General features: G+C 72.8%; 52 protein-coding genes and 1 pseudogene (2 of these 53 only partly in view). 37 read left to right on the top strand and 16 right to left on the bottom strand.

Annotated elements, in window-relative coordinates; translation table 11 throughout:
* Positions 1–786: the 5' portion of a DUF1015 domain-containing protein gene (locus tag ACIOWN_RS09710; protein WP_362346690.1), read on the bottom strand. 507 nt of this gene lie to the left of the window's left edge; the window shows 786 of its 1,293 coding nt (coding positions 1–786); it begins with the start codon at positions 784–786; the stop codon falls past the left edge of the window.
* A gap of 72 nt (positions 787–858) precedes the next feature.
* Between ACIOWN_RS09710 and ACIOWN_RS09705 the strand changes: the two genes are divergently transcribed.
* From ACIOWN_RS09705 to ACIOWN_RS09690, 4 genes are all read left to right on the top strand, one after another.
* A complete protein-coding gene (locus ACIOWN_RS09705) occupies positions 859–1,884 on the top strand; it encodes an HAD-IIA family hydrolase (protein ID WP_401981378.1) in 1,026 nt (341 codons plus the stop codon).
* 80 nt (positions 1,885–1,964) lie between these two features.
* Positions 1,965–3,005 (top strand): FecCD family ABC transporter permease, encoded by a 1,041-nt coding sequence (locus ACIOWN_RS09700; RefSeq protein WP_401981374.1) that lies wholly within the window; start codon positions 1,965–1,967, stop codon positions 3,003–3,005.
* Positions 3,002–4,054 (top strand): iron chelate uptake ABC transporter family permease subunit, encoded by a 1,053-nt coding sequence (locus tag ACIOWN_RS09695; protein WP_362346694.1) that lies wholly within the window; start codon positions 3,002–3,004, stop codon positions 4,052–4,054. The genes ACIOWN_RS09700 and ACIOWN_RS09695 overlap by 4 nt, the downstream gene beginning before the upstream one ends.
* A complete protein-coding gene (locus ACIOWN_RS09690) occupies positions 4,051–4,917 on the top strand; it encodes an ABC transporter ATP-binding protein (RefSeq protein WP_401981371.1) in 867 nt (288 codons plus the stop codon). The genes ACIOWN_RS09695 and ACIOWN_RS09690 overlap by 4 nt, the downstream gene beginning before the upstream one ends.
* Here ACIOWN_RS09690 and ACIOWN_RS09685 read toward each other — a convergent pair.
* Positions 4,914–5,261: a sterol-binding protein gene (locus ACIOWN_RS09685; RefSeq protein ID WP_362346698.1), complete on the bottom strand. Its 348-nt coding sequence runs from the start codon at positions 5,259–5,261 to the stop codon at positions 4,914–4,916. The genes ACIOWN_RS09690 and ACIOWN_RS09685 overlap by 4 nt on opposite strands.
* Positions 5,262–5,303: 42 nt before the next feature.
* Here ACIOWN_RS09685 and ACIOWN_RS09680 point away from each other — a divergent pair, with 42 nt between their 5' ends.
* The 6 genes from ACIOWN_RS09680 (at position 5,304) to ACIOWN_RS09655 (ending at position 11,329) form a co-directional block, all read left to right on the top strand.
* The gene (locus tag ACIOWN_RS09680) at positions 5,304–5,627 is read left to right on the top strand and encodes a hypothetical protein (protein ID WP_362346700.1); all 324 of its coding nucleotides are present in this window, start codon (positions 5,304–5,306) and stop codon (positions 5,625–5,627) included.
* Positions 5,628–5,634: 7 nt separating this feature from the next.
* On the top strand, positions 5,635–6,450 hold the full coding sequence (locus tag ACIOWN_RS09675) for a TlyA family RNA methyltransferase (protein WP_362346701.1): 816 nt from the start codon (positions 5,635–5,637) through the stop codon (positions 6,448–6,450).
* On the top strand, positions 6,447–7,352 hold the full coding sequence (locus ACIOWN_RS09670) for an NAD kinase (protein ID WP_100567638.1): 906 nt from the start codon (positions 6,447–6,449) through the stop codon (positions 7,350–7,352). Before ACIOWN_RS09675 ends, ACIOWN_RS09670 begins: the two co-directional genes overlap by 4 nt.
* A 113-nt stretch (positions 7,353–7,465) precedes the next feature.
* Positions 7,466–9,208 (top strand): DNA repair protein RecN, encoded by a 1,743-nt coding sequence (gene recN, locus ACIOWN_RS09665; RefSeq protein ID WP_362346703.1) that lies wholly within the window; start codon positions 7,466–7,468, stop codon positions 9,206–9,208.
* Positions 9,209–9,227: 19 nt separating this feature from the next.
* A complete protein-coding gene (locus ACIOWN_RS09660) occupies positions 9,228–9,989 on the top strand; it encodes a hypothetical protein (protein ID WP_401981367.1) in 762 nt (253 codons plus the stop codon).
* A gap of 209 nt (positions 9,990–10,198) precedes the next feature.
* Positions 10,199–11,329, top strand: coding sequence for a glycosyltransferase family 4 protein (locus ACIOWN_RS09655; protein ID WP_401981364.1), 1,131 nt, complete (start codon positions 10,199–10,201; stop codon positions 11,327–11,329).
* 3 nt (positions 11,330–11,332) lie between these two features.
* Here the strand turns inward: ACIOWN_RS09655 and ACIOWN_RS09650 are convergent, their stop codons facing one another.
* Both ACIOWN_RS09650 and ACIOWN_RS09645 read right to left on the bottom strand, forming a co-directional pair.
* Entirely contained in the window at positions 11,333–12,997 is a 1,665-nt protein-coding gene (locus ACIOWN_RS09650) for a PucR family transcriptional regulator (RefSeq protein WP_362346709.1), read from the bottom strand.
* A gap of 116 nt (positions 12,998–13,113) precedes the next feature.
* The gene (locus ACIOWN_RS09645; RefSeq protein WP_362347223.1) at positions 13,114–14,916 is read right to left on the bottom strand and encodes a glycoside hydrolase family 15 protein; all 1,803 of its coding nucleotides are present in this window, start codon (positions 14,914–14,916) and stop codon (positions 13,114–13,116) included.
* Positions 14,917–15,434: 518 nt separating this feature from the next.
* Between ACIOWN_RS09645 and ACIOWN_RS09640 the strand changes: the two genes are divergently transcribed.
* The 9 genes from ACIOWN_RS09640 to ACIOWN_RS09600 all read left to right on the top strand — a co-directional run bounded on the left by ACIOWN_RS09640 (position 15,435) and on the right by ACIOWN_RS09600 (position 26,282).
* Positions 15,435–17,084 carry a CTP synthase gene (locus ACIOWN_RS09640; RefSeq protein ID WP_362346711.1) on the top strand — a complete coding sequence of 550 codons (1,650 nt, stop codon included), beginning with the start codon at positions 15,435–15,437 and terminating at the stop codon, positions 17,082–17,084.
* An 85-nt stretch (positions 17,085–17,169) separates the two neighbouring features.
* Positions 17,170–17,796 carry an NUDIX hydrolase gene (locus ACIOWN_RS09635; protein ID WP_362346713.1) on the top strand — a complete coding sequence of 209 codons (627 nt, stop codon included), beginning with the start codon at positions 17,170–17,172 and terminating at the stop codon, positions 17,794–17,796.
* Between the two features lie 161 nt (positions 17,797–17,957).
* The gene (locus ACIOWN_RS09630) at positions 17,958–20,054 is read left to right on the top strand and encodes a tetratricopeptide repeat protein (RefSeq protein WP_401981360.1); all 2,097 of its coding nucleotides are present in this window, start codon (positions 17,958–17,960) and stop codon (positions 20,052–20,054) included.
* A gap of 135 nt (positions 20,055–20,189) precedes the next feature.
* Entirely contained in the window at positions 20,190–21,314 is a 1,125-nt protein-coding gene (gene ald, locus ACIOWN_RS09625; protein ID WP_362346717.1) for an alanine dehydrogenase, read from the top strand.
* 400 nt (positions 21,315–21,714) lie between these two features.
* Positions 21,715–22,851, top strand: coding sequence for a ParA family protein (locus ACIOWN_RS09620; protein ID WP_100567648.1), 1,137 nt, complete (start codon positions 21,715–21,717; stop codon positions 22,849–22,851).
* Complete coding sequence (locus ACIOWN_RS09615; RefSeq protein WP_362346719.1) at positions 22,836–23,411, top strand: hypothetical protein; 576 nt, start codon at positions 22,836–22,838, stop codon at positions 23,409–23,411. The genes ACIOWN_RS09620 and ACIOWN_RS09615 overlap by 16 nt, the downstream gene beginning before the upstream one ends.
* 38 nt (positions 23,412–23,449) lie before the next feature.
* Entirely contained in the window at positions 23,450–24,550 is a 1,101-nt protein-coding gene (locus tag ACIOWN_RS09610) for a segregation/condensation protein A (RefSeq protein ID WP_362346721.1), read from the top strand.
* The gene (scpB, locus tag ACIOWN_RS09605; protein WP_362346722.1) at positions 24,547–25,221 is read left to right on the top strand and encodes an SMC-Scp complex subunit ScpB; all 675 of its coding nucleotides are present in this window, start codon (positions 24,547–24,549) and stop codon (positions 25,219–25,221) included. The genes ACIOWN_RS09610 and scpB overlap by 4 nt, the downstream gene beginning before the upstream one ends.
* Positions 25,221–26,282, top strand: a complete 1,062-nt coding sequence (locus tag ACIOWN_RS09600) for a pseudouridine synthase (RefSeq protein ID WP_362346724.1) — start codon at positions 25,221–25,223, stop codon at positions 26,280–26,282. The genes scpB and ACIOWN_RS09600 overlap by 1 nt, the downstream gene beginning before the upstream one ends.
* A gap of 182 nt (positions 26,283–26,464) precedes the next feature.
* On the opposite strand, the gene ACIOWN_RS09595 is transcribed toward ACIOWN_RS09600, so the two are convergent.
* Positions 26,465–26,968, bottom strand: a complete 504-nt coding sequence (locus ACIOWN_RS09595) for a Rieske 2Fe-2S domain-containing protein (protein ID WP_362346726.1) — start codon at positions 26,966–26,968, stop codon at positions 26,465–26,467.
* 217 nt (positions 26,969–27,185) lie between these two features.
* Between ACIOWN_RS09595 and aroH the strand changes: the two genes are divergently transcribed.
* From aroH to der, 5 genes are all read left to right on the top strand, one after another.
* A complete protein-coding gene (gene aroH, locus ACIOWN_RS09590) occupies positions 27,186–27,548 on the top strand; it encodes a chorismate mutase (RefSeq protein ID WP_362346728.1) in 363 nt (120 codons plus the stop codon).
* On the top strand, positions 27,545–28,630 hold the full coding sequence (locus ACIOWN_RS09585) for a prephenate dehydrogenase (RefSeq protein ID WP_362346730.1): 1,086 nt from the start codon (positions 27,545–27,547) through the stop codon (positions 28,628–28,630). The genes aroH and ACIOWN_RS09585 overlap by 4 nt, the downstream gene beginning before the upstream one ends.
* Before the next feature lie 96 nt (positions 28,631–28,726).
* Positions 28,727–29,422, top strand: a complete 696-nt coding sequence (gene cmk, locus ACIOWN_RS09580; protein WP_362346732.1) for a (d)CMP kinase — start codon at positions 28,727–28,729, stop codon at positions 29,420–29,422.
* Between the two features lie 77 nt (positions 29,423–29,499).
* Positions 29,500–30,123: a lysophospholipid acyltransferase family protein gene (locus tag ACIOWN_RS09575; protein WP_362347224.1), complete on the top strand. Its 624-nt coding sequence runs from the start codon at positions 29,500–29,502 to the stop codon at positions 30,121–30,123.
* Positions 30,124–30,190: 67 nt separating this feature from the next.
* Positions 30,191–31,675: a ribosome biogenesis GTPase Der gene (gene der, locus ACIOWN_RS09570; RefSeq protein WP_362346734.1), complete on the top strand. Its 1,485-nt coding sequence runs from the start codon at positions 30,191–30,193 to the stop codon at positions 31,673–31,675.
* A gap of 55 nt (positions 31,676–31,730) precedes the next feature.
* Here the strand turns inward: der and ACIOWN_RS09565 are convergent, their stop codons facing one another.
* Complete coding sequence (locus ACIOWN_RS09565; protein WP_362346736.1) at positions 31,731–32,144, bottom strand: hypothetical protein; 414 nt, start codon at positions 32,142–32,144, stop codon at positions 31,731–31,733.
* Positions 32,145–32,181: 37 nt separating this feature from the next.
* Entirely contained in the window at positions 32,182–33,015 is an 834-nt protein-coding gene (locus ACIOWN_RS09560; RefSeq protein ID WP_362346738.1) for a hypothetical protein, read from the bottom strand.
* A 540-nt stretch (positions 33,016–33,555) separates the two neighbouring features.
* Between ACIOWN_RS09560 and ACIOWN_RS09555 the strand changes: the two genes are divergently transcribed.
* Positions 33,556–34,278 carry a transglycosylase family protein gene (locus ACIOWN_RS09555; RefSeq protein WP_362346740.1) on the top strand — a complete coding sequence of 241 codons (723 nt, stop codon included), beginning with the start codon at positions 33,556–33,558 and terminating at the stop codon, positions 34,276–34,278.
* Between the two features lie 413 nt (positions 34,279–34,691).
* Positions 34,692–34,907, top strand: a complete 216-nt coding sequence (locus ACIOWN_RS09550; RefSeq protein ID WP_362346742.1) for an I78 family peptidase inhibitor — start codon at positions 34,692–34,694, stop codon at positions 34,905–34,907.
* A gap of 37 nt (positions 34,908–34,944) precedes the next feature.
* Here ACIOWN_RS09550 and ACIOWN_RS09545 read toward each other — a convergent pair whose 3' ends face one another.
* Entirely contained in the window at positions 34,945–35,976 is a 1,032-nt protein-coding gene (locus ACIOWN_RS09545) for a phosphatase PAP2 family protein (RefSeq protein ID WP_362346744.1), read from the bottom strand.
* A 242-nt stretch (positions 35,977–36,218) separates the two neighbouring features.
* Positions 36,219–37,421, bottom strand: coding sequence for a hypothetical protein (locus ACIOWN_RS09540; protein ID WP_362346745.1), 1,203 nt, complete (start codon positions 37,419–37,421; stop codon positions 36,219–36,221).
* A gap of 293 nt (positions 37,422–37,714) precedes the next feature.
* On the opposite strand from ACIOWN_RS09540, the gene ACIOWN_RS09535 reads away from it, so the two are divergent.
* Positions 37,715–39,316 carry an MFS transporter gene (locus tag ACIOWN_RS09535; protein WP_362346747.1) on the top strand — a complete coding sequence of 534 codons (1,602 nt, stop codon included), beginning with the start codon at positions 37,715–37,717 and terminating at the stop codon, positions 39,314–39,316.
* Between the two features lie 138 nt (positions 39,317–39,454).
* A complete protein-coding gene (locus ACIOWN_RS09530; RefSeq protein WP_401981348.1) occupies positions 39,455–40,654 on the top strand; it encodes an acyl-CoA dehydrogenase family protein in 1,200 nt (399 codons plus the stop codon).
* Between the two features lie 36 nt (positions 40,655–40,690).
* Here the strand turns inward: ACIOWN_RS09530 and ACIOWN_RS09525 are convergent, their stop codons facing one another.
* Complete coding sequence (locus ACIOWN_RS09525; protein WP_326801840.1) at positions 40,691–41,128, bottom strand: cell division protein SepF; 438 nt, start codon at positions 41,126–41,128, stop codon at positions 40,691–40,693.
* A gap of 290 nt (positions 41,129–41,418) precedes the next feature.
* Here ACIOWN_RS09525 and ACIOWN_RS09520 point away from each other — a divergent pair, with 290 nt between their 5' ends.
* The 7 genes and pseudogenes from ACIOWN_RS09520 to ACIOWN_RS09490 all read left to right on the top strand — a co-directional run bounded on the left by ACIOWN_RS09520 (position 41,419) and on the right by ACIOWN_RS09490 (position 51,086).
* Positions 41,419–42,606: a DUF5685 family protein gene (locus tag ACIOWN_RS09520; protein WP_362346751.1), complete on the top strand. Its 1,188-nt coding sequence runs from the start codon at positions 41,419–41,421 to the stop codon at positions 42,604–42,606.
* A 133-nt stretch (positions 42,607–42,739) separates the two neighbouring features.
* A complete protein-coding gene (locus ACIOWN_RS09515; RefSeq protein ID WP_362346753.1) occupies positions 42,740–43,084 on the top strand; it encodes a hypothetical protein in 345 nt (114 codons plus the stop codon).
* Positions 43,085–43,354: 270 nt separating this feature from the next.
* Positions 43,355–44,263: a S1 family peptidase gene (locus tag ACIOWN_RS09510; protein ID WP_362346754.1), complete on the top strand. Its 909-nt coding sequence runs from the start codon at positions 43,355–43,357 to the stop codon at positions 44,261–44,263.
* Between the two features lie 184 nt (positions 44,264–44,447).
* Positions 44,448–45,365 (top strand): annotated as a pseudogene (locus tag ACIOWN_RS09505) (S1 family peptidase); the annotation flags it as partial.
* Between the two features lie 225 nt (positions 45,366–45,590).
* Positions 45,591–49,058, top strand: a complete 3,468-nt coding sequence (locus ACIOWN_RS09500; protein WP_362346756.1) for a DNA polymerase III subunit alpha — start codon at positions 45,591–45,593, stop codon at positions 49,056–49,058.
* Positions 49,055–50,029 carry a DNA polymerase thumb domain-containing protein gene (locus ACIOWN_RS09495; RefSeq protein WP_401981343.1) on the top strand — a complete coding sequence of 325 codons (975 nt, stop codon included), beginning with the start codon at positions 49,055–49,057 and terminating at the stop codon, positions 50,027–50,029. The genes ACIOWN_RS09500 and ACIOWN_RS09495 overlap by 4 nt, the downstream gene beginning before the upstream one ends.
* Before the next feature lie 196 nt (positions 50,030–50,225).
* Positions 50,226–51,086, top strand: coding sequence for an alpha/beta fold hydrolase (locus ACIOWN_RS09490; RefSeq protein WP_362346760.1), 861 nt, complete (start codon positions 50,226–50,228; stop codon positions 51,084–51,086).
* A gap of 60 nt (positions 51,087–51,146) precedes the next feature.
* Here ACIOWN_RS09490 and ACIOWN_RS09485 read toward each other — a convergent pair whose 3' ends face one another.
* On the bottom strand, positions 51,147–52,229 hold the full coding sequence (locus ACIOWN_RS09485; protein ID WP_401981339.1) for a lytic polysaccharide monooxygenase: 1,083 nt from the start codon (positions 52,227–52,229) through the stop codon (positions 51,147–51,149).
* Positions 52,230–52,416: 187 nt separating this feature from the next.
* Complete coding sequence (locus ACIOWN_RS09480) at positions 52,417–52,551, bottom strand: hypothetical protein (protein WP_362346764.1); 135 nt, start codon at positions 52,549–52,551, stop codon at positions 52,417–52,419.
* A gap of 139 nt (positions 52,552–52,690) precedes the next feature.
* Between ACIOWN_RS09480 and ACIOWN_RS09475 the strand changes: the two genes are divergently transcribed.
* Positions 52,691–53,320: a class I SAM-dependent methyltransferase gene (locus tag ACIOWN_RS09475; RefSeq protein ID WP_362346765.1), complete on the top strand. Its 630-nt coding sequence runs from the start codon at positions 52,691–52,693 to the stop codon at positions 53,318–53,320.
* 24 nt (positions 53,321–53,344) lie between these two features.
* Here the strand turns inward: ACIOWN_RS09475 and ACIOWN_RS09470 are convergent, their stop codons facing one another.
* Positions 53,345–53,863, bottom strand: coding sequence for a DUF402 domain-containing protein (locus ACIOWN_RS09470; protein WP_362346767.1), 519 nt, complete (start codon positions 53,861–53,863; stop codon positions 53,345–53,347).
* Complete coding sequence (locus ACIOWN_RS09465) at positions 53,844–54,773, bottom strand: GNAT family N-acetyltransferase (protein WP_362346769.1); 930 nt, start codon at positions 54,771–54,773, stop codon at positions 53,844–53,846. Before ACIOWN_RS09465 ends, ACIOWN_RS09470 begins: the two co-directional genes overlap by 20 nt.
* Positions 54,774–54,858: 85 nt before the next feature.
* Between ACIOWN_RS09465 and ACIOWN_RS09460 the strand changes: the two genes are divergently transcribed.
* Positions 54,859–55,230, top strand: a complete 372-nt coding sequence (locus ACIOWN_RS09460; RefSeq protein WP_362346771.1) for a GntR family transcriptional regulator — start codon at positions 54,859–54,861, stop codon at positions 55,228–55,230.
* A 37-nt stretch (positions 55,231–55,267) separates the two neighbouring features.
* On the opposite strand, the gene ACIOWN_RS09455 is transcribed toward ACIOWN_RS09460, so the two are convergent.
* Positions 55,268–56,059 (bottom strand): DUF72 domain-containing protein, encoded by a 792-nt coding sequence (locus tag ACIOWN_RS09455; protein ID WP_362346773.1) that lies wholly within the window; start codon positions 56,057–56,059, stop codon positions 55,268–55,270.
* A gap of 40 nt (positions 56,060–56,099) precedes the next feature.
* Positions 56,100–56,482, bottom strand: the 3' end of a protein-coding gene (locus ACIOWN_RS09450; protein ID WP_398143610.1) for a DUF5925 domain-containing protein. Its footprint extends 712 nt past the window's final position; 383 of the gene's 1,095 nt are visible here — the last part of the coding sequence; its start codon lies beyond the right edge, outside the window; the stop codon is at positions 56,100–56,102.

Genomic DNA, 56,482 nt, shown 5'->3' with positions numbered 1-56,482 from the left:
GGCGCGTACCCGGAGCGGGTAGCGGGCCGTGTCGACCAGGAGGACCAGACCGTAGTCCCAGGCGCTGGGGGAGGGGTGCTCCGCGCGCAGCCGGCGGTAGGTCGCCCAGCGGTGATGGCCGTCGGCGATCAGGGCCTGGTGCCGGGCCAGGTCCTCCTGCACGCGCGCGAGGTCGGCGGGGTCGGTGATCGCCCACAGGCGGTGGCCGAAGCCGTCCTCGGTGGTCGTCGACAGCAGCGGTGGCCGTTCGGCGACCCGCTCGATGATCATCGTGGTGGCGGCGGTCGAGCCGTCGCCGCGGTAGGTGAGCAGCAGCGGTTCGAGATTGGCGCTGGTCGCGCGCATCAGGGCGGCGCGGTCGGCGACCACGTGCGGCATGACGTCCTCGTGCGGCAGCACCACGCCCTCCGCCGGCTCCGACACGCGCAGCGCGCCGATCAGTCCGCGTTGCAGCAGGCCGTCGCCGTCGCGCTGCTCGTAGACGTACAGCGCCGGTTCCGGGTCGCGGACGAGGACGCCCTCGGAGAGCCAGCGGCGCAGGGTTTCCGCCGCCTGCTTGTTGCGGGCGCTGGGGCTTGAGGCCTGCGGCAGAATCAGCCGAACGATGTTGTACGGGTCGGCCGACTGGAGGTGGTGCAGGCCGTCGGGCCGCACGACGACGTCGTACGGCGGGGACGTCACGGCGGCCAGGCTGCCCACCCGGTCGGGGTCGTAGCGCAGGCCGTGGAACGGGGTGAGTTCGAGGCCCGGGCGTGTTGTCGCCGGTGGGGGACCTGCTGTGTTCATCCCGGCATCGTACGTGTGTCAGTGGCGTAGGGGATGATCGGGGAAAACGGGTGTCATGAGGAGAGATGCGGAATGAGGCAGGGCGTCAGGACGAGGCCCGAGGGCAGTGCACAGGCCCTGAGCGAGGCGTACGACACGGCCCTGCTCGACCTGGACGGAGTGGTGTACGCGGGCGGCCACGCGATCGCGCACGCGGTCGACTCGCTGGGCACAGCCCGCGCGGGCGGGATGCATCTGGCGTACGTCACCAACAACGCCCTGCGCACCCCGGCCGCGGTGGCCGCGCACCTCACCGAGCTGGGCATACGGGCGGAGGCGTCCGACGTGGTCACCTCCGCGCAGGCCGTGGCCCGGCTGATCGCGGACCAGGTGCCGCAGGGTGCGCGGGTGCTGGTGATCGGCGGTGAGGGGCTGCGCACGGCGCTGCGCGAGCGGGGTCTTGAGCCGGTGGAGTCCGCCGACGACGACCCGGCGGCGGTGGTGCAGGGCTACGGCGGTCCGGACCTGCCGTGGGGGCGTTTCGCGGAGGCGTGCTACGCGATCGCGCGCGGGGTGCCCTGGTTCGCCTCCAACACCGATCTGACGATTCCGGGCGCCCGCGGGATCGGGCCGGGCAACGGCGCGGCGATCGAGGTCGTCCGGATCGCCACGGGCGCGGAGCCGCAGGTGGCGGGCAAGCCGCTGCCGCCCATGCACCGTGAGACGGTCCTGCGCACCGGCGCGGAGCGGCCGCTGGTGGTGGGGGACCGGCTGGACACGGACATCGAGGGCGCCTTCAACGGCGGGGTGGACTCGCTGCTCGTCCTGACCGGGGTGACCGACGGAGCGCAACTGCTGGCCGCGCCCCCTCGGCACCGGCCGACGTATGTCGACGCGGATCTGCGGGGGCTGCTCACCGGGCAGCCGGAAATCACTCGTGAGGGTGACGGTTTCCGGTGCGGCGGGTGGACGGCGACGGCGGACACCGGGCTCGGACTGAGCGGCGAGGGGGAGGCACTGGACGGGCTCCGTGCCCTGTGCGCGGCGGCGTGGACGGCCGGCGGCGACAGCGGGTGCGAGCTGGACGGGGGGAAGGCGCTGGCCCGGCTGGGGCTGTGAAGCCGGTGGACCGGTGGAACGGTGGCGGTGGAACACAGGGAACCGCCAACCCGGCGCAGAGGGTAGGCTAACCTAACCTCGTGTTGGTCGACAGTCCCCCAGAAGAGCGCGCGGCGGCCGCCGCGCCCCCGACCCGCCGAGGCGTTCGAGCCGCGGGGCTCCTCGTCTCCGTCGCGATACTGCTGCTCGTCGCACTGGCGAGCATCGCGATCGGAGCGAAGGAGCTGTCCCCGGCCCAGGTCTGGCACGGCCTGTCCCAGGACTCGGGGACGTACGGCGACGTCGTGGTCGGCGAGCGGCTGTCCCGTACGGTCCTCGGTCTGCTCGCCGGATCGGCGCTCGGTCTGTCCGGGGCACTGCTCCAGGCACTGACCCGCAATCCGCTGGCCGACCCGGGCATCCTCGGCATCAACGCGGGCGCGTCCGCCGCCGTCGTCACCGCCATCACCTTCCTGGGCGTGACGAGCCTCAGCGGCTACGTCTGGTTCGCCTTCTTCGGTGCCGCGGCCGTGGGCGCCCTGGTGTGGTTCCTCGGCGGCAGCCGGGGCGCCACACCCGTACGCCTCGCGCTCGCCGGCACCGCGATCGGCGCCGCGCTGTACGGCTACGTCCAGGCCGTGATGATCATGGACGGGGCGGCGCTGGGCAGGATGCGGTTCTGGACCGTGGGCTCGCTCGCCTCCGCCACGACGACGACCGTCACCCAGGTGCTCCCGTTCTTCGCGGTCGGCACGGCCGTCGCCCTGCTGCTGGCCCGGCCGCTCAACGCCATGGCCATGGGCGACGACACCGCCCGCGCCCTGGGCACCGACCTGAACCGCACCCGGGCGCTCGCCATGCTCGCCGCGACCGTGCTGTGCGGGGCGGCGACCGCCGCCTGCGGGCCGATCGTCTTCGTCGGCCTGATGGTCCCGCACGTCGTGCGCTCCTTCACCGGACCCGACCTGCGCTGGATCCTGCCCTACGCCACGGTCCTGTCGCCCGTGCTGCTGCTGGGCGCCGACGTGGTGGGGCGGGTCGTCGCCCGGCCCGCCGAGCTCCAGGTCGGGGTCGTCACCGCGATCATCGGCGGCCCGGTGTTCATCCTGCTCGTACGGCGGCGGAGGACGGCCCAGCTGTGAAGACCACCCGCACCCCCCGCCCCGCACGGGCCCTGCGCACCCCCGGCGGGCTGTCCCTGCGCCTCGACGTCCGCACGTGCGCGGTCGTCGCCCTGCTGGTGCTGGCCGCGCTCACGGCGAGCGTAGTGCTGATCGGCACCGGCGACTTCCCGATCCCGGCCTCCGACGTGCTGAGGGCGCTCGTCGGGCAGGGCAGTCAGGGGCAGGAGTTCATCGTCCGCGAGCTGCGGCTGCCGCGCGTCCTCGTCGGGCTCCTGGTCGGCGGCTGCCTCGGCGTCGGCGGCGCGCTGTTCCAGTCCGTCTCCCGCAATCCGCTGGGCAGCCCGGACGTGCTCGGCCTCTCGCAGGGCTCGGCCGCCGGCGCGCTCACCGTCATCGTCCTGTTCTCGGGCAGCGCCACCGCCGTCACCCTCGGCGCGCTCGTGGGCGGCCTGGTCACCGGCGCGGCCATCTACCTGCTGGCCTGGAAGCAGGGCGTGCACGGGTACCGGCTGGTCCTGGTCGGCATCGGCGTCTCCGCGGTGGTCACGGCCGTCAACGGCTATCTGATCACCAAGGCCGACTTCGTGGACGCGGCCCGCGCGGTGGTCTGGATGACCGGCTCGCTGGACGGGCGCGACTGGACCCAGGTCGGACCGCTGGCCGTCCTGTGCGCCGTGCTCCTCCCGGTCGTCCTCGCCAACGCGCGCGGCCTGCGGATGCTGGAGATGGGCGACGACGTCTCCTACGCCCTCGGGGTGCGGGTCGAACGCGTACGGCTGCTGCTGATGGGCTGTGCCGTCCTGCTGGTCGCGGCCGCCACCGCGGCCGCCGGGCCCGTGAGCTTCGTGGCCCTGACCGCGCCGCAACTCGCCCGCCGCCTGACCTCCCCCGGCCCCAACCTGCTGCCCTCCCTGTGCATGGGCGCCGCCCTGCTGGTCACCGCCGACCTGACCGCCCAGCGGGCCTTCGGCGCCGACCAGCTGCCGGTCGGCGTGGTCACCGGCGTGCTCGGCGGTGTCTACCTGCTGTGGCTGCTGGTCGCCGAGCGCAGGGCCGGACGGATATGAGCGCCCGCAGCGACGCAGTGAGCAACCGAAGGAGCACCGTGAACCGCCTGTCCGCCGACAACGTCACCCTCGCCTACGACCAGCGCGTCATCGCCGAGCAACTGTCGGTGGAGATACCCGACAACTCCTTCACGGTGATCGTCGGACCCAACGCGTGCGGCAAGTCCACGCTGCTGCGCGCGCTGTCGCGGATGCTCAAACCCAGCCGGGGCCGGGTGCTGCTCGACGGGCAGGTCATCCAGTCGATGCCGGCCAAGCAGGTCGCCCGGACGCTCGGGCTGCTGCCGCAGTCCTCGATCGCGCCCGACGGGATCACCGTCGCCGACCTCGTGGGCCGCGGCCGCTACCCGCACCAGGGAATCCTGCGCCAGTGGTCCGCCGAGGACGAGCGGGTCGTGCGCGAGTCCATGGAGCGGACCGGGGTCGGCCGGCTCGCCGAGCGGTACGTCGACGAGCTGTCGGGCGGCCAGCGCCAGCGCGTGTGGATCGCCATGGCACTGGCCCAGCAGACACCGCTGCTGCTGCTCGACGAGCCCACGACGTACCTGGACATCCAGCACCAGATCGACGTCCTCGACCTGTGCGCCGAACTCCACGAGGAGCAGGGGCGCACCCTCGTCGCCGTGCTGCACGACCTCAACCACGCCGCCCGCTACGCCACCCACCTCGTCGCCCTGCGCGGCGGCCGGGTCGTCGCCCAGGGCGCGCCGGACGACATCGTCACCGCCGACCTGGTGGAGGAGGTGTTCGGGCTGCGCTGCCAGGTCATCGACGACCCGGAGACCGGCACGCCACTGGTGGTGCCGGCGGCGCGTGCCGCACGCGCGCGTGTGGCGGCCCACCACACGGGGGCCGGCCGCTAAAGAAGCTTCGTGAGCCGCACCAGGTCCAGCACGCCCGCCTGGAGCTTCACCCGCCCCGACCCCCAGGCCTTGGCGAACGCCAGTTCCCCGCCGACCAGCGCGATCAGGTCGTCGCCGGTCATGGCGAGCCGGATCTCGGCCTTCTTCGGCGGCGGCCCCTGAACGGTCTCCCGGACCTCTATCCGGCCGTCGACGAGGCGGCCCAGGAAGCTCACGTCGAGATCCTTGATGTGGCAGCTCACCGAGCGGTCGAGGGCCGCCGCGTCGCGGACGTCCCCCTCCGCCTTCGCCATGTTGTCGGAGAGTCTTTCGAGTGCGCTGCGGCACTCCTCGATCGTTGCCATCACCACCGACGTTACCCCAGTGCTTCGCGGTAGCGTCTGGGCATGAGCGACTCTGTGACCGGGACGGAGGTCCGGGAGGAAGCGCCGACACCCGAAAGGGAGTCCCCCGAGCCCGGCGAAGTGATCGGCGAGCACGGCCCCGCCGCCCCCGCCCCGCTGCTCGTGCCCCGCACACCCACCGGCGACGCCCGCGTCGACGCGGCCCTGGAGCGGCTCGGTGACGCCGACCACCTCGCCACGGACGGACACCTCCAGGTGTACGAGGATGTACACGGGGGGCTGCGAGACGCGCTCAGCGCGCTCGACGCCCGTCCGGGACCTCCGGCGCCCCCCGCGCAGTCACCGCCGTACCGACACAGGAGCTGAACCGAACGTGGCAGGAGTCGCACGCCGCCGTCTCGACGCGGAGCTGGTCCGCCGGAAGCTCGCCCGCTCGCGCGAGCACGCCGGCCAGCTGATCGCCGCCGGGCGCGTCACCGTCGGCAAGACCGTCGCGACCAAGTCCGCCACCCAGGTGGAGACCGCCGCCGCCATCGTCGTCGCCGCCGACGACAGCGACCCCGACTACGTCTCCCGCGGCGGGCACAAGCTGGCCGGCGCGCTGAAGGCCTTCATGCCGCGCGGACTGGCCGTCGAGGGGCGGCGGGCGCTGGACGCCGGCGCGTCCACCGGAGGCTTCACCGACGTGCTGCTGCGCGCGGGCGCCGCGCACGTCGTCGCCGTCGACGTCGGATACGGACAACTCGCCTGGTCTTTGCAGAGCGATGAACGCGTCACCGTCAAGGACCGTACGAACGTACGCGAGTTGACGCTCGAAGCGATCGATGGGGAGCCTGTGGATCTTGTCGTGGGGGATCTGTCCTTCATCCCGCTCGGCCTGGTGCTGCCCGCCCTGGTGCGGTGCGCGAAGCCGGACGCCGACCTGGTGATGATGGTCAAACCGCAGTTCGAGGTGGGGAAGGAACGGCTGGGCAGCGGGGGTGTCGTACGGAGTCCGGAGCTGCGGGCGGAGGCCGTGCGGACGGTGGCGGGGAAGGCCTGGGAACTGGGGCTGGGGGCCGAAGGCGTCACCGCCAGCCCGCTGCCCGGGCCGTCCGGGAACGTCGAATACTTTCTGTGGCTGCGTGCCGGGGCGCCCGCCCTGGACCCGGCCGATGTTGACCGTGCAGTGGCGGAGGGGCCGCGTTGACACAGACCCAAGCTCGAACCGTTTTCCTGCTGGCCCACACCGGTCGGCCGGCCGCCATCCGCAGCGCCGAACTCGTGGTCAAGGGGCTGCTGCTGTCCGGCATCGGCGTACGCGTCCTGGAGGCGGAGGCACGCGACCTGCCCCTGCCGGACGAGGTGGAGCTGGTCAAGGAGGCCACCCCGCAGTCCCTCGACGGGTGCGAACTGCTCATCGTGCTGGGCGGTGACGGCACGCTGCTGCGCGGCGCGGAGTTCGCCCGCGCCTCGGGCGTGCCGATGCTCGGGGTCAACCTCGGGCGCGTCGGGTTCCTCGCCGAGGCCGAGCGGGACGACCTCGACAAGGTCGTCGACCGGGTGGTCAGCAAGGCGTACGAGGTCGAGGAGCGCATGACCGTCGACGTGGTCGTGCACCGCAACGGGGACATCGTGCACACCGACTGGGCGCTGAACGAGGCGGCCGTGCAGAAGGTGTCCGCCGAGCGGATGCTGGAGATCGTGCTGGAGATCGACGGGCGCCCGGTGACCGGGTTCGGCTGCGACGGCATCGTCTGCGCCACCCCCACCGGCTCCACGGCGTACGCGTTCTCCGCCGGCGGGCCCGTGGTGTGGCCGGAGGTCGAGGCGCTTTTGATGGTGCCGATCTCCGCGCACGCGCTGTTCGCCAAGCCCCTGGTGACGTCGCCCGACTCCGTCCTGGCCGTCGAGGTGCTGCCGCACGTCCCGCCGGGCGTGCTGTGGTGCGACGGGCGGCGCACGGTCGAACTGCCGCCCGGCGCGCGCGTGGAAGTGCGCCGCGGAGCGGTACCGGTCCGCCTGGCCCGCCTGCACCACGCCTCGTTCACGGACCGCCTGGTCGCCAAGTTCGCGCTGCCGGTCTCGGGGTGGCGCGGGGCACCGCACTAGCGGCGCAGCGCACCGGCCGGGCACGCACCGGGCCCGCCGGCCCGGGACACGGGTGGGCGGGACCGTTCCCTCCATGGGTGGGGTGGCGTCGCACGGCGCCACCAAAACCTCGTATGGTCGTGCTCGTGTTGGAGGAGATGCGGATACGGTCACTCGGAGTGATTGACGACGCGGTCGTCGAGCTGTCGCCGGGGTTCACCGCCGTGACCGGTGAGACCGGTGCGGGCAAGACCATGGTGGTCACCAGTCTGGGGCTGCTGCTGGGCGGACGCGCGGATCCCGCGCTGGTGCGGATCGGCGCCGGGAAGGCGGTCGTGGAGGGGCGGGTCACCGTACCCGCGGACGCCTCCGCCGCCGTACGGGCCGAGGAGGCCGGTGCCGAGCTCGACGACGGTGCGCTGCTGATCAGCCGTACCGTCTCGGCCGAGGGCCGCTCCCGGGCGCACGTGGGCGGGCGGAGCGTGCCGGTGGGGCTGCTCGCCGAACTCGCCGACGAGCTGGTGGCCGTGCACGGGCAGACCGACCAGCAGGGACTGCTCAAGCTGGCCCGGCAGCGGCAGGCCCTCGACCGGTACGCGGGCGACGCCGTCGCCGTGCCGCTCGCCAAGTACGCCGGGGCCTACCGTCGGCTCCGGGCCGTCACCGCGGAGCTGGACGAGATCACCACGCGTGCGCGTGAGCGGGCCCAGGAGGCCGACATGCTGCGCTTCGGTCTCGACGAGATCGCCGGGGTCGAACCGCGGGCCGGGGAGGACACCGAGCTGGCCGAGGAGGCGGAGCGGCTCGGCCACGCCGAGGCGCTGTCGTCCGCCGCGACGGCCGCGCACGCCGCTCTCGCGGGCGATCCGGAGGACCCCGAGGGCATCGACGCGACCACGCTCGTCGCGGGCGCCCAGCGGGCCCTGGAGGCCGTCCGGTCGCACGATCCGGCGCTGGCCGCGCTCGCCGACCGCATCGGCGAGATCGGCATCCTGCTCGGTGACGTGGCCGGGGAGCTGGCGGGGTACGCCGACGACCTGGACGCCGATCCGCTGCGGCTGGCGGCGGTCGAGGAGCGGCGGGCCGCGCTCGGCGCGCTGACCCGCAAGTACGGCGAGGACGTCAGCGCCGTGCTCACCTGGGCCGAACACAGCGCCGCCCGGCTCACCGAGCTGGACGGCGACGACGAGCGGCTCGGGGAGCTGACCGCCGAGCGGGACGCGCTGCGCGCCGAACTGGGCGGCCTGGCCCAGGCGCTGACCGACGCACGGGCGGAGGCCGCGGAGCGGTTCGCCGCCGCCGTGACGGCCGAGCTGGCCTCGCTGGCCATGCCGCACGCGCGCGTGTCGTTCGACATCCGGCAGACCGAGGACCCCGAGGGCGTCGAGGTCGGCGGCCGTACCGTCGCCTGCGGGCCGGCCGGTGCCGACGAGGTCGAACTGCTCCTCGCCCCGCACCCCGGCGCGCCGCCACGGCCGATCGCCAAGGGGGCTTCCGGCGGTGAGCTGTCGCGCGTGATGCTGGCCGTCGAGGTCGTCTTCGCCGGGACGGATCCGGTGCCGACGTATCTGTTCGACGAGGTCGACGCGGGCGTCGGCGGCAAGGCGGCCGTGGAGATCGGCCGGCGTCTGGCCCGGCTGGCCAGGAGCGCCCAGGTCGTCGTGGTCACCCACCTGCCCCAGGTCGCCGCCTTCGCCGACCGGCAGTTGCTGGTGGAGAAGACCAACGACGGCTCGGTGACCCGGTCCGGTGTGAAGGTGCTGGAGGGTGAGGACCGGGTCCGGGAGCTGTCCCGGATGCTGGCCGGCCAGGAGGACTCGCAGACGGCGCGGGCGCACGCCGAGGAACTGCTCGCAGCGGCCCGGGCGGACCTGTAGGAGTGCGTAAGGTGGCGGGATGATCTCCCGGACCGCCACCTCGTTCGCACTGGCCGTCTCACTCACCCGGGCCGGTACCGCGGGCCTGCGGGCCCTCGCGCCCGGCGGCCGCGCGCGCTGGGAGCGGCGGAACCACGCGGGGCGCACCGTCGGGCTGTACCCGGGGCCCGCGGTGGCTGTGGCGGCCGCTGCCGCGGCCGCGCGGGTGCGGCCCGCGGCCGGTCTGGCGGTGCTCGCGGCCGGGGTCTGCGGCGCCTGGGACGACGTCGCCGGCGCGGGTGACGGGCGGCGCGGGTTCCGGGCGCATCTCGCCGCACTGCGGGGTGGTGAGGTGACCGGCGGGGCGGTCAAGCTGTTCGGAATCACGGCGGCCAGACTGGCCGCCGGGGCGCTGCTGAAGCAGCGGCCGCTGGACAGGTTCCTCGCCGGGGTCGTGATCGCCGGTGCCGCGCACGCCGTCAACCTCCTGGACGTGCGGCCCGGGCGGGCCGCCGGCGCGGTGCTCGCGCTCGGGGCGCCCGGACTGCTGCGCGGCGGACCGGGCGCGGAGCTGGCCGCCGTCACCACGGGGGCCGCCGCGGCCGTGCTTCCCGAGGACCTCGGAGAGCGGGTGATGCTGGGTGACACGGGGGCGCACGCCCTGGGCGCGGTCCTCGGCACCGCGGTCGTCGCGTCCAACGGGCGCGCCGGACTGGTCGCCCACGCCGCCGTGGTGGTGGCCGCGGCCGTCCACGGAGAGTGGGGAAGAGAGGGCGAACACCCGTCAAATTCACTCGTGTGAGTGACGTGGTCCCCGGCTGCCGCCTGGTCCCGCACACTTCCGACACTCCGGCGGGACAGGAACACCCGTACGTGCTGGCATCCTTGGAACGGGAGCCCTACGCCGAGCGGGGCGCGCGGTCGAGCACCTCGACTCGATACCTTCTGTACGTTTCCCCGTAACTTCACTTCCTCGTACCCGTCCGACGCCGAACCAGGAGCCCCGGCCGCGTGAGCCCCGTGATCAGCCACGTATCGCACGGTCAGTCGACGCTGCGCACCGTGCAGGTGCTGGGCGGAGGCAGCGCCGGCAGCAGCGCGCACGTGCGGTCGCTGGCCGCGGGGCTGGTCGCCCGGGGCGTGCGGGTGACGGTGTGCGCCCCCGCGGACGCCGATCGCGCCTACGCCTTCTCCGGCGTCGGCGCCCAGCACGTGCACGTGCCGCGCAGCAGCGACCCGGTGTCCGTGGCCGCGCTGCGCACGGTCTGCGCGGACGCCGACCTGGTGCACGCGCACGGGCTGCACGCCTCCTTCCGGGCGGTGCTGGCGCTCAGCGGCCGCGGCACGCCCCTCGTGGTCACCTGGCACAACCACGAGCCCGCCGAAGGGGCCCGCGCCCATCTGCTGCGGCTGCTGGAGCGCCGCGTGGTCAGGGCCGCCACCGTCGTGCTCGGGACCACTTCCGAACTCGTCGACCGGGCCCGCGGCCGGGGCGCGCGGGACGCCCGGCTCGCCGCGGTCGCGGTGCCCCGGCCGGCCGGCGGATACGAGCACCCGGACCGTCCCCGCGCCAAGGTGCGCGCAGAACTGGGGGCCACCGACCGGCCGTTGCTCATCTCCGTCGCCTCCCTGGATCCGGGCCGCGGCCATGAGCTGCTGCTGGACGCGGCCCGCGCCTGGCGCCTGCTGGAACCCGTGCCGCTGCTCGTCGTCGCGGGGGAGGGGCCGTCGCGTACGGAGCTTCAGCGGCGGATCGAGGACGAGGAGCTGCCGGTGCGGCTGCTCGGACGGCGCGACGACGTCGGTGAGTTGCTCGCCGCCGCCGACCTGGCGCTGCTGCCGAGGAGCTGGGAGGCCCGTTCCGTCCTCGCCCAGGAGGCGCTGCACGCGCGGGTGCCGCTCGTCGCGGCGCGGACCGGCGGCATCCCCGAAATCGTGGGCGACGCGGCCGAACTGGTGCGGGACCAGGACCCGGAGGCGTTCGCCGGAGCCGTCATACGGCTGCTCGGCGACCCCGGACGCCGCGAGGAACTGCGGGACCTGGGCACCCGGCAGGCCGCCACCTGGCCCACCGAGGACGAAACGGTCGCCCAGGTGCTCAGCGTCTACGACGAGTTGACCCGGCCCCGGCCGCTGGCCTGACGCTCAGGGCACGTGCCGGCGGGCCCGCAGGGCCAGGCTGAGGGCCAGGACCGTCTGCGGGTCGTCGAGGTCGGTGCCCAGCAACTCCCCGATCCGGGCGAGGCGGTTGTAGAGCGTCTGCCGGTTCAGGTGCAGTTCGCGTGCGGTCTCCGCCTTGCGGCCCGCGTGCGCCAGATAGGTCTGGAGGGTGGGCAGCAACGGCGGCTTCGAGCGCCGGTCGTGGTCGCGCAGCGGGCCGATCGCACGGTCCACGAAGGCCGCCAGGTCCGGATGGTCGCGCAGCCGCCACAGCAGCAGGTCGATGTCGAGGCGGCGGGCGTCGTACCAGGGCCGGTCCGGCAGCCCCTGCGCCGCAGTCGCCGTCTCGGCCGCGTGCCGCAGCCCCGCCGAGGCGGCCGCCCAGCCGCCGGCCATCCCGACGACCACCACCTCCGGCTGCCCGCCCGGCCGCCGCATCCCGGCCCGTTCCACACCCGCCCGCAGCGCCGCCGCGACCCGGTCCGCGACGGTGGTCCGCTCCCCCTCCGAGCGCAGCCCGACAAGGAGCGGCACCCGGCCCTCGACCGGCCGCACGCCCAGCAGCACCGGCACGCCCACCGAGGCCAGCTCCTCGGCGACCGCGCGGGCCAGCGCCGCCCAGCCGCCGCCGGTGCCCGCGCTCGGCCGGTCGGTGCCCCCGGTGGACGCGAGCGCGTCACCGAGCCGCATCACCACGGGCAGCAGTGGGCTGCCGCCCGGCTTGAAACCGAGGACCCGGGCCTGCGCGGGGGCGTCCTCGGCGGCGATGCGCCCCTCGGCGAGGTCGGTCAGGAAGTCGCCGCGGCCGCGCGCCGCCAGCTCCTCGTCCTGGCGGGCCTGCATCAGCACCACGGCCAGGAGGCCCGCCGCCCGCTCGGCGGCCATGCGGTGCACCGGGGCCAGCGGCGAGCGGACCGGCAGCAGCACCAGCCGGGCGCGCACCGAGCCGGCGCCGGGACCGCCGCCGGGCACGTCCACGACGACCGAGCCGGCCGGCGGGGCCGCGTCCTTGCGCTGGCCGCGCAGCCCCTCCCACACCTGGAGCGGATCGGCGCCCTCGGGGCCGGAGCCGGCCGCGTACAGCAGCTGCCCGTCCGGGGTCTCCAGGAACACCGGGTTGCCGCCGAAGTCGGCCAGGATGCCGAGCACCTGCGGCACCCCGCCGCCGCCGAGCAGCGCCTGGGTGCAGCGCAGGTGCACCTCCTCGGCCCGCTGGAGCAGCGCGTAGTGGCCGTTGACGATCTCCGTGTGGATCTCCTCGGTGACCGCCACGAACGGCACCTCGCGGTGCAGCTGGACGAGGGGGAGACCGGCGGTCCGCGCGGTCTCGACGAGGGCGGCGGGCAGGCGGGTGAAGCGCGGGCCCAGCTCCACCACCAGGGCCGCGATGCCGCGGTCGGCGAGGGTGCGTACGAAGACCCGCTGGTCCGCGGGGCGGGTGCCGAGGCCGTAGCCGGTGGTCAGCAGGAGCTCGCCGCCCTTGAGGAGGGAGGCGATGTTGGGGACCTCGCCGGCGTGCACCCAGCGGACGGTGCGGGTCAGCTTGTCGGCGCCGGCGAGGACCTCGGGGAGGCCGCTGCGGAGGCCGGGCAGTTCGAGGGCGCGCCGGACGGTGATGCCGGTGCCCTCGGTGTCGAATCTGCGGTCCATGAAGCGGACGCTACCTCTGCCCGCGGCACGGCGGCAGCGCCGGGTGGCCGGACCGCTGAGACCACTGTGAGCTGGGATGACCGCCGGGCGGGCGCGCTCGCCCGCCCGGCTCCGGGTCAGCCTCCGTAGGCGCCGCTCGCCGTCAGGCGCAGGGCCGTGTCGATCAGCGGCACATGGCTGAAGGCCTGGGGGAAGTTGCCCACCTGGCGCTTGCGGCGTGGGTCCCACTCCTCGGCGAGGAGGCCCAGGTCGTTGCGGAGCGACAGGAGCTTGTCGAAGAGCTTGCGGGCCTCGTCCACGCGGCCGATCATCGCCAGGTCGTCGGCCATCCAGAAGGAGCAGGCGAGGAAGGCGCCCTCGTCGCCGGGCAGGCCGTCGACGCCCGCGTGGTCGCCGTCGGTGGGGTAGCGCAGGATGAACCCGTCCGTGGTGGACAGCTCGCGCTGGATCGCCTCGATGGTGCCGATGACCCGCTTGTCGTCCGGCGGCAGGAAGCCCATCTGCGGGATGAGCAGCAAGGACGCGTCCAGCTCCTGCGAGCCGTAGGACTGCGTGAAGGTGTTGCGCTCCTTGTCGTAGCCCTTCTCGCACACCTCGCGGTGGATGTCGTCGCGCAGCACCTTCCAGCGCTCCAGGGGGCCGTCGGCCTCCCCGGACTCGATGAGCTTGATGGTGCGGTCCACGGCGACCCACGCCATGACCTTGGAGTGCACGAAGTGGCGGCGCGGACCGCGCACCTCCCAGATGCCCTCGTCCGGCTCCTGCCAGTGCTTCTCCAGGTACTGGATCAGCTTGAGCTGGAGCAGGGAGGCGTAGTCGTTGCGGGCCAGGCCCGTCATGTGGGCCAGGTGCAGCGCCTCGGTGACCTCGCCGTAGACGTCCAGCTGGAGCTGGTGCGCGGCGCCGTTGCCCACCCGGACCGGCGCGGAGTTCTCGTAGCCGGGCAGCCAGTCCAGCTCCGCCTCGCCGAGTTCGCGCTCGCCGGCGATGCCGTACATGATCTGGAGGTTCTCGGGGTCGCCGGCGACGGCCCGCAGCAGCCACTCGCGCCAGGCGCGGGCCTCCTCGCGGTAGCCGGTGCGCAGCAGCGAGGACAGGGTGATCGCCGCGTCCCGCAACCAGGTGTAGCGGTAGTCCCAGTTGCGTACGCCGCCGATGTCCTCGGGCAGGGAGGTGGTGGGGGCCGCGACGATGCCGCCGGTCGGGGCGTAGGTCAGGGCCTTGAGCGTGATCAGGCTGCGGATCACGGCCTCGCGGTAGGGGCCGTGGTACGTACAGTGCCCGACCCACTCGCGCCAGAACTCCTCGGTCGCCTCCAACGACTGCTCCGGCTCCGGCAGCGGCGGCGGCTCCTTGTGCGAGGCCTGCCAGGAGATCGTGAACGCGATCCGGTCACCGGGAGCGACCGTGAAGTCCGCGTACGTGGTCAGCGACTCGCCGTAGGTCTTCGCCGATGTGTCGAACCACACGGAGTCCGGGCCCGCCACCGCCACCGTGCGGTCCTCGTGCCGGTGCACCCACGGCACGACCCGGCCGTAGGAGAAGCGCATGCGCAGCGTCGAGCGCATCGGCACCCGGCCGCTGACGCCCTCCACGATGCGGATCAGCTGCGGGGCACCGTCGCGCGGCGGCATGAAATCGGTCACGCGGACCGTTCCGTCCGGGGTGTCCCACTCGGATTCGAGGATCAGTGAGTCGCCGCGGTAGCTGCGCCGGCCCGCGGTGGGCGGCTGGGTGCCGTCCGCGAACGCCGGGCCGATCCGCCAGAAACCGTGTTCCTCGGTACCGAGCAGGCCGGCGAAGATGGCATGGGAATCGAAGCGGGGCAGGCACAGCCAGTCGACTGTCCCGTCCCGGCAGACCAGGGCAGCGGTCTGCATGTCTCCGATGAGTGCGTAGTCTTCGATGCGCCCGGCCACGTGCAACTCCAGTCGAACGGCCACGTCACACCCCACGAAGGGGCTGTCGCTTAGTGCGGTCAAGGGGTGGTTGTAAAGCGTCGTCGAGCGGTGGGGGGAACCGCCGGTCGGCCGCGGGGGCAGAACGACAACCCTTGCTCAACGAACTGACGAGCTCTAGTTGTTCCGGGTCATACGGACGGGGGTGGTGCCGTGTTGCCGGCCGGGCTCCTCAGCGAGTGTCCGAGCAGGATACGACGCACGTAGATGATCTGCGTGCCGCTCCGGGCAACCCGGGTGCGCCGAACGAGTGAGCCATGCGTGAGGGACCTGTGAGTGGTATGCGCACGTGTCTGAGCGTGCGCGGAGCGTGGCCGGGAGCCATGCCCGTCAGGCGCTGATACCCTGGTAGCCCGTGGACCGGTGGGCTCGAAACCCCCGAACCGCAGCGACGGCGTCTCAGCCGGAACATCCGGGTTCCCCGGACCGGCCAGCCGTACCGCACGACCAACCGCGACCACGGGAGCCCCCTCTTGGCCATGCCGCCGAAATCTACGACGACCAAGCACATCTTCGTCACCGGGGGTGTCGCCTCCTCGCTCGGCAAGGGCCTCACCGCCTCGAGCCTCGGGATGCTGCTCAAGGCTCGCGGCCTGCGCGTCGTGATGCAGAAGCTCGACCCGTACCTGAACGTCGACCCGGGCACGATGAACCCCTTCCAGCACGGTGAGGTGTTCGTCACCAACGACGGCGCCGAGACCGACCTGGACATCGGCCACTACGAGCGCTTCCTCGACCGCGACCTGGACGGCTCGGCCAACGTCACCACCGGCCAGGTGTACTCCACGGTCATCGCCAAGGAGCGGCGCGGCGAGTACCTGGGCGACACGGTGCAGGTCATCCCGCACATCACCAACGAGATCAAGCACCGCATCCGGCGCATGGCCACCGACGAGGTGGACGTCGTCATCACCGAGGTCGGCGGCACGGTCGGCGACATCGAGTCGCTGCCGTTCCTGGAGACCGTCCGCCAGGTCCGCCACGAGGTCGGCCGGGACAACGTCTTCGTCGTGCACATCTCGCTGCTGCCCTACATCGGCCCCTCCGGTGAGCTGAAGACCAAGCCGACCCAGCACTCGGTCGCCGCGCTGCGCAACATCGGCATCCAGCCGGACGCGATCGTGCTGCGCTGCGACCGTGAGGTCCCCACCGCGATCAAGCGCAAGATCTCCCTGATGTGCGACGTCGACGAGGCGGCCGTGGTCGCCTGCCCCGACGCCCGGTCGATCTACGACATCCCGAAGGTCGTGCACGCCGAGGGCCTGGACGCCTACGTCGTGCGCAAGCTGGACCTGCCCTTCCGCGACGTGGACTGGACGACCTGGGACGACCTGCTGGACCGCGTCCACAACCCCGACCACGAGATCACCCTGGCCCTGGTCGGCAAGTACATCGACCTGCCCGACGCCTATCTGTCGGTGACCGAGGCGCTGCGCGCGGGCGGCTTCGCCAACAAGGCCCGGGTCAAGATCAAGTGGGTCACCTCCGACGACTGCAAGACCGCGGCCGGCGCCGAGCAGCAGCTCGCCGACGTCGACGCCATCTGCATCCCGGGCGGCTTCGGCGACCGCGGTGTGCTCGGCAAGGTCGGCGCCATCCGCTACGCCCGCGAGAACGGCATCCCGCTGCTGGGCCTGTGCCTGGGCCTGCAGTGCATCGTGATCGAGGCCGCCCGCAACCTGGCCGGCATCGCGGACGCCAACTCCACCGAGTTCGACCCGGCCACCGGCCACCCGGTGATCTCCACCATGGCCGAGCAGCTCGACATCGTGGCCGGCGAGGGCGACATGGGCGGCACCATGCGGCTCGGCATGTACCCGGCCAAACTGGCCGAGGGCTCGATCGTGCGCGAGGTCCACGACGGCAAGGAGTACGTCGAGGAGCGCCACCGCCACCGCTACGAGGTGAACAACGCTTACCGCGCGGAGCTGGAGAAGAAGGCGGGCATCGTCTTCTCCGGCACCTCCCCGGACGGCAAGCTCGTCGAGTACGTGGAGTACCCGCGCGACGTCCACCCCTACCTGGTCGCCACCCAGGCGCACCCGGAGCTGCGCTCGCGCCCCACGCGCCCGCACCCGCTGTTCGCCGGCCTGGTGAAGGCCGCCGTCGAGCGGAAGATCTCCAAGTAGCACGCCCGGTTGTACGGTTGCGGGGGTGCGTGCCGTCGAAGGCGCGCACCCCCGTTCTGTTTGCGCACGTCGGAAAGGGCAGGGCATGACGATCAAGGACATCCCGGAGGAGTGGGAGATCCGGGCCACCGGCACCCCGTTCGTCGGCGGCAAGACCTCCGTCCGCACCGACGACGTGGTCATGCCGGACGGCTCCGTGGTCACCCGCGACTACCAGGTGCACCCGGGCTCCGTGGCCGTCCTCGCCCTCGACGAGGAGGACCGGGTGCTGCTGATCCGCCAGTACCGCCACCCGGTGCGGCAGCGGCTGTGGGAGATCCCGGCGGGCCTGCTCGACGTGCCCGGCGAGAACCCGCTGCACGCCGCCCAGCGCGAGCTGTACGAGGAGGCCCACGTCAAGGCCGAGGACTGGCGGGTGCTGACCGACGTCTACACCACGCCCGGCGGCTGCGACGAGTCCGTGCGGATCTTCCTCGCCCGGGGCCTGTCCGAGGCGGTCGGCGAACGCTTCGCGGCGGAGCACGAGGAGACCGACATGGAGCACGCGCGGATGCCGGTGGACGAACTGGTGCGGGGCGTGCTCGCGGGCGAACTGCACAACAACTGCCTGGCGGTGGGGGTCCTGTCGCTGGTCGCCGCACGCCACGGCGACGGGCTGGACGCGCTGCGCCCGGCCGAGGCGCCCTGGCCGGCGCGCCCCTTCGCGTCCTGAGCGCGCCGCCGAACCTCGCGGTGTGACCATCGCCTGATCCGATCGGGCGACGTGTCCGTCGTGCTCCGCACAGTACGTCGCAGAGCGTGAACTAGGCTCTGGAAGCGCCCGGACCGGAGTCCCGGCGGGCTTGCACGTGCGGTGGGACGGGAGTGTGGCCCGTGACGGATCAGGCGGTGGACGCAGGCGGCGTGGGCCTGTCCGGCGGGGATCCGTTCCCCGCGGCCGCGAAGAGTCTTTTCCTGGGCCGCACACGGGAGTTGAAGGAGCTGCGCGCCGACATCGAGCGGACCGGCCTCGACACCCTGACCGGCCGCAAGGCACCCCGCGCACGCGTCCTGCTGATCGCGGGCAGGCCGGGCTCGGGCCGCACGGCACTCGCCGAGGAACTGGTGGAGCAGGTCGCGCAGCGTTACCCCGGTGGTGTGCTGCGCGCCAGGCTCACCGAGCCCGACGGCACCCCCGTGGCGGTCGAGGCCCTCGCCCGCGACCTGCTCACCGCCCTCGATCTGCCGACCCCGCCCGGCGCCGCCGAGGAGGACCTGACCGAGGCCCTGCGCACCGCGCTCGCCGAGCGCCGGGCGCTGCTCCTGCTGGACGACGCGGCCGGCGCGGACCAGGTCGACGCGCTGCTGCCGGAGAACGCCGACTGCCTCCTCGTCGCCGTCTCCCGGGGCCCGCTCACCGGGATCGCCGACGTCCGCCCGTGCACCCTGGGCGGCCTGGACACCAAGTCCGGTGTGGAACTGCTGGCGCAGCGCATCGACCCGGTGCGCATCACCGTCGACCCGCGGGCCGCCGAGAGCCTGGTCGAGGTCTGCCAGGGCCAGCCCGCCGCGCTGGCGCTGGCCGGCGGCTGGCTCGCCGCCCACCCCCAGGCGGCCGTCGCCGATCTCACCAAGCAGCTGCGCGCCGACCCCGACGAGGGCTCCGTCCTCGGCCGGGTGCTGCGGTTCGTGCACGGCACCCTGTCCGGCACGGCCGCCCGGCTGCTGCGGCTGCTCTCCCTCGCCCCGGCCGGTGACGTCGACCCGCAGACCGCCTCGGCGCTCGCCGGCTGCTCGGTCGAGGCCGCCCGCGGTCTCCTCGACGACTTCGCCGACCTCGGGGTGCTGCGCGCCGTCCCCTCGTCGCTGCCGTGCTACGAGGTCCCCGGCTGTCTGCACCCGCTGCTGGCTGAGCTCGCCGAGCGCCAGGACCGCCCCGCCGAGCTGCGGCTCGCCCGCGCCAGGATGCTGGAGCGGACCGTGCGGCTGCTCCAGTCCTGCCGGGCGATCACCGAGACCGACAGCCCCGAGACCAGGGAGAAGCTCAAGAGCCTGCCTTCCGGGTTGCGCTTCGCCACGCCGCGGGCCGCCGAGAGGTGGCTGCGCGCCCGCAGGCCCGCCCTGCTCGCCGCGGCCCGGCTCGCCGTCGCCGACGGCGAGCTGGACACCCTGGCCCGCCGTCTGATGTCCCAGCTCGTGCGGGCCATGGTGGCGCACATCGGCACCCAGGCCGCGGCCGCCGACCTCTACGGCGTCCACCGGCTCGTCCTGGACGTGGCCGAGCGGCGCGGGCTGCCCCGGGAGAAGGCCGCCGCCCTGCTGAACCTCGCCGACCTGGACGCCCGCACCGGACGTACGGCGGGGGCACTGGCCCGCTACCGGGCCGCGCTGGACGCCGGACGGGAGGCCGAGGACCCGTACGCGATCAGCCGCGCCATGGAATCCGTAGGCAGCTCCCACCAGGAGCTCGGGGACTACGACCGGGCCGCCGACTGGTTCGGCCGGGCCCTGGCGCAGCGGCTGGCGCGTGAGGAGCGCGAGGACGCCGCCCGCCTCTACGGCCGCATCGCCGCCGCGCACACCTACACGGGCCGCTACGGCGAGGCGCTGCGCAACTGGCGGGCGGCCGCCGCCGTGCACCGGAAGTTGGGCGATGTCGCCGCCCACGCGCGGGCGTTGAGCGAGCTGGCGCGTGTCCAGGAGTACGCCGGGCGGCCCGAGGACTGCCTGCGCACCTGTCAGGAGGCGGTCGAGTGGGCCGGCCGCGCCGAGGACGTACGGCTCCAGGCGGCGCTCCAGCTGCGGCTCGCCGACACCCTGGAGCGGCTGGGCGACGCGACCACCGCGGCCCTGCACCGCCGGGCGGCCCGGCGCCTGCTCGACGCCGAAGTCGAAGAGGTCCCTGCGGCCGAGGACGGCGGCCCGGAGGGCCCATTGACGGAAGAAGGCGCCAATGCCTGCGAAATCCGCAGTGCATCCACTGAAGATTGATGCAATGAAAGGCTAGACAGACGGAACGCCTTCATTAGACTGGTGCTGCCGCTCGTTCTCCTGCGGTGTCGCCTGGTATGCCTCCGCGTGCCGGGGTACGTCTGCATTTGCCCCACATTCTCTGAGTCAAGGACCGTGATCGACGTGAAGGTCGGCATCCCCCGCGAAGTCAAGAACAACGAGTTCCGGGTGGCCATCACCCCCGCAGGCGTGCACGAGCTCGTGCGCAACGGCCACCAGGTCGTCGTCGAGCGGAACGCGGGTGTCGGCTCCTCGATCCCGGACGAGGAGTACGTGGCCGCCGGTGCCCGGATCCTCGAGACCGCGGACGAGGTCTGGGCCGCCGCCGACATGGTGCTGAAGGTCAAGGAGCCCATCGCCGAGGAGTACCACCGCCTCCGCAAGGACCAGATCCTCTTCACCTACCTGCACCTGGCCGCCTCCAAGGAGTGCACGGACGCCCTGTTGGAGTCCGGCACCACGGCGATCGCCTACGAGACCGTCGAGCTCCCCAACCGCGCGCTGCCGCTGCTCGCCCCGATGTCCGAGGTCGCGGGCCGCCTCGCGCCGCAGGTCGGCGCCTACCACCTGATGCGCGCCGCGGGCGGCCGCGGTGTGCTGCCGGGCGGTGTCCCGGGTGTGCCGGCCGGCGAGGCCGTCATCATCGGCGGTGGCGTCTCCGGCTGGAACGCCGCGCAGATCGCCATCGGTCTGGGCTTCCACGTGACGCTCCTGGACAAGGACATCAACAAGCTCAAGGAGGCGGACAAGATCTTCGGCACGAAGATCAAGACCGTCGTCTCCAACGCCTTCGAGCTGGAGAAGGCCTGCGTCGAGGCCGACCTCGTGGTCGGTGCCGTGCTCGTCCCGGGCGCCAAGGCCCCGAAGCTGGTCAGCAACGAGCTGGTGTCCCGGATGAAGGCCGGAAGTGTCCTTGTCGACATCGCGATCGACCAGGGCGGCTGCTTCGAGGACTCCCACCCGACCACGCACGCCGAGCCGACCTTCAAGGTCCACGAGTCGGTGTTCTACTGCGTCGCCAACATGCCGGGCGCGGTGCCCAACACCTCGACCTACGCGCTGACCAACGCCACGCTGCCGTACATCGTCGAACTCGCCAACCGTGGCTGGGTGGAGGCGCTGCGCCGTGACGCGGCGCTGGCCAAGGGCCTCAACACCCACGAGGGCAAGGTCGTTTACCGCGAGGTCGCGGAGGCCCACGGCCTGGAGCACGTCGCGCTGGAGTCCCTGCTCGGCTGAGCGGGTCGCCAAGTCGCCAAGGCATGAAAGGCGATACGTCAACTAGTGTCGTCAACCTCGCACGGCCGGCCGGACCTTGCCCCACAAGGTCCGGCCGGATGTGTGTATGGTCACTTCGCCGCACTCGGTCAACTCGCCTCGAACGCAACCATTCGACCGATTCACGCACCGGTGAAACCTGCCGTGCGACGCTCGTACGCCCTTGACAGAGGGATGTTCCATTACCGACACATCGGGCCGGGTCCGGCGGATTGTGTTGCTGCGGACCGCCGACACGCCATAGAGTCGCCAAACGTCGGCATGGTGCCACGCTGACCTGTCTAGAAGTCCCCTGGTCACCAAGGAGGTAAGACGACTTGTGAATGAGTCGACATTTTCTCCCGGGGGTGGTCAACCAGGAATGCCTGCGCCGGGCCAGGGCCCCACGCGGCTCGAGGCTGTCGGCTCCGTCGCTGTGCGCACCTTCGCAGCCCACCAGAGTCACCGGACAACAGGAGTGACTCAGCCAGCACCCCCAAGCATGGATGGCCATCACGTGAACGCCATGGCCGGCGACGGAAGTGGCGCGCCCCACAACCACTTCGCCGACTACGACGAACTGCCCGACGGGCACTTCTACGACCCCGACGCCGAGTACGAGCCCGACCCCGAGTACGCGGCCACGCTCGCGCCCGACGCGGCCCGCCAGCGCCGTGAGCGCATCGGCCCGACCGGACGCCCGCTGCCGTACTTCCCGATCCCGGGTCCGCTGACCGACCACGGCCCCGCGAAGATCATCGCGATGTGCAACCAGAAGGGCGGCGTCGGCAAGACCACGTCGACCATCAACCTGGGTGCCGCGCTAGCGGAGTACGGCCGCCGTGTCCTGCTCGTGGACTTCGACCCGCAGGGCGCGCTGTCGGTGGGTCTCGGCGTCAACCCCATGGAGCTCGACCTCACCGTCTACAACCTGCTCATGGAGCGGGGCATGTCCGCGGACGAGGTCCTGCTGAAGACGGCGGTCCCCAACATGGACCTGCTGCCCAGCAACATCGACCTGTCGGCCGCCGAGGTCCAGCTGGTGAGCGAGGTCGCGCGCGAGTCGACGCTCCAGCGCGCCCTGAAGCCGCTGATGGACGACTACGACTACATCGTCATCGACTGCCAGCCCTCGCTCGGCCTGCTCACCGTCAACGCCCTCACGGCCGCGCACAAGGTGATCGTGCCGCTGGAGTGCGAGTTCTTCGCGCTGCGCGGTGTGGCCCTGCTGACCGAGACCATCGAGAAGGTCCAGGAGCGCCTCAACCCGGAGCTGGAGCTCGACGGGATCCTGGCCACGATGTACGACTCGCGCACCGTGCACAGCCGCGAGGTGCTGGCACGTGTCGTCGAGGCGTTCGACGACCACGTGTACCACACGGTCATCGGACGCACGGTCCGCTTCCCGGAGACCACGGTCGCCGGTGAGCCGATCACCACGTACGCCTCCAACTCCGTCGGAGCCGCCGCCTACCGCCAGCTCGCCAGGGAGGTGCTCGCCCGGTGTCACGCCGAGTGAGTCTGCCGGGGGCCGACGAACTGTTCCGTACGACAGGGGGAATGGCGCTCCAGCCGTCCACTCCCCGACGCCAGGCAGGCGGCGAGGCACGGGTGCCCGCCCCCGCGGGGGAGAGCGACCCGACCGCCGCAGGCGAGGACGCGCCGCAGTCGGTGCCCGCGCAGGGCGGCGACGGCGAGGGCGCGGAGCACGTGGCGGTGGAGGCGGGGCCGACGGACACGGGCGAGTCCCGCAGCCGGTCCACGACCGCGGAGCGCCCCGTGCGGCGCTCGGCGGCGCCGCAGGAAGGTTCTGCCCCCGCGGCCGAGCAGCCGCGCAAGCGGGGCCGCAGCGCGGCACGCCGGCCGAGCGGCCGCGAACGGCACGACGAGAAGATCACCGTGTACGTGTCCGCCGAGGAGCTCATGGACCTCGAGCACGCCCGTCTGGTGCTCCGCGGCGAGCACGGACTCGCCGTGGACCGGGGGCGCATCGTCCGCGAGGCGGTCGCCGTGGTGCTGGCCGACCTGGAGTCCCGGGGCGAGGCAAGCATCCTGGTACGGCGGCTGCGCGGGCGTTAGCCGTCCGAGCGGGCCGCAGGCGGTAGCCTGCGACGGCCATGACCTCGAACGACGCTCCCACCCCCACCGGCCGACGGCGCGCCCTGGGCCGCGGCCCGGGAACGGCAAGCGACTCCCCGGCCCACCCCTCCGCACCGCCTGCGCCCCAGGACGAGCGTCCCGGACCGCCGGCCGCGCCCGCGGAGCCCATGCCCGCACCCGGGGCTGCCGAGGAGCCTTCTGGGCCCCCGGCGGAACTCCCCGGAGGCGCCCCGGCGGGGCCGGCGACCGAGCTGCCCGCCGAGCCCGCGCCGGAGGCCGGCGACGGGGTGTTCAAGGTCCGGCTGGTCAACTTCGAGGGGCCGTTCGACCTGCTGCTGCAGCTGATCTCGAAGCACAAGCTCGATGTCACCGAGGTGTCGCTGTCCAAGGTCACCGACGAGTTCATGGCGCACATCCGGGCCATGGGGCCCGACTGGGACCTGGACCGGACGACCGAGTTCCTGGTCGTGGCCGCCACCCTGCTCGACCTCAAGGCGGCCCGGCTGCTGCCCGCCGCCGAGGTGGAGGACGAGGCCGACCTCGCCCTGCTGGAGGCCCGGGACCTGCTGTTCGCACGGCTGCTCCAGTACCGCGCGTACAAGCAGATCGCCGACATCTTCAGCCGCCGGCTGGACGACGAGAGCCGGCACCACCCCCGCACCGTGGGGCTGGAACCCCACCACGCCGAGTTGCTGCCCGAGGTCGTCATCAGCATCGGCGCGGCCCGCTTCGCCGAACTCGCCGTCAAGGCGATGCAGCCCAAGCCCAAGCCGCAGGTGTACGTCGACCACATTCACGCGCCACTGGTCAGTGTGCAGGAGCAGGCCGGGATCGTGATCGCGCGGCTGCGGGAGCTCGGTGAGGCCGGCTTCCGTGAGCTGGTGGCGGACACCGACGACACGCTCACCGTCGTGGCCCGCTTCCTCGCCCTGCTCGAGCTGTACCGCGAGAAGGCCGTGGCCCTTGACCAGGAGACCGCGCTCGGCGAGCTGACCGTGCGCTGGACCGGCGGTGACGGGGACGAGGCGCCCACGGTGACGGACGAGTTCGACCGTCCGCCCGAGGTGCCAGAGGAATCCGGCGAGCCCAAGGAGCCCAAGGAGGAGATGAAGGCGTGAGCGAGGAGACCACCGAACCGTCCGCGGGCCCGGCCGCCGTCGCCGGCCTCGACCTGAAGCCCGCCCTGGAGGCCGTCCTCATGGTCGTGGACGAGCCCGCGACCGAGGAGCACCTGGCGAAGATCCTCCAGCGGCCCCGCCGGCAGATCGCGGACGCGTTGCGCGAACTGGCCGACGAGTACACCGTGCAGGGGCGCGGCTTCGAGCTGCGGCTGATCGCCGGCGGCTGGCGTTTCTACACCCGCCCCGAGTACGCGGCCGCCGTCGAGGGCTTCGTCCTGGACGGCCAGCAGGCCCGGCTCACCCAGGCCGCCCTGGAGACCCTCGCCGTGGTCGCCTACCGCCAGCCGGTCAGTCGCAGCCGGGTCTCGGCCGTCCGCGGAGTCAACTGCGACGGCGTCATGCGGACCCTGCTCCAGCGCGGTCTGGTCGAGGAGGCGGGCGCGGAACCCGAAACAGGTGCGATCCTGTACAGGACGACGAACTACTTCCTGGAGCGGATGGGCCTGCGCGGTCTGGACGAACTCCCGGAGCTCGCGCCCTTCCTCCCGGAGGCGGAGGCGATCGAGGCCGAGACCCAGGAGGGCGTACCGTCGTTCGACCCGGACGCTCCCGATGACGCGCCGGGCGCAGACGGCGACCACACGACGAACACGACGACGGAACTTTGATGCGAAGCAGCGGCAGCGGCAGGAACGGCGGGCGCGGCAACCACCGCGGTGCCGGCGACAACAGGGACGAGCGGCAGGGGCAGGGCCGCCCCCGCAAGCCCCGACCCGAGGAGCGCCGCTACGACGTCGGCCCCGGCGCGACGAAGGACGGCCCGAAGTCAGGGCGCGGCGGATCCGCGCGCGGCGGCGTCAAGGGCGGCCCCAGGCAGCCCCAGCAGGGCGGCCGTACGGCTCCGGCCCGCTCCCGCGAGTACGAGACGCGGATGGAGGAGCGCAACCGCGACCGGTACGCCGGCAAGAAGGACGTCAAGCTGCCCAAGACCTTCCCGGGCGCCGAGCAGGAGGGCGAGCGGCTGCAGAAGGTACTCGCCCGTGCGGGGTACGGTTCGCGGCGCGCCTGCGAGGAGCTGATCGAGCAGGCCCGGGTCGAGGTCAACGGCGAGATCGTCCTGGAGCAGGGCCGCCGGGTCGACCCGGAGAAGGACGAGGTCAAGGTCGACGGGCTGACCGTGGCCACGCAGTCGTACCAGTTCTTCTCGCTGAACAAGCCCGCCGGTGTGGTCTCCACCATGGAGGACCCGGAGGGCCGCCAGTGCCTCGGTGACTACGTCACCAACCGCGAGACGCGCCTCTTCCACGTGGGCCGGCTCGACACCGAGACCGAGGGTGTGATCCTGCTCACCAACCACGGCGAGCTGGCGCACCGGCTGACCCACCCGAAGTACGGCGTGCGCAAGACCTATCTCGCGCACATCGTCGGCCCCATCCCGCGGGACCTGGGCAAGAAGCTCAAGGACGGCATTCAGCTGGAGGACGGCTACGCGCGCGCGGACCACTTCCGGGTGGTCGAGCAGACCGGCAAGAACTACCTCGTGGAGGTCACCCTTCACGAAGGCCGCAAGCACATCGTCCGCCGCATGCTCGCGGAGGCGGGTTTCCCGGTCGACAAGCTGGTCCGCACCGGCTTCGGACCCATCACCCTGGGCGACCAGAAGTCCGGCTGGCTGCGCCGACTGTCGAACACCGAGGTCGGCATGCTGATGAACGAGGTCGACCTCTAGGCGTCGTCAGGACGTCCGGGCCGTCCGGGCCCTTGGGGCCCCGGACGGCTCAGCCGTCTCCCCGGCAGGCCGACGCGCGGCGGACACGGCGCAGAGAGTCCGCCACGCGTCGGTGATCGGGCTCCGCGCGGAGCGGGGAGCGGGGAGCGAGTGGGAGAAACGCGCCCCCGCGGCGCGGATCCTCACAGCAGGTGGACGGAGTTCCCCTCGACCTTGATCTGCTTGACGGGGAGCGGTCTGACGGCCGGGCCGTGGGCCACCGAGCCGTCGGTGACGTGGAACCTGCTGCCGTGGCAGGGGCAGTCGATCGTGCCGTTGGCCACCCTGTTCACCGTGCAGCCCTGGTGGGTGCAGATCGCCGAGAAGGCCTTGAACTCGCCCTTCTCCGGCTGGGTGACCACGACCTTCTGCTGCGCGAAGACCTTGCCCCCGCCCACCGGGATGTCGGCCGTGCTCGCCAGCTCACGCCCGGCGGCGGTCCCCTCGGTGGCCGGGGAGGTCGCCGCCGGGTGGGACGTCATCGAGGTGGGCGACGCCCCCGTGGGGGAGGCCGTCTTCGGGGGAGAGGTGGCCTCCGAGGCGGGTGACGCCTCCGAGTTGCTGCTGCCGGTCTTGCCGCAGCCCGCCGCCACGAGCGCCGCCGCACTCGTGGCGAGCACCGTGCGCCGCGTAGAGCCCTGGGTCATGTCATCACTCCGGGGGTTCCGGGGGAGGGGAAGAGCTCCGAGCGGAGCAGCAGCATTTTCGCATCGAACACCATGAAGTCGAAGCAAAACGGGGCAGCACGCGATAAACCACCCGTTTCACCTGTTGTCTCAGCGAGCGGGCGGCGCCCACCCGTCCCACGCGGTCTGACTAGGCTGGATGCCCGAGACCTGATTCACCTCAGCAAGGAGCAGCGTCGTGGCGGTACGAGCGGTCCGGGGAGCCGTCCAACTCGAACGGGACGAGGCCGGCCACATGGACGAACAGGTGGGGGCGCTGCTCACCGCCGTCCTGGAGCGGAACGGCCTGAGCGCCGACGACCTGATCAGCATCTGGTTCACGGCCACCCCCGACCTGCACAGCGACTTCCCGGCCGCCGCGGCCCGCAAGCTCGGCATCGTCGACGTACCGCTGATCTGCGCCCAGGAACTGGACATCGCGGGCGCCATGCCCCGCGTGGTCCGCGTCCTCGCGCACATCGAGTCCGACCGGCCGCGCGACGAGATCGCGCACGTCTACCTCGGCGCCGCGGCCGCCCTGCGCAAGGACATCGCCCAGTGAGAAACGCACTCGTCATCGGCACCGGGCTGATCGGCACCTCCGCCGCCCTGGCCCTCGCCCAGCGCGGGGTGGTCGTGCACCTCGTCGACCACGACCCGGAGCAGGCCCGCACGGCGGCGGCGCTCGGCGCCGGCACGGACGCGGCCCCCGACGGCCCGGTCGACCTCGCCGTCGTCGCCGCGCCGCCCGCGCACGTGGCGGGAGTGCTCGCGGGCGCCATGCGCCGGGGCGCGGCCCGCGGCTACCTGGACGTGGCCAGCGTCAAGGGCGGCCCGCGCCGCGAGCTGGAGTCGATGGGCCTGGACCTGTCCGGCTACATCGGCACGCACCCCATGTCGGGCCGCGAGAAGTCGGGTCCGCTGGCGGCGACCGCGGACCTCTTCGAGGGCCGCCCCTGGGTGCTCACCCCCACCCGGGACACCGACACCGAGGTCCTCAACCTCGCCCTGGAGCTCGTCTCGCACTGCCGAGCGGTCCCGGTCGTCATGGACGCCGACGCCCACGACCGTGCCGTGGCCCTCGTCTCCCACATGCCCCACCTGGTCTCCAGCCTGGTCGCCGCGCGCCTGAAGAACGCGGAGGAGGCGGCCGTACGGCTGTGCGGGCAGGGCATCAGGGACGTGACCCGGATCGCGGCCTCCGACCCGCGGATGTGGATCGACATCCTCTCCGCCAACCCGGGACCGGTCGCCGACCTGCTCTCCGACATCTCCGTCGACCTGGAGGAGGCCGTGCAGGCCCTGCGCGCCCTCCAGTCCTCCGACGAGGCCAAGCGCCGCGAGGGCGCCACCGGCATCGAGGACGTGCTGCGGCGGGGCAACGCCGGACAGGTCCGGGTCCCCGGCAAGCACGGATCCGCGCCGCGGGTGTACGAGATCGTCGCGGTCCTCATCGACGACCAGCCCGGGCAGCTGGCCCGCATCTTCGCGGACGCGGGGCTGGCCGGGGTCAACATCGAGGACGTGCGCATCGAGCACGCCACCGGGCAGCAGGCCGGTCTGGTGCAGCTCATGGTCGAGCCGAAGGCGGCATCGGTCCTCACCTCGGCCCTGCGGGAGCGGGGCTGGTCCATCCGCCAGTAAGAGGGCGTCCGGGAAGCCAGTAACCTTGTGCGGGGCGCCCTCGCGTCCCGCACACCACCCACCACCCTTCACCCTTCACCAGGAAGGTGCCCCGCTGTGGAAATCGGCGCTGCCCGGACCGCCCTGCCCGTGATCGTCGCCATCGACGGACCCTCCGGCACGGGCAAGTCGAGCACATCGAAGGCCGTGGCCACGCAGCTCGGCCTGAGCTACCTGGACACCGGCGCCCAGTACCGGGCGATCACCTGGTGGATGGTGACCAACGGGATCGACATAGAGGACCCCACCGCGATCGCCGCGGTGGCCGGCAAGCCCGAGATCGTCTCCGGCACCGACCCCGCCCACCCGACGATCACCGTCGACGGCGTGGACGTGGCCGGTCCGATCCGCACCCAGGAGGTCACCGCCAAGGTCAGCGCGGTCAGCGCCGTACCGGAGGTGCGGACCCGGATCACCGAACTCCAGCGCTCGCTGGCCACGTCCGCCGAGACGGGGATCGTCGTCGAGGGCCGCGACATCGGCACCACCGTGCTGCCCGACGCCGACCTGAAGATCTTCCTCACCGCCTCCCCCGAGGCCCGCGCCGCCCGGCGCAGCGGCGAGCTCAAGGGTGTCGACGTCCATGCCACCCGCGAGGCCCTGATCAAGCGGGACGCGGCCGACTCCAGCCGCAAGACCTCCCCGCTGGCCAAGGCCGGCGACGCGGTCGAGGTGGACACCACCGAGCTGACGCTGGCGCAGGTCGTCGAGTGCGTGGTCACCCTCGTCGAGGAGAAGCGGGCCGCGAAGTGAGCCGTCCGCCGGAGCCCGCGGCGGGCCCGCCGTCGGAGCGCGGCGCCGACGTCGGCCGGCGCATCGGCGTCGGGCTGATGTACGGGCTGTGGCGCCCGCGCGTGCTGGGTGCCTGGAAGGTGCCCGCCACCGGTCCGGTGATCCTCGCGGTCAACCACGCGCACAACGTCGACGGCCCGATGGTCATGGGCGTGGCACCCAGGCCGGTGCACTTCCTGATCAAGAAGGAGGCGTTCGTCGGCCCGCTCGGCTCCTTCCTGACCGGCATCGGCCAGCTCCAGGTGGACCGGCACTCCGCGGACCGTTCGGCGATCACGCGGGCGCTCGGTGTCCTGAAGCAGGGCGGCGTCCTCGGGGTCTTCCCCGAAGGCACCCGGGGCGACGGCGACTTCGCCTCGCTGCGGGCCGGGCTCGCCTACTTCGCGGTCCGCAGCGGCGCCCCGATCGTCCCGGTGGCCGTGCTGGGAAGTTCCGAGAAGCCCGGACGGTTGATAAAGGGACTGCCTCCGCTGCGCCACCGGGTCGACGTGGTCTTCGGCGAACCGTTCGAAGCGGGCGAGGACGGCGGGCGCCGTGTGCCCGGCGGCATTACTCCGTTGACCCGCCGGGCCCTGGACGAGGCCACCGAGCGCATCCAGAAGCAGCTCACCGGCCACCTGGAAAACGCCAGGCGCCTGACCGGGCGCCAGGGCGACACTTGAGTAGTGGATCACCGCGAACCGGCGGTGGTTCACCGATCACCACGATGAACGACGAGGTACGGACTTCATGAACGACGACATCCAGCCCGACGGCTCGGCAGAGCACGAGTACGAGCACGGGGCGCTCGGCGACGCCGAGTACGCGGAGTTCATGGAGCTCGCCGCGGTAGAGGGCTTCGACATCGAGGACGTCGAGGGCGCCATCGAGGCCGCCGGACACGGCCCGCTGCCCGTCCTCGCCGTCGTCGGCCGCCCCAATGTCGGCAAGTCGACTCTGGTGAACCGCATCATCGGCCGCCGCGAGGCGGTCGTCGAGGACAAGCCGGGCGTCACCCGCGACCGCGTCACCTACGAGGCCGAGTGGGCGGGCCGCCGCTTCAAGGTCGTCGACACCGGCGGCTGGGAGCAGGACGTCCTCGGCATCGACGCCTCCGTGGCCGCGCAGGCCGAGTACGCCATCGAGGCCGCCGACGCGGTGGTGTTCGTCGTCGACGCCAAGGTCGGCGCCACCGACACCGACGAGGCCGTCGTACGGCTCCTGCGCAAGGCGGGCAAGCCGGTCGTGCTGTGCGCCAACAAGGTCGACGGCCCGAGCGGGGAGGCGGACGCCTCGTACCTGTGGTCGCTCGGCCTCGGCGAGCCGCACCCGGTCTCGGCACTGCACGGCCGCGGCACCGGCGACATGCTGGACCGCGTCCTGGAGGCGCTCCCCGAGGCGCCGCGCGAGACGTTCGGCGGGGGCGGCATCGGCGGCCCGCGCCGGGTGGCCCTGATCGGCCGCCCGAACGTCGGCAAGTCCTCGCTGCTGAACAAGGTGGCGGGCGAGGAGCGCGTCGTCGTCAACGAACTGGCCGGCACCACCCGCGACCCGGTCGACGAGCTGATCGAACTGGGCGGAAAGACCTGGAAGTTCGTCGACACCGCCGGCATCCGCAAGCGTGTCCACCTCCAGCAGGGCGCCGACTACTACGCCTCGCTGCGCACCGCGGCCGCCGTCGAGAAGGCCGAGGTCGCCGTCATCCTGATCGACGCCTCCGAGTCCATCTCGGTGCAGGACCAGCGGATCATCACCATGGCCGTGGAGGCGGGCCGCGCGCTCGTCATCGCCTACAACAAGTGGGACACCCTCGACGAGGAGCGCCGCTACTACCTGGAGCGGGAGATCGAGACCGAACTCGCCCAGATCGCGTGGGCCCCGCGCGTCAACGTCTCGGCCCAGACCGGGCGGCACGTGGAGAAGCTGGTCCCGGCAATCGAGGCGGCGCTGGCCGGCTGGGAGACCCGGGTGCCGACCGGCCGTCTGAACGCCTTCCTCGGCGAGCTGGTCGCCGCCCATCCGCACCCGATCCGGGGCGGCAAGCAGCCACGCATCCTGTTCGGCACCCAGGCCGGCACCAAGCCGCCGCGGTTCGTGCTGTTCGCCTCCGGGTTCATCGAGGCGGGCTACCGGCGGTTCATCGAGCGACGGCTGCGCGAGGAGTTCGGCTTCGAGGGCACGCCGATCCACATCTCGGTGCGGGTGCGCGAGAAGCGCGGCGCGAAGAAGAAGTAGCGGTGACGGCGAAGGGGCGGCCCCGGGCAGGGGCCGCCCCTTCGCCGTCGGCGGATCAGATTCCGCCGCGCCGGGCGGGCGGCAGGGCCGCCGGGACGTGGTGCATCCCGGTGTCCTGACGGCCGATCGTCCCGACCCGCTGCCACTGCGCCTGCTGCCGGCCCGTGACATGGCGGGTGCTGTAGGCCCCCAGGCTGTAGGCGCCGTACACGGTGGAGCCCGTGTCGTGCGGCAGGTTCCCGAACGCTACGAAGCCCAGATCCTCCTCGCCGCTGCGGTCGCCCGGCAGGGTCCGGTAGGACTTGACGAACTCGGCGTAGAGCGCGTCGTAGATCGGCGTGGCCGAGAGGCCGCCGTGATGATCCTGAGGTGCCCGCGCCGGTGGTACCTCCCTTCCCGAGCGCAGTCGAGAGCTCGGGGAAGGGATCGGCGGATAGGACTGGCGGCGGGGAACGTCATATGCGTGCACGTATCTCCAAACGACCCCGAATCGGAAGGGATGCGGCTCAGGTCCCCGCGAGCGGCAGGGTCGCCGCGACCAGCCGCCCGCCCGCCGCGGCCTTGTCCAGCGCGTCCCGCAGCAGGTCTTCCCGCGGCTGGCGGCCGATGGACCCGACCGGCGCGGCGAACATGATCACCTGCTGGTGCTTGTTGGCGGCCGCCCGCCAGCCGTCGGTGACCTGGAGCGGCTGGTGCGCCTGCCACCAGGCCACCGGCTGGCCGCCGCCTGCCTGGGGCTGGAGGACGGCGTGCAGCTGGCCCATGGCGAGCAGCACCGACCAGCCGTGCAGCACCGGTGGCACGGCGGCGAGTTCGGTCACCGGGACGTAGCCCTGCTCGACGAGCAGCGGCAGGAACTCGTCGCCGGTACCCAGCGAGCCCGGACGCACGATGGGCGCGGTCGGCTCGACGACCAGGGCGGGGTGCAACTCCCCGGTGATCAGGACGAGTCCGCTGGTCACCCCGAGCACGGCCTGCTCCGGCACCGCCGTCCGGGGCGCGGCCTGCTGGGCCGTGGACCACTGGGGCGGGGCCTGCTCCGGCACCCTGCCGGAGGGGTTCGTGTCCGCGTGGATGGAGCGGACCGCACCCCGCAGCTGGTCCTCGGTGACCTGGACGACCTGCGAGGGCAGGCAGGTGGCGTGGGCGAAGGCGAGCACGGCGGTCTCGTCCCCGACGAACAGGACGGTGCTGGTGCGCTCCTGTTCGGAGTCGCCGGGAGTGCGGCAGGACGTGCAGTCGTAACTGCCCGGGGCGTTCTGTCCGGCGAGCAGCCGGTCGGCCTCTTCGTCGCCGATCTCGGCGCGTACGGCGTCACTGACGTCGAGCATGCGCGGCACGGGTGGCTCCCTCGGGATGCGGTACGTGGCGGAGCCGGGTGGCTCCCGGCCCTGAACCGGGAGGGACCCGGCTCATGAAGAAGACAACGGGCGATCTGTGGCGGGAGTCACGCCCTCCGGCGAACGGAATCGAACCATCCCGTGCGGAGGGTGACGCGCCGTGCGGAATCCGGCACTCACGGTCAACTCCCCCCAAGTTCAAGGGGGTTGAGTCGGTGAAGTGAGTCACAGATCGCCGGTGCCGGTGGCCGACAAATCAGGAAATCAGCGAATGAAGTGGGTGGCAAAAAATTTCCTCTACCGCCGGTAACCGTCAACTGGCCTGGCAGAACGGGCCGTTGGTTGCTCCGGACTCCGCCCGCTCCTTACATTCCTCAGCCGTGTGCAACGAGCACCGCTCGGGAACGTCCGCCGACCGCACCGGGCCGAGTACGACTCGGCCCGGCCTCGTGCGGCGGACGGGGCGAGCGCGCCGACCGCGTCCATGCGCGGCGGGCGCGCCCGGCCTGGGGGACCCCGGGTGTTTCGAGAGGGATCCACATGTCCGAATGTGCCGATAAGAGCCACGACACCACTCGCGACAACGCCCGCAGGGCACGGACGACGGCGGCTCTCGCCGGGGCGGCACTGCTCGCCCCGCTCGGGCTGCTGGCAGCCACCGGCAACGCCCACGCGGCGGACGGCGGCGTGTGGGACCGCATCGCCCAGTGCGAGAGCGGCGGCAACTGGCACATCAACACCGGCAACGGCTACTACGGCGGGCTCCAGTTCGCCGCCGGCACCTGGCGCGCCTACGGCGGCACGGCCTACGCGCCCACCGCCGACCAGGCCTCCAGGGACCAGCAGATCGCCGTCGCCACCAGGGTCCAGCAGGCCCAGGGCTGGGGGGCGTGGCCGGTCTGCTCGGCCAGGGCCGGGGCGTACGGCGGCGCACCCGCGGCCGGATCGGGTACGGAAAGGACCGCGACCACCGGATCGGCGCACAGCACACGGAAGTCGGTGAACAAGCCGGTCCAGGAGGGCGACCGGTCAAGGACACGCAACGCGGTTCCGCCGCGGCGGCCGTCGACGGCGCCGGCACGCGAGGCGGGCCACACCAACCGCGGTGCCTCCCGCGGCGAGTACACCGTGCGCGCGGGGGACACGCTGAGCGGAATCGCCGCCCGGCACGGAACCACCTGGCAGCGGCTGTACGCCGTCAACAGTTCCGTCATCGGCGACGATCCCGACCTGATCGTGCCCGGCCAGCGCCTCGAGATCTGAGCCGCTCCGGCTCGCGCCACGGGCACCAGGCCCCGTCCGGTCCACCGACCGGGCGGGGCCTTCCGCAGTCCGGCGGGGCACCGGCTCCGGCAGCGGAACGGCCGAATTCCTGTGCCGTGCCGGCTCCCTGGTGCGGCCGCGGATTCCGAATGCGCGGCAGCCTTGGGGAGGTCGGGGAACGCTTCTCCCGGCGCATTCGGCGGGGCTTTTCCCGGTGCTGCGCCGGCTGCCGGAAATTGTGTGTGTACGACTGCGGAAGACGGGCTGAACCGCCCGTACGTGTGACGCAGCGAGACCGCTTCGGACGTGGGGACCTGTGACAGAAGCGTGACAGGAGGGACTGGAGTCATCGAAGTGACCCGTGTGTACGGGGCGGGCTTTCCCCGGGGCGGTCCGGCACCTAGCGTGGCGGTATGGCACCGAATCCCACTCCGCCCGCGGAACCCCAGGACAACCCCGACGCCTACGTCGGCCTCGAGGCCGGACAGGCCGAACGGCTCGCGCGCGAACGGGGCTGGAGCACGGTGCGGTCACTGCCGCCGGGCGCGATCATCACCATGGAGTACCGGTTCGGGCGGCTGAACTTCGAGGTCAGGGACGGCCGCGTGGTACGGGCCTGGAAGGGCTGAACCGCCGCGGACGCTCCGGCCCCACGGCGGTCCTCCGTCAACTGCCCGTCAGGGGGCGCGCCGCCGAGGCCGTGTTGCGCGTGACGCGCTCGTTGTGCGGCGGTCTGCGGCTGCCGGCCGGGGTGACCGGGGTGCGCTCCGAGCGGCCCGTGTGCCGGCCCTGGGCGACGTGGGCCGGCGTCCGGGACGCGCGTCCCGCGCCGACCGTCCCGTGGACCGCCGGGGACTCGTCCGCGGCCGGGGCACGCGGGGTGAGCACGACGGGGGCGCCGACCGGTGCGGCGGGCGCGGGCACCGGTGTCCGGCGGCCGCGACGGGCGCGCCAGCGGTCGCGCAGGTCGAACAGGGCGACCTCGGTCCGGGCGATCAGCGGCTCGAACCACGGCAGCGCCAGCAGGATCAGCAGCCCCGCGGCCCAGCCGAGGAGCACGTCGCTCAGCCAGTGCGTCCCCAGGTAGACCGTGGTCAGGCCGACGCCGAGCGCCGTCACCGCGGACAGTGCCGACAGCCAGCGGCGCGCCCTCGGCGTGGAGGCCAGATAGGCCAGGATGCCCCAGGTCACCACGGCGTTGGCGGTGTGGCCGCTGGGGAATATATCGCCGCCCAGGCCCATCTCGTTGGAGCCGATGACGGTCGCGTAGTGCGGTCCCAGACGCCCCATGCCGATCTTCGCGGCGCCGACCGTGGCGTTGAGCAGCAGCAGTGAGGCGGCGAGGGTCAGCAGCGGGCGCAGTGTGTGCTGCCGCCAGGAGCGCCAGCCCAGCCACGCGCAGACCATCACGGCGGTGGGGCCGCGCTGGCCGAGCACCACGTAGTAGTCGAGGAACGCGTGGATCTGCGGCCACTGCTGGTACGGCCGGAAGAACATGACCTGCCAGTCGAGCCGGACCAGCCACGAGGTGGTGATCACGGCCCAGACGATCGCCAGGTAGAAGGCCAGGGTCGCCGAGAGGAGCACGAACCGGTGGCGGCTCATTCGCGGCATGTCGATGTGCGCCGGCCGTTGCGGCTCACGGTCCAGCCTGGCGAACACCCGGTCCAGGCGGGTGAGGGTTCGTTCGGTACGCACCCAATCGACGTTACAGCGAGTGAGGTGTGTTCCCTGACGAAGCACGTGATTTGTGATGACCACGTGATGTGGGATTGCTCTCAACGGGGCTTTATATCCACGGAATCCGCAATCACGAACGAACCCGTCCCGCATTTCCTTTGATCATTCCGGCGGACACTTATGCGGCACTTATGAATGCGTTGATGTGTTGACCGAACGCCGGGATGGAATTCCGCGCGCCCTCGGCAGGACGGGCCCGGTCACGGGGGACCGGAGCCGTTCAGCCAGAACGCCCCGTAGACCGCCGAGGCCACCGCGACGGAGCCCACGATCAGCGCCGCCCGGGCCACGCGCGTCCGGGCGAGCGCCGACGCCGGCGGCAGCAGCAGCGGGAAGGCGGGCAGCAGCAGGCGCGGCTTGGAGCCGAAATAGCTCGACGCGCACAGGGCGAGCGCGGTCACCACTCCCGAGTACACCAGCAGCGCGAGCGGTTGCCGCTGCCGTACACCGACGACGTACAGCCGGATCACCGCGGCGACCCCGGCGATCAGCGCGATCCCGGCGAGGGCCGAGGGGAAGGACGTGAACTTGTCGGCGACGAAGCGGGCGAAGGCGTACCCGCCGTCGAAGCCGTTGCGCCAGCCGGCCTGGACGTCGAGATAGCCGAAGGGGCCCTTGCCGGTGCGGTGGCCGACCCACAGGACGTATCCGGCGGCGCCGAGCGGGGCGAGCGCCATGCCGAGCAGGCGGCGGGCGGTGGCGTGCCCGGCGACGGCCGGGGAGTGAACCGTGTCCCGTGCGCCGTCCGCCGTCGTCGCGCGCCGGTCTCCCACGAACGAGGCAAGCGCCGCCGTCCACACCGCGGCGACCACCGCGAGACCCACCGGCCGGGTCAGCCCCGCCGACAGTGCCAGCGCACCCGCCGTCACCCAGCGGCCGGTGAGCACCGCGTACAGCGCCCAGGCGGCGAGCGCCGTGAACAGCGACTCGCTGTAGGCCATCGACTGCACGATCCCGACCGGCAGCACCGCCCACAGCAGTGCCGCGGCGACGCCGACGTCGCGGCCGTACACGTGATCGGCCACCGCGAAGATCCCCCAGGCCGCGGCGAGCGAGGCGAACAGGCTGACGGCGAAGCCCGCGTCGGCGTACGACAGCGGGCTCACCGCGGCGAGCAGCCGTTCCAGCCAGGGCAGCAGCGGGAAGAAGGCCAGATCCGAGTGCACGTCACCGTTCGGCAGGCTTATCTCGTGGCCGTAGCCGCCTCCGGCCACCCCGGTGTACCAGAGCGAGTCCCACCGGGCGGTCAGCAGCGTGTACCAGCTCTTGCCCCGCTCGGCGCTCCACAGCGCCAGGGCGACCAGGCCCAGCGCGCGCACGGCTGCGTACCCGAGGAGAGCCGGGGCGGCCCGCCGCAGGGCCCCGGCACGTACACCCGCCACGTGCGTCGCAAGATCGATCACGGACTCGATTATCGGCGCTGCCGGAATCCGGAGCCGCCACCGGGGCACGCTCACAGGCCGCTCACCAGGCACGCAGGGAGGGCCCGCGGTCAAGCGGAGTGGCGTACGCCACATGGGTTGGGCGCGTGCTCTGAGAGGTGGGCCACGCGCCAACCGGGCGAATGAGCGTACGCTGACGTGTCACTCGCACGTCGACGCGCAGGTCGGGGGCCACCGCTCCGCTCCGGCCGAGCCGCGGGAAGCCCCCGTCCCGCGGACCGCCGAACGCGAGGGTTCATCTGGGAGGTACGTACATGTCCGGGACGACCGCGGCCACCGAACGGCTCCGCCGCCGGGCGGCCGGGGCCGGTGCCAACCGCTGGGTCGTCCTGGTCGTCCTCTGCGTCAGCCTGCTGCTGGTGGCGGTGGACGCGACCGTGCTGCACGTGGCGGTGCCCGCGGTCACCGAGGACCTCAGGCCCGGTGCCATCCAACTGCTCTGGATCGTCGACACCTACCCCCTCGTCTGCGCCTCGCTGCTGATCCTGTTCGGCACCCTGGGCGACCGGGTGGGCCGCAGACGGATCCTGCTGCTGGGCTACGCCCTCTTCGGCATCGCCTCCGCCGTGGCGGCCTTCGCCCCCAACCCCCAGATGCTGATCTTCGCGCGGGCGCTGCTCGGCGTCGGCGGCGCCATGATCATGCCGGCCACGCTGTCGCTCCTGCGGCAGGTCTTCCCGGACCGGCGCGAGCGGGCGCTGGCGATCGGGATCTGGAGCGCGGTCGCCGCGGTGGGCGCGGCGGTCGGGCCGCTGCTCGGCGGCTTCCTGCTCGAACACTTCTGGTGGGGGTCGGTCTTCCTCGTCAACATCCCGCTGATGCTGGTCAGTCTGCCCGTGGGCCGGCTGCTGCTGCCGGAGTCGACCGGCGACCGTGACGGGCCCTGGGACGTCGTCGGCGCGTTGCTGGCGGCGGCCGGACTGTTCGGTGTGGTGCTGGGCGTGAAGCGGCTCGGCGGCGGTGAGACGGCGCTGAGCGTGCTCACCCTGGGGCCGCTGGTGGTCGGCGCGGCGCTGCTGGTGACGTTCGTACGACGGCAGCGGCGGCGGACCCATCCGCTGGTGGACCTCAGGATGTTCGCGCGCCCGGCGTTCAGCACGTCGGTGGGCTGCATCGTGCTGGCCATGCTGGCGCTGGTCGGGCTCGAACTGATCGCGGCGCAGTACCTGCAACTGGTCCTCGGCCTCTCGCCGCTCGCCACGGGGCTGCGGCTGCTGCCGCTGACGTTCGCCGCGATGGCGGCCGGACTGGCCGGGGCGCGGATGCTGCGGCGGTTCGGGCCGCGGCGGATGGTGTGCTTCGGGTTCTGCGTGACCGCCGCCGCGGTGGTGCTGCTCACGGCGATGGGCGGCCGGGACAACCCGGGGCTGCTCCTCGCCGGCTTCGCGCTGCTCGGCTTCGGCCTGGAGACGACGCTGTTCGGGGCGTACGAGTCGATGCTGAGCGAGTCGCCGGCCGCCCAGGCGGGCGGCGCGGCGGCGATCGGGGAGACGTCGTACCAGCTGGGCGCGGGGATGGGCATCGCCCTGCTGGGCACGGTGATGAACGCGGCCTACGCGCCCGGGCTCGCCGATGTGCCGGGGGTGCCCGCGAAGGCGTCCGGCGCGGCGGCGAACTCGCTGGGGGAGGCCTACGGGGTCGCCGACCAGCTCGGCGGGCCGGTCGGGGCCGCGCTGCGGCGGGCGGCCCGCGACGCCTTCGTGCACGGGCTGCATGTGACGCTGCTGGTGAGTGCGGGGCTGTTGCTGCTGGGTGCGGTGATGGCGCTGCGGCTGCCGCGGGTGATGCACTGCGAGGAGCCGCCGGTCGAACTGCCCGCGCAGCGGGAGGCCGAGCGGCCCCGCGTCTCGGCGTGAGCGCCGTTCCTCTCCCGCGGCGCTGCCGGGGCGGGCGGAGGAGCAGGCTGGACGTGGGCGGTCCCGCGTCGTAACGTCGGGCCGGAGTCGCACAACTAGCGCTGCTAGTTTCAGTTGCCGTCGCCGGAGGGTGTCCTCATGTCCTCGCAGTCCCCCTTGCCCTCGTTGCCCTCGTTCGATCCCGCCGACCCGCTCGGGCTCGACGACCTGCTGGAGCCGGAGGACCTCGCCGTCCGCGACACCATGCGGCAGTGGGCGGCCGACCGCGTTCTGCCGCATGTCGCCGAGTGGTACGAGAAGGGCGAGCTGCCCGTCATCCGGGAGCTGTCCCGTGAACTCGGGAGCATCGGCGCCCTCGGCATGTCCCTGACCGGGTACGGCTGCGCCGGTGCCACCGCCGTCCAGTACGGGCTCGCCTGCCTGGAGCTGGAGGCCGCCGACTCCGGCATCCGGTCCCTGGTCTCGGTGCAGGGCTCGCTCGCCATGTACGCCATCCACCGGTTCGGAAGCGAGGAGCAGAAGCAGCGGTGGCTGCCCTCCATGGCGGCCGGCGAGGTGATCGGCTGCTTCGGGCTCACCGAGCCCGACCACGGCTCCGACCCCGCCGCCATGCGCACCCACGCCAAGCGCGACGGCACCGACTGGGTCCTCAACGGCCGCAAGATGTGGATCACCAACGGCTCCGTGGCCGGCGTCGCCGTCGTCTGGGCGCGGACCGAGGACGGCATCCGCGGCTTCCTGGTGCCGGCCGGCACCCCCGGGTTCTCCGCCCCGGAGATCAAGCACAAGTGGTCGCTGCGGGCGAGTGTCACCAGCGAGCTGGTCCTGGACGACGTGAGGCTGCCCGCCGACGCCGTACTGCCGGAGGTCACCGGGCTGCGCGGACCGCTCGGCTGTCTGTCGCACGCCCGTTATGGCATCGTCTGGGGTGCCATGGGCGCGGCCCGCTCCAGCTTCGAGGCCGCCCTCGACTACGCGGTCTCGCGCGAGCAGTTCGGCAGGCCCATCGGCGGCTTCCAGCTCACCCAGGCCAAGCTCGCCGACATGGCGGTCGAACTGCACAAGGGGATTCTGCTCGCCCACCACCTGGGGCGGCGCATGGACGCCGGCCGCCTGCGTCCCGAGCAGGTCAGCTTCGGCAAGCTCAACAACGTGCGCGAGGCGATCGCGATCTGCCGTACGGCGCGGACGATTCTGGGCGCCAACGGGATCTCCCTGGAATATCCCGTGATGCGGCACGCGACCAACCTCGAGTCGGTGCTCACCTACGAGGGCACCGTCGAGATGCACCAGCTCGTGCTGGGCAAGGCGCTCACCGGGCTCGACGCCTTCCGGTGAGCCCCGGACGGGGCAGGGCCGGTGTACGGCCCTGCCTCAGCTCTGGTTGAAGAACCCGTCCGAACGGTGCACCGCCGGATCCCCGTTGACGATCTCGGTGTCGGCGGGGGACAGCAGGAACACCCGCGTGGACACGCGGTCGATGGAGCCGCGCAGACCGAAGACGAGCCCGGCCGCGAAGTCGACCACACGCTTGGCGTCGGAGGCCTCCATGGCCGTCAGGTTCATGATGACGGGCACGCCCTCCCGGAACAGCTCGCCGATGGCACGGGCGTCCCGGAAGCTGTCCGGGGTCACCGTGCCGATCCGGCGTCCCCTGTCCTCTGCCGTGTCCGTCGCCACCTTCACCCGGGGATCGGTGACCCAGGCGTCCCCGTCCTCGGTCCCCTCCGTGTAGTCGTCGTCGTAGTAGCGCTCGTCATCGTTGTCGTCGACGAGGCCGAGCCACGCACTCGCCTTGCGTACCGATCCCATGGACGCCTCCTCTCACAGCGGTCTTTCCTGCATTCCGCATCCCTATGGTCATCCATGATGCTGACAACGCGCCAAGTGAACGCACGCCGCACGGGGGGTTTGTGACGGTACTGGTGCACGGCTAATACGTCGAGAGCCCGTGTGCCCCAAGGGTTCCGACCTACACGACTGCTGACTGAGAGTGAAATATGATTGTTCTCCGCACATGGGTGACGGACGGGGCGTACGGGTGAACGAAGGGGTCGATACGATGCCGCGACTCAACGTGCTGCACACCAAGGGGGATGGTCGTGTTCGGAATCGTCAGGCCCTGCCGGCACCGGCTCGGGGAGAAGCTCGGCGCCGAGTGGACGGCCCACTTGTGCGGACTGTGTCTGGCCCTGCGCGGTGACCACGGGCAGCTCGCGAGGATCGTGACGAACTACGACGGGCTGCTGGTCTCGGTCCTGACGGAGGCTCAGGCGCCGCGGGGCAGCCGGGCCGGCGGTCTGCGGCGCACCGCCGGGCCCTGCCCGCTGCGCGGGATGCGCACCGCTTCCGTCGCCCTGGGCGAGGGGCCTCGACTCGCCGCGGCCGTCTCCCTGGTACTGGCCTCGGCCAAGGTGCGCGACCACGTCGCCGACGGTGACGGACTGCTGGCGCGCCGGCCGGTGGCACTCGCCGCGCGCCGGGTCGCCGACAACTGGAGCCGGGCGGGCGCCCGTACGGGAGCCGGCGTCGGATTCGACACCGCCGTCCTCCTGGACGCGGTGGACCGGCAGGCCGGGGTCGAGGCGCTCGCCGGCCGCGGCACGCCGATCCTCGCGGTCACCGAACCGACCGAGACCGCGACCGCCGCGGCCTTCGCGCACACCGCGGTCCTCGCCGGGCGGCCGGGCAACGCCGCTCCGCTCGCCGAGGCCGGGCGCCTGTTCGGGCGGCTCGCGCATCTGCTGGACGCCGTGGAGGACCGCGCGGCCGACGCCGCGACCGGCGCCTGGAACCCGCTCACCGCCACCGGAACCCCGCTCGTCGAGGCGCGCCGGCTCGCCGACGACGCGGTGCACGGCATCCGGCTCGCCCTGAGCGAGGTGGAGTTCGGTGACGGGCGGCTCGCCCACCGGCTGCTCGTGCACGAACTCCGGCGCTCGGTCGACCGCGCCTTCGGCACCGAGTCCTGCGGGCACGCGGCCGAGGGGGCCTTCGGCCCACCGCAGGGGCCGCACGCCCCGCAGGCTCCGTACGATTTGAACCGACCGAGCCACCCCTACGCCGGGGGCGGTGAGCCGCCGCGGCCCGGTGGGCGCGGGTTCTGGGCCGGGTGCGTGATGGCCGTCGGGCTGTGCTGCACCTGCAAGGTGTGCTGCGCCGACGAGTTCGAGGGTCCGTGGTCGGGCAAGAAGCGTTCGGGCTGGTGCAACTGCGACTCGTGCTGCGACGGGTGCGACTGCTGCTGTGACAGCTGCGATTGCTGTGACTGCTCGTGCTGCGACTGCTGATCGCGGTCGCGGCCGACCGAGCGCGGGCCTCGGGTCCGGGCTTCGGGTCCGGGCTTCGGGTCCGGGCTTCGGGTCCGTGCGGTGGGCGGCGGCGGGGTTTGGCCGCCGGGCCGCGCATGGAAGGGCTCATCTCATGATGGACCTGTCCGATCAGTGGAAGCAGGGGCGCCGGCACCGCATGGAGGCGGCGCCGGCGCTTCGTCACCCGCTCGCGCCGATCGGCGCGAGCGGGCTCGGGGGCCATCCGGAACGTCGAGTTCCGGACACCCCGCGAGCCTGGACGGCGAAGGACGCGACGGTCGCGGCCGCTGCTGCCGAGGCGGACGAACCGGCCCTCGGCGAGCGGCCCTTCGACGGCCGGGCGCGGCGCGCCGCCGGCGACGTCCGGCCGGTGCCGGCTGCTCGGGCTGACCTCGGCGAGTGCCGGTTCGGGCGGCACCGCGAGGCCATATGGGGCGCGGCGGCCACGACGTCGTGACCGTGGCCGGGAAACGCGGTCCGGCCCAAGGCCGTCCTCCCGTTGCCGACCACACGTCAATTGGCTCCGATCACTCCTGGTTCACTCGAATCGCGCATGGCCGCACGGCCGAAAGGCGCCCTTGCGCCGACCGGTCGTTCGGCCGAATACTCCCCCACAGCGCTTGTCAGGGGCACGGCATGTTCGGAATCCGGACAGCCGTCCGCTGACTGCGCCTCACGGGCCCCGACCCCACGCGGGCCCCCGACTTCCTTTGTGGAGGAACGACAAGTGAGGATCAAGCGCACCACTCCCCTCGGCGGAATGACGAGACGGACCCGGCTGATCGCCATCGCCTCCGGTTTCGTGGCCGCGGCCGCGTTCGCCGTCCCCAACGCGAGCGCGTCGGACACTCCCACCACCTTCAGCGCGGCGCAGCTCACCACCGCGAGCGACTCCGTGCTCAAGGCCGACATCCCGGGCACCGCCTGGGCCGTCGACAGCAAGACCAACCGGGTCGTCGTCACCGTCGACAGCACGGTCTCCCAGGCCGACATCGCCCGGATCCAGCGGCAGGCGGGGACCAACTCCGCTGCCCTGACCATCAAGCACACCTCCGGGAAGTTCAACAAGCTCATCTCCGGCGGCGACGCCATCTATGCGAGTAGCTGGCGCTGCTCGCTGGGCTTCAACGTCAAGGACAACAGCGGCAACTCCTACTTCCTGACCGCCGGTCACTGCACCAGCGGCGCGGGCACCTGGTGGTCGAACTCCGGTCACTCGACCACGCTCGGCACCACGACCGGCTCCTCCTTCCCCGGCCACGACTACGGCATCGTGCGCTACACCAACACCTCGGTGGCCCACCCGAGCGCCGTGGGCAGCGTGAACATCACCAGCGCGGCCACGCCGTCCGTGGGCACCACCGTCTACCGGCGCGGCTCGACGACCGGCATCCACAGCGGCAAGGTCACGGCGCTCAACGCGACGGTCAACTACGGCAACGGCGAGATCGTCAACGGCCTCATCCAGACCACGGTCTGCGCCGAGCCCGGTGACTCCGGCGGCTCGCTGTACTCCAACAGCGGCATCGCCTACGGTCTGACCTCCGGCGGCAGCGGCAACTGCACCTCCGGCGGCACGACCTTCTTCCAGCCGGTCACCGCCGCGCTGAGCGCGTACGGGGTCCACATCGGCTGACCTCCCCCTGTGCCGGGCCGTGATGTGAGCGGCCCGGCGCCCGACAGCGCAGAGCCCCCGTACGCAACCGGCGTGCGGGGGCTCGCCGTTGTGTGCGGCGCGGAACGCCGGGCGCGGGGCATCGACGCTCGGCGTCCGGCGTGAATCGCGCGCCCTGGGGCCGAATTCGGGCCAGGACCAGGCCCTCGCCGAACTGGCCGGCGCCCGCACCACGCTGGAGAAGGGCGCGGCCATCCCCGGCACCTCGTGGGCGACGGACCCCGTGACCAACAAGGTCGTCGTCACCGCCGGCAGCGCGGTCTCCGGGGCCGAGTGGGCCAGGCTGGGCAAGATCGTCGACGGGCTCGGCGCCGAGGCCGAACTCAGGTGCTCGAAGGGGGAGTTCAAGCCCTTCGTCGCGGGCGGCGACGCGATCACCGGCTCCGGCGGCCGCTGCTCGCTCGGCTTCAACGTGGTCAAGGCCCTGGAGTCCTGGCTCAGACACCAGCCGCAAACTGGCTGGATGATTACGCGCCCGCCGCTGTGGCAGCCTGTTCGTCGTGTTCTCGGAGCATCCGCATGACGGTGGCGGGCGAGGGGTGTTGTCCCTTCTTCGCGCCGGTGGTGATGACGAGGCGCTTGGCGATGTCGCGCAGACTCATCTCCTGGTCGCGTAGGTGGAGGGCCATGGACAACATGTCGTCGTCGGTGACCCCGGCGCCGCCGATGGTCCCCGGGCGACGACTTCGGTCTGGTCCGGTACACCGCGAGCGTCGACCACCCGAGCGCGGTGAACCTCTACAACGGCTCGACGCGGACGATCACCAGGGCGGGCGACGCGACCGTCGGCGGGAAGGTGACCCGCAGCGGTTCGACGAGCCAGGTGCACAGCGGCACGGTCACCGGTCTGAACGCCACCGTGAACTACGCCGAGGGCACGGTCGGCGGTCTGATCCAGACCGATGTGTGCGCCGAGCCCGGTGACAGCGGCGGCTCCCTGTTCGACGGCGACACCGCGATCGGTCTCACCTCCGGCGGCAGCGGCGACTGCGCCTCGGGCGGTGTGACCTTCTTCCAGCCGGTCACCGAGGCCCTCTCGGCGACCGGCGCCCGGATCGGCTGATTCCGGCCCCGTCCTCCCCGTGACCGGCGAGAGCCCCGCCCTCCCGAGGGCGGGGCTCCCGCGTGACCGCCGGGTCTCTCCCGCTCCGGACGCCGGGTGTTTGCGCAGGTGGGGGATGCTCGAACGGATGTCGCACACACGTTCGGAAATTGGTTTATGGTGGGGGTGAGAGAGATGGGAACGGATGTTCGAGAGCGGTGACGCTCACGAGTGCGGGAGGTGCGGATGCCGGACTTCACGCATCTGCACACCGCCTCCGGGTTCTCCCTGCGCTACGGCGCCTCGCACCCGGAGCGGCTGGCCGAGCGCGCCGCGGAACGGGGCATGGACGCGCTCGCGCTCACCGACCGCGACACCCTGGCCGGCTCGGTCCGCTTCGCCAAGGCCTGCGCGGCGGCGGGCATCCGCCCGCTGTTCGGCGTGGAGCTGGCAGTGGAGACCATGGACCCCGTACGCCGGGACCGGCGCCGTGCCCCCGTACGCGGAGGCGCCTTCGTCGACGAGTCGGCTCCCCGCGTCACCTTCCTCGCCCGCGCCGGCGCCCGCGGCTGGGCCGATCTGTGCCACCTGGTCACCGCCGCCCACGCCGGACCCACCGCTCCGCGCGCACAGGGGGCGTCCCCGTCTCCGGGCACCCCGCTGCTGCCCTGGCCCGGCGACCACGCCGACGGCCTGACCGTCCTGCTCGGCCCCGACTCCGACATCGGCCGCGCCCTCGCCGCCGGCCGCCCCGACCGGGCCGCGAAACTCCTCGTGCCCTGGCGTGAGACCTACGGCGACGCCCTGCGCCTGGAGGCCGTCTGGCACGGCCGTTCGGGCACCGGACCCGGCTCGCTGCGCCTGGCCGCCCGCACCGTCGGCTTCGCCGCCGAGCAGCGGATCCGGCCCGTGCTCAGCAACGCCGTCCGGTACGCCGACCCGGGGCAGGGCCCGGTCGCCGACGTGCTGGACGCCGCCCGTCGGCTCGTCCCCGTCGACCCGGCCAAGGAGCTGGACTCCGGCGAGGCCTGGCTGAAGGAACCGGACGCCATGCTGCGCGCGGCCGAGCGGATCGTGGAGGCCGCCGGATTCCGCCCCGGGGCCGCCCACCGCCTGCTGGAGCAGACCCGGACCACGGCCGCCGAGTGCCTGGTCGACCCCGAGGACGACCTCGGCCTGGGCACCGTCCGCTTCCCCGAGCCGCACCTCGTCGGCGCCGGCCGTCGCACCGCCCAGCGCGTGCTCGCCTCCCGGGCGGCGGCGGGCATGGTGCTGCACGGCTACGCGGGCCGCCGGGACTACTGGGAGCGGATGCACCGGGAGCTGGACATCATCGCCCACCACGGCTTCGCCACCTACTTCCTCACCGTCGCCCAAGTCGTCGACGACGTAAGGGAGATGGGCATCCGGGTCGCCGCCCGCGGCTCCGGCGCCGGCTCCCTCGTCAACCATCTCCTCGGCATCGCCCACGCCGACCCGGTCGAGCACGGGCTGCTGATGGAGCGCTTCCTGTCCAAGCGGCGCACGGCCCTGCCCGACATCGACATCGACGTGGAGTCCGCGCGCCGGCTGGAGGTCTACCGCCGGATCATCGGCCGGTTCGGCACCGAGCGGGTGGCGACCGTCGCCATGCCGGAGACGTACCGCGTTCGGCACGCCGTCCGCGATGTCGGGGCCGCCCTGTCCATGGACCCCGCCGACATCGACCGCATCGCCAAGTCCTTCCCGCACATCCGTGCCCGCGACGCCCGCGCGGCGCTCGACGAGCTGCCCGAACTCAGGGCGCTGGCGGGGGAGCGGGACCGGTACGGCAGGCTGTGGGAGCTGGTCGAGGCCCTGGACGCCCTGCCGCGCGGGGTCGCCATGCACCCCTGCGGGGTCCTGCTCTCCGACGCCTCCCTGCCGTCCCGTACACCGGTCGTGCCCACCAGCGGCGAGGGCTTCCCCATGTCCCAGTTCGACAAGGACGACGTGGAGGACCTCGGGCTGCTCAAGCTGGACGTGCTGGGCGTGCGGATGCAGTCGGCGATGGCGCACGCGGTCGCGGAGGTGGCGCGGACCACGGGGGAGCGGGTCGACCTGGACTCCCTGCCGGACGGCGACCCGGCGACGTACCGGCTCATCCGCTCCGCCGAGACCCTCGGCTGCTTCCAGATCGAGTCCCCGGGCCAGCGCGACCTGGTCGGCCGGCTCCAGCCGGCCACGTTCCACGACCTGGTCGTCGACATCTCCCTGTTCCGGCCCGGTCCGGTCGCCGCCGACATGGTGCGGCCGTTCATCGAGGCCCGGCACGGGCGGGCGCCGGTGCGCTATCCGCATCCCGACCTCGAGGAACCGCTGGAGGAGACGTACGGGGTCGTCGTCTTCCACGAGCAGATCATCCACATCCTGCACCTCATGACCGGCTGCGGACGCGACGAGGCGGACCGGGTGCGGCGCGGGCTGTCCGACCCGGAGTCGCAGGGGCGGATCAAGGTGTGGTTCGCGCAGCACGCGGCGGCCGGGGGGTACGACGCGGAAACGATTCACCGCACCTGGGAGGTGATCGAGGCGTTCGGCTCCTACGGCTTCTGCAAGGCGCACGCGGTCGCCTTCGCCGTGCCGACGTACCAGTCGGCGTGGCTGAAGGCCCATCACCCGGCCGCCTTCTACGCCGGGCTGCTCACGCACGACCCCGGGATGTACCCGAAGCGGCTGCTGCTGGCGGACGCGCGGCGGCGCGGGGTGCCGATCCTGCCGTTGGACGTGAACCGGTCGGGCGCCGCCCACCGTATCGAACTGGTGTCTGAGTCGGGGCCTGATTCCTCCGGTATGTGGGGACTCCGGCTCGCCCTCTCCGACGTGCACGGCATCAGCGAGGCCGAGGCGGCGCGCATCGCGGACGGACAGCCCTACGCCTCGCTGCTCGACTTCTGGGAGCGGGCCCGGCCCAGCCGCCCGATCGCCGCCCGGCTCGCCCAGGTGGGCGCGCTGGACGCGTTCGGCGCCAACCGCCGCGACCTGCAACTGCACCTGACCGAGCTGCACCGCGGCGCCCGCGGCGCGGGCGGCGGCCAACTGCCCCTGGCAGGAGGGAGGAAGACGGCCGCGGCCGGCCTCCCCGACCTGTCGGAGGCCGAACGGCTCAGCGCCGAGCTGGGCGTGCTGTCCATGGACGTCTCGCGGAACCTGATGGACGACCACCGGACGTTCCTCGACGAGCTGGGCGTGATCCCGGCACGCCGGCTGCGCGAGGCCCGGCACGGTGAGACGGTACTGGTCGCGGGCGCCAAGGCGGCCACCCAGACCCCGCCGATCCGGTCCGGTAAACGGGTCGTCTTCACCACGCTGGACGACGGCACCGGACTGGTCGACCTCGCCTTCTTCGACGACTCCCACGACGCCTGCGCGCACACCGTCTTCCACTCCTGGCTGCTGCTGGTGCGCGGCGTGGTGCAGCGGCGCGGCCCGCGCAGCGTCAGCGTGGTGGGCGCCGCCGCCTGGAACCTGGCCGAACTCGCCGAACTGCGCGCCGAGGGCGGACTCGACGAAGTGGCGGCGCGCCTGGCCGAACCGGCACCAAAGAGGCCCGGCGACGGCGCCCCCGCGCGCGGCCGGACGATCCGCATGCCCACGGGGTACGAGATGCACCCCTGGGCCGATCTGCGTCCCGCGGGCGAAGGACCGCCGGGTGGAAGGAAGTTGTGGCACCAGAGTCCAGGGAGTGCGGGATGACGGTTCTCTGCGTACGTTTCCAGCTGCCGCCGATGTACGAGGCCGCCCTGCCGGGGCTGCTCGGGCTCCTCGAGGAGTTCACCCCGGTCGTCGAGGCGCTGCCCCCGGACGGGGCGCTGGCCGATCTGCGGGGTGCCGAACGGTACTTCGGGCGCGACGCGGTCGAACTGGCGTCGATGATCCGGGTCCGCGCCCTCGCGCTGCACGGTGTGGACTGCGTGATCGGCGCCGGACCGGGCCCGATGCTGGCCCGCATGGCACTGCAGGGCGCCCGGCCCGGACTCACGCACTCGGTGCCCGGCGAACCGGACGCCGTGGCGGGGTTCCTGGCCGGGCGGCCCGTCACCGCGCTGCCCGGAGTCGGCGCGGCGACGGCCCGCACCCTGGACGAGTACGGCCTCGACACCCTCGGCCGGGTCGCCGCCGCGCCCCTGTCGACCCTCCAGCGCCTGGTCGGCGCGAAGGCCGGCCGTGAGCTGCACGAGAAGGCGAACGGCGTCGACCGCGGCCGGGTGGTACCGAACGCCGTCTCTCAGTCACTCGCGGAGGAACGCCCCTTCGACCGGGACGAACTGGACCCCGACCGGCACCGCAGGGCGCTGCTGTCGGCCGCGGGGGGACTGGGCTCCCGGCTGCGCTCCCTGGGCAAGGTCTGCCGCACCTTGACGCTGACCGTGCGCTACGCCGAAAGCTCCAGCACCACCCGCAGCCGCACGCTGGCCGAACCGACCGCGCACTCGGCCGCGTTGACCGGCGCCGCGTACGCCCTGTACGAGGCGCTGGGGCTCCAGCGCGCCCGGGTCCGTGCGCTCGCCCTGCGCGCCGAGGGCCTCGGATCCGCCGAACAGGCCTCCCACCAGCTCACCTTCGACCCCGTCGACGAGAAGGTCCGCCGCATCGAGGAGGTCGCGGACCGCGCGCGAGCCCGGTTCGGACCGCGGGCGGTGATGCCGGGCACGCTGGCCGCGTGACTCCCGGTCCTCGGCCGTGATGACGATTCGTCAGGATCGTTGTCACGGCTTCTGGTTACCGGTTGAAGTTTTTACTGGCGCGTAACTTCACACGTGGGCTACTCGTCCGTAACTTGACGAGTGAACAGCATCCCGTGATCCGGATCACAGGGCGTAGTGCCGTCGTACCTCCCTTGAGCCGCAAGGAGATCACTCGATGCTGCCCTTCAAGCGCGCCCTCAGACCACTCGCAGCCCTGCTGCTGGCCGCAGCCCTCGCCACCGCCCCCACCGCCACCGCGCACGCGGCCAGTGCTCCGAGCAGCGGCTGGAACAACTACGGCTGCAAGCCCTCCGCCGCCCACCCCCGCCCCGTCGTCCTCGTCCACGGCACCTTCGCCAACTCCGTCGACAACTGGCTGTCCCTCGCGCCGTACCTGAAGGACCGCGGGTACTGCGTCTTCTCCCTCGACTACGGCCAGTTGCCGGGCGTCCCGCTCTTCCACGGCCTCGGCCCCATCGACAAGTCGGCCGAGCAGCTGTCCGCCTTCGTCGACAAGGTGCTCGCCGCGACCGGCGCCGCCAAGGCAGACCTCGTCGGCCACTCGCAGGGCGGGATGATGCCCCGCTACTACCTGAAGTTCCTCGGCGGGGCCGCCAAGGTGAACGCCCTCGTCGGCATCGCACCCGACAACCACGGCACCACCCTCAGCGGTCTCACCAACCTCCTGCCCTACTTCCCGGGCGCGAGCGACCTGCTCAAGGCCGCCACCCCCGGTCTCGCCGACCAGATCGCCGGGTCCGCCCTCCTCACCAAGCTCAACGAGGGCGGCGACACCGTGCCCGGCGTGCACTACACGGTCATCGCCACCAAGTACGACGAGGTGGTCACGCCGTGGCGGACCCAGTACCTGACCGGCTCCGACGTGCGCAACGTCCTGTTGCAGGACCTGTGCGCGGTCGACCTGTCCGAGCACGTGGCGATCGGCACGATCGACCGCATCGCCTTCCACGAGGTGGCCAACGCGCTCGACCCGGCGCACGCCACCGCCACCACCTGCGCGTCGGTCTTCAGCTGACGTGCCTCGGGGCCTGCCCGGCCTGAGCCGCCGGACAGGCCCCGCGTTCGACGGGCCGCGTCAGCGGCCCCGCCCGCCGCCGGCCGCGGCGCGCCGGCGGACCGAGGCGAACAGGGCCGCCGAGCCGAGCGTCAGGGCGGCCGCGCCGGCGACCGCGAGATACGGGGTGCGGTCGTCGCCACCGGTCTCGGCGAGGTTCACCGGGCTGCCGGCGGCCCGCGGCCGGTTCGGCTCGTCGGCGGCGGCCTGCGCGGCACGGTCCGCCGTCGCGTCCTCGTCCGTGTCACCGGCCGGCCGCACGGCCGGGTCCGTCGACGTGTCCGACGCCGGGCTCGCGGCCGGGTCCGCCGACGCGGGGGCCACCGGGTCCGTCGTGGTCCGGGGGTCGTCGTCCCCGTGGCCGTGGTGCCCGACCGACGACCTGACGGCACCGTCCTCGATCTGCCGCTCGGTCGGCGCGGAGGCGGCCGGTGCCGGGGCGGAGCCGCCGGACGCGCCGCCGCTCCCGCCGCCGAAGGTGACGTCCGAGCAGGAGTAGAACGCCTCCGGGCTGTCCGAGCGCTGCCACACCGCGTACAGCAGGTGCCTGCCCGAACGCTCGGGCAGCGTGCCGGAGAAGGTGTAGAAGCCGTCCGCGGCGGCCGGGTCGGTGGCCGTCGCGACGGGATGCGACAGGTCGAGGTCGTCCCAGGCCAGGGGCTTGGCCGGGTCGTAGCCGGGCCTGGTGAGGTAGACCGTGAAGGTGCCCTTGTGCGGGGCGGTCACGCGGTACTTGAAGGTGTACGCGCCGCCGCGCACGTCCGTCGCGGGCCAGTCCGCGCGGGGCAGGTCCAGGCCCTTGAACTCGTCGTCGCCGGCGCTGCACAGCCTGCCGTCCGGGATCAGCTCCCGGTGCCGGCCGCCCGCGTCGCCGATCCGGATGCCGTTCCAGTCGTACAGCGCCTGGGTGCCGCCGGCCGCGACGGCCGCCTTGCAAGCGGCCGACTTCGGGTTCTCCGGACCCTCCGCGTAGCACTGGGCCACCCGGCTGACCGGGTCCCCCATGGAGCCGTGCGCGGACGCGGGCGCCGCGGCGAGCGCGGTCAGGGCCAGTGGGGCCAGTCCGAGAACGGCGGAGGCGGCGGCCGTGCGGCGTGCGGGCATCAGGAAACTCCTCGGGGGCGACAGTTCTGACACACGGTTGGGACGAATCCCGTGGGGGTGATCAGAAGCTAGCCGCAACACACCGCGAAAACGCCGGTCGGAGGCGGTGCGGGGAGATCCTTATGCTCGCGTTAAGGAAGCGCTGAGACTGCGCTCAGGTCGGCGCGTCTCAGGGCCCGGCCGCCGGTCATGACTCCGGCCACCAGGTGCGCGCGATGTCCTTGCGGACCTCGGGCCGCCCGGCGGGACGCTCGTCGGCCTCCTCACGGACGCGGCGGGTCTCCGTCTTCCTCAGGGGCTTGTGCACTGTCACTCGGCGCATGGCTGCCTCCTTCGAGGCCTACCGCATCCGTCTTCGTACGGAGGCAGGACCTTTCGGGCGAGAGTTGCTCATCGGTGTGGTTCTGTCTGTGGCGGCTGTCACGATTCCGGTGTCAGTGGCCTGTGTCACTCTGGGGCGCATGAGTGCGCATACGACAACCGACGGCGGCGACGGCGCGGCCCGGGCCGGGGTGGACTGGGACGCCCGCGCCGCCGTCTTCGACGAGGAGCCGGATCACGGGCTGCGCGACCCGGGGGTGCGTGCCGCCTGGGCCGAACGGCTGCGCGGCTGGCTGCCCGGGCGCCCCGCCGAGATCCTCGACCTCGGCTGCGGCACCGGCAGCCTGTCGCTCCTCGCGGCCGAGCAGGGCCACCGGGTGACGGGCGTGGACCTGTCCCCGGCGATGGTGGAGCGGGCCCGCGCGAAGCTCGCCGGCCGCGACGCGGTGTTCCTGGTCGGTGACGCCGCGGACCCGCCGGTGGACGGGCAGCGCTTCGACGCCGTCCTGGTCCGGCACGTCCTGTGGACGCTGCCCGACCCCGCCCGCGCGCTGCGGCACTGGCAGGGGCTGCTGCGGCCGGACGGCCGACTCGTCCTGATCGAGGGTGTCTGGGGCACGCTCACCCCCGTCGGCATACCCCCGGACCGGCTGACCATGCTTCTTCGGCCACTCGCCTCCCACATCCACCTCGAGGCACTGTCGGCCGACGCGCGGCTGTGGGGCGGGGAGGTGGACGACGAGCGGTACGCGGTGGTGGCCTCGGGCTGAGCGGGCGCCGCCCCGGTGCGGGAGTCAGGCCAGCAGCGACTCGAAGCCGCCCTCGCGGGCCAGACCCTCCAGTTCGTCGAGTGCGGCCAGGGCGGCGGCCGCGGCCCCGGGGTCGGTGCGCGCCAGACCGCTCGCCTCGAACTCGTCCTCGTCCAGTCGCCGTACGTCCGTGCCGTCGGCGGAGCGCCACAGGTCCAGGTCGAGGTCCTCGACGACGAGGTCCGTGCCGGAGCGGGTGGCGGGGCGGGTGACGTCGCAGTACCAGCCCTTCAGCGCGCCCCCGGCGGCACGGACCTCCTTCACGGAGTACCAGCGGTCGCGCCAGTAGTGCTCGGTGAAGACGTCGCCCGGCTCGAAGCGCACGAAGCCGAAGTCGCGGACGCCCTCGCCCGCCCACCCGGCCCGGACGGTGACACGCGTGCCGTCGTCGGACATGAGCACACCCCGGTAGCGGATCTTGACGCGGCCGCCCTTGACGAGGACGACGTCCACCTCCGCCGGTGCCTGCGGGCGGCCGCCGGTCTCAGCCGAGCTCGCGGACATGGCGCACCTCCGTCGCGCAGACCTCGTACCCGAACCACTCGTTGACCGCGATCATCGGCGCGTTGCCGGTGTCGTTGCCCGTGAAGGCCTCCGTGTACCCGGAGGCGCGGGCGCGGTGCAGTGAGTCGTTCTTGACGAGCTTGGCCAGGCCCCGGCCGCGGAAGGCGCGGGCGGTGCCCGTCATGCCGGTGCTGTAGCGGGTGCCGCCGTCGGTACGGGCCGCGGTGAAGGCCGCGGGCCGGCCGTCGACCACCGCCACCGAGGTCAGCTCCGGATCGAGCAGCGGGTGCCGCCAGGTCTCCTCCAGCCAGGCCTCGTAGTCGGTGAACTCGAAATCCACGTCGCCCGGCTCGTCCGCGGTCGTCTCCGCGTCCAGCTCGAACAGGGGACGCGGGTCGTCGGCGTAGTCCGAGGCCCGGCGCAGTTCCACACCCGGGGGCGGGTCCTGGAGCGGGGGGAGCGGACCGTTCGCCAGGTCCAGGCGCAGGAAGTAGGCGGAGCGGCTGGGGCGGTAGCCGTGCGACCGGGCGAAGGCGCGGTTGCCCGGCTCGTCCAGGACCCAGGAGTGCAGCCGGGCCGCCCCGTGCTTCGCCAGGTGATCCTCGGCGGCCCGCACCAGCAGTGTGCCGACACCGCGGCGGGTGTGCCCGGGATGCACGTACACGTTGATGTTGCCCTGGCCGGGCTCGGTGCTCTCGTGGGACAGGTGCACCTGCGCGGTGCCGATCACCTCGCCGTCCGCCACGGCCACCAGGGGCCGGTAGTGGGCGTCGGGATGCAGGTGGGTGAGGTCGTGGACGAGCGAGTCGGGGCTGACGAGTATGTACGGCATCGCGAGGTGCCTTACGCGGGCGAAGCCCTCGAGGTCGGCCGGCGCGTCGGGGCGCAGCTCCCGGATCATCACGGTCATGGTGGGGCACGCTACGGCGGGGAACGCCGGGGCGCCTCCCATTTTCCGCTGGGTCCCACGCGTACGCGTGCGGGACAATCACCACGTGACCTTGAAGATCCACATCGAGGACGGGGCGCCTCCCTACGAGCAGGTGCGGGCGCAGATCTCCGAGCAGGCGCGATCGGGGGTGCTGCCGGTGGGGTACCGGCTGCCCACGGTGCGCGGGCTGGCCGAGTCGCTCGGGCTCGCGGCGAACACGGTCGCCAAGGCCTACCGGGCACTGGAGGCGGACGGCGTGATCGAGACGCGGGGGCGCAACGGCACGTTCGTCGCCGCCGCGGACTCGGCGGCGGCGCGGGAGGCCGCGGCCGCCGCCCAGGCGTACGCCGAGCGGGTGCGGCGGCTCGGGCTCACCGAGGACGACGCGCTCGCCGCCGTGCGGGACGCCCTGCGGTCGGCCTACGGGGAGCGGTAGGGCCGGCAGGGCTTCCCGGAGCGGCGGCCGTGCGGCGTCACCGGCCCGGCGGGACCTTCTGCCGGTCACCGGTGAGCGCCGGGGTGCGGGTCACCGCCAGCCCCGCGCTCCTGGCCGCCCGCGCGAACACCACCGCGTCCTGGACCGCCGCCCCCGTCGGGTCGTTGTTGAAGTAGGCGTACACGTCCCGCTCGCCCGGCCAGGTGGTGGCGATCCGGTCGACCCATGTCTCCAGCGACCGCCGGCCGTAGTGCGGCCAGGCCCGGGCGCGGCCCACGTGGAAGCGGACGTACCCCCAGCCGGCCGTCCGCCACAGCGGCGTGACCGGGCGGGCGTGGGCGTCGGCCCAGCACAGGGCGGCGCCCCGGTCCCGCAGGACCTCGCGCACCCGCGGTGTCCACCACGAATCGTGGCGCGGCTCGACCGCGACCCGGGTGCCGGACGGGAAGCACGCCAGGCAGGCGTCGAGCAGCCCCGGATCCGCGCGCAGGGTCGGCGGGAGCTGGAGCAGCACCGGGCCCAGCCGGTCGCCGAGGCCCGCCGCGTGCGTCATCAGGCGGTGCACCGGCTCCTCGGGGTCCTTCAGCCGCTTGATGTGGGTGAGGAACCGGCTCGCCTTCACCGCGACGAGGAAGTCCGCCGGGACCCGCTCCCGCCAGTTCTCGAAGGTCTCCCGCGCGGGCAGCCGGTAGAAGGCGTTGTTGACCTCCAGGGTGGCGAAGGCGGCGGCGTACTCCTCCAGCCACAGCCGTGCGGGGCACCCCGGTGGGTACAGCACGCCCCGCCAGTCCTTGTACTGCCAGCCCGACGTCCCGACGAACAGGGTCATAGGCCCATCAAAGCACCGGCGCCGGTCCCCAGGGACCCCGTCACAGGTACAGACCGGCGTCGGCCCCCTCGCGCGGCTCCGGCAGTGCCGTCGGCGACGTGCCCCGCCGCAGCGCGTACAGCTCCGCGAGGGTCGCTCCGTCGCGGCCCACCCCTTCCTCGGTGCCCAGCCAGTTCACCGCCTCCCGGCGGGTCAGCCGGCCCACCTCGATGCGGGCCAGGCACCGGCCCGGACGGACCACGGCCGGGTGCAGGCGCTCCAGGTCCTCGTTGGTCGTCACCCCCACCAGCACGTTGCGCCCCTGGCCGAGCAGGCCGTCGGTGAGGTTCAGCAGCCGGGACAGCGCCTGGCCCGCGGTGTGCTTGGCCTCGCCGCGGATCAGCTCGTCGCAGTCCTCCAGCAGGAGCAGCCGCCAGCGTCCCT

This window comes from Streptomyces sp. NPDC087787 (assembly GCF_044743035.1).
Lineage (GTDB): Bacteria > Actinomycetota > Actinomycetes > Streptomycetales > Streptomycetaceae > Streptomyces.
This window is presented reverse-complemented; position numbering and strand designations above follow the sequence as displayed.

Excerpts from the sequence above, each read along its gene's own strand:
- ACIOWN_RS09705 (WP_401981378.1), top strand. The coding sequence starts at position 859 with ATGAGGCAGGGCGTCAGGACGAGGCCCGAGGGCAGTGCACAGGCCCTG.
- ACIOWN_RS09690 (WP_401981371.1), top strand. The coding sequence starts at position 4,051 with ATGAGCGCCCGCAGCGACGCAGTGAGCAACCGAAGGAGCACCGTGAAC.
- ACIOWN_RS09685 (WP_362346698.1), bottom strand. The coding sequence starts at position 5,261 with ATGGCAACGATCGAGGAGTGCCGCAGCGCACTCGAAAGACTCTCCGAC.
- ACIOWN_RS09680 (WP_362346700.1), top strand. The coding sequence starts at position 5,304 with ATGAGCGACTCTGTGACCGGGACGGAGGTCCGGGAGGAAGCGCCGACA.
- recN (WP_362346703.1), top strand. The coding sequence starts at position 7,466 with ATGGTCGTGCTCGTGTTGGAGGAGATGCGGATACGGTCACTCGGAGTG.
- ACIOWN_RS09660 (WP_401981367.1), top strand. The coding sequence starts at position 9,228 with ATGATCTCCCGGACCGCCACCTCGTTCGCACTGGCCGTCTCACTCACC.
- ACIOWN_RS09650 (WP_362346709.1), bottom strand. The coding sequence starts at position 12,997 with ATGGACCGCAGATTCGACACCGAGGGCACCGGCATCACCGTCCGGCGC.
- ACIOWN_RS09640 (WP_362346711.1), top strand. The coding sequence starts at position 15,435 with ATGCCGCCGAAATCTACGACGACCAAGCACATCTTCGTCACCGGGGGT.
- ACIOWN_RS09635 (WP_362346713.1), top strand. The coding sequence starts at position 17,170 with ATGACGATCAAGGACATCCCGGAGGAGTGGGAGATCCGGGCCACCGGC.
- ACIOWN_RS09620 (WP_100567648.1), top strand. The coding sequence starts at position 21,715 with ATGCCTGCGCCGGGCCAGGGCCCCACGCGGCTCGAGGCTGTCGGCTCC.
- ACIOWN_RS09610 (WP_362346721.1), top strand. The coding sequence starts at position 23,450 with ATGACCTCGAACGACGCTCCCACCCCCACCGGCCGACGGCGCGCCCTG.
- ACIOWN_RS09600 (WP_362346724.1), top strand. The coding sequence starts at position 25,221 with ATGCGAAGCAGCGGCAGCGGCAGGAACGGCGGGCGCGGCAACCACCGC.
- ACIOWN_RS09595 (WP_362346726.1), bottom strand. The coding sequence starts at position 26,968 with ATGACCCAGGGCTCTACGCGGCGCACGGTGCTCGCCACGAGTGCGGCG.
- ACIOWN_RS09575 (WP_362347224.1), top strand. The coding sequence starts at position 29,500 with ATGTACGGGCTGTGGCGCCCGCGCGTGCTGGGTGCCTGGAAGGTGCCC.
- der (WP_362346734.1), top strand. The coding sequence starts at position 30,191 with ATGAACGACGACATCCAGCCCGACGGCTCGGCAGAGCACGAGTACGAG.
- ACIOWN_RS09555 (WP_362346740.1), top strand. The coding sequence starts at position 33,556 with ATGTCCGAATGTGCCGATAAGAGCCACGACACCACTCGCGACAACGCC.
- ACIOWN_RS09550 (WP_362346742.1), top strand. The coding sequence starts at position 34,692 with ATGGCACCGAATCCCACTCCGCCCGCGGAACCCCAGGACAACCCCGAC.
- ACIOWN_RS09535 (WP_362346747.1), top strand. The coding sequence starts at position 37,715 with ATGTCCGGGACGACCGCGGCCACCGAACGGCTCCGCCGCCGGGCGGCC.
- ACIOWN_RS09530 (WP_401981348.1), top strand. The coding sequence starts at position 39,455 with ATGTCCTCGCAGTCCCCCTTGCCCTCGTTGCCCTCGTTCGATCCCGCC.
- ACIOWN_RS09525 (WP_326801840.1), bottom strand. The coding sequence starts at position 41,128 with ATGGGATCGGTACGCAAGGCGAGTGCGTGGCTCGGCCTCGTCGACGAC.
- ACIOWN_RS09515 (WP_362346753.1), top strand. The coding sequence starts at position 42,740 with ATGATGGACCTGTCCGATCAGTGGAAGCAGGGGCGCCGGCACCGCATG.
- ACIOWN_RS09500 (WP_362346756.1), top strand. The coding sequence starts at position 45,591 with ATGCCGGACTTCACGCATCTGCACACCGCCTCCGGGTTCTCCCTGCGC.
- ACIOWN_RS09495 (WP_401981343.1), top strand. The coding sequence starts at position 49,055 with ATGACGGTTCTCTGCGTACGTTTCCAGCTGCCGCCGATGTACGAGGCC.
- ACIOWN_RS09490 (WP_362346760.1), top strand. The coding sequence starts at position 50,226 with ATGCTGCCCTTCAAGCGCGCCCTCAGACCACTCGCAGCCCTGCTGCTG.
- ACIOWN_RS09485 (WP_401981339.1), bottom strand. The coding sequence starts at position 52,229 with ATGCCCGCACGCCGCACGGCCGCCGCCTCCGCCGTTCTCGGACTGGCC.
- ACIOWN_RS09480 (WP_362346764.1), bottom strand. The coding sequence starts at position 52,551 with ATGCGCCGAGTGACAGTGCACAAGCCCCTGAGGAAGACGGAGACCCGC.
- ACIOWN_RS09475 (WP_362346765.1), top strand. The coding sequence starts at position 52,691 with ATGAGTGCGCATACGACAACCGACGGCGGCGACGGCGCGGCCCGGGCC.
- ACIOWN_RS09470 (WP_362346767.1), bottom strand. The coding sequence starts at position 53,863 with ATGTCCGCGAGCTCGGCTGAGACCGGCGGCCGCCCGCAGGCACCGGCG.
- ACIOWN_RS09465 (WP_362346769.1), bottom strand. The coding sequence starts at position 54,773 with ATGACCGTGATGATCCGGGAGCTGCGCCCCGACGCGCCGGCCGACCTC.
- ACIOWN_RS09455 (WP_362346773.1), bottom strand. The coding sequence starts at position 56,059 with ATGACCCTGTTCGTCGGGACGTCGGGCTGGCAGTACAAGGACTGGCGG.